This is a genomic window from Bradyrhizobium sp. 186, assembly GCF_023101685.1.
In the GTDB taxonomy this organism is placed as follows: domain Bacteria; phylum Pseudomonadota; class Alphaproteobacteria; order Rhizobiales; family Xanthobacteraceae; genus Bradyrhizobium.
This window is the reverse complement of the sequence record NZ_CP082164.1, coordinates 9,455,001-9,511,212: the sequence shown is the minus strand read 5'-3', so window position 1 is coordinate 9,511,212 and position 56,212 is coordinate 9,455,001. Positions and strand designations below refer to the sequence as shown.

The 56,212-nt window shown below is 64.3% G+C and carries 52 protein-coding genes, 2 tRNA genes, 2 rRNA genes and 1 riboswitch (2 of these 57 only partly in view); of the genes, 33 read left to right on the top strand and 23 right to left on the bottom strand.

Going from position 1 to position 56,212, the window contains the following annotated elements; translation table 11 throughout:
- Positions 1 to 315: the end of a glycoside hydrolase family 16 protein gene (locus tag IVB18_RS45350; RefSeq protein WP_247986541.1), read on the top strand. It extends 687 nt beyond the left edge of the window; the window shows 315 of its 1,002 coding nt (coding positions 688–1,002); its start codon lies off the left edge, out of view; its stop codon occupies positions 313 to 315.
- Between the two features lie 2 nt (positions 316 to 317).
- The gene (locus tag IVB18_RS45345; protein WP_247986540.1) at positions 318 to 1,787 is read left to right on the top strand and encodes a GH1 family beta-glucosidase; all 1,470 of its coding nucleotides are present in this window, start codon (positions 318 to 320) and stop codon (positions 1,785 to 1,787) included.
- A gap of 15 nt (positions 1,788 to 1,802) precedes the next feature.
- Here the strand turns inward: IVB18_RS45345 and IVB18_RS45340 are convergent, their stop codons facing one another.
- From IVB18_RS45340 to IVB18_RS45320, 5 genes are all read right to left on the bottom strand, one after another.
- Positions 1,803 to 2,360, bottom strand: a complete 558-nt coding sequence (locus tag IVB18_RS45340) for an HNH endonuclease (protein ID WP_247991886.1) — start codon at positions 2,358 to 2,360, stop codon at positions 1,803 to 1,805.
- A 244-nt stretch (positions 2,361 to 2,604) separates the two neighbouring features.
- Positions 2,605 to 3,582, bottom strand: a complete 978-nt coding sequence (locus tag IVB18_RS45335; protein WP_247986539.1) for a peptidyl-alpha-hydroxyglycine alpha-amidating lyase family protein — start codon at positions 3,580 to 3,582, stop codon at positions 2,605 to 2,607.
- A 127-nt stretch (positions 3,583 to 3,709) separates the two neighbouring features.
- Positions 3,710 to 5,485 carry an NAD(P)/FAD-dependent oxidoreductase gene (locus IVB18_RS45330; protein ID WP_247986538.1) on the bottom strand — a complete coding sequence of 592 codons (1,776 nt, stop codon included), beginning with the start codon at positions 5,483 to 5,485 and terminating at the stop codon, positions 3,710 to 3,712.
- Positions 5,486 to 5,620: 135 nt separating this feature from the next.
- Positions 5,621 to 6,706, bottom strand: coding sequence for a DUF2855 family protein (locus IVB18_RS45325; RefSeq protein ID WP_247986537.1), 1,086 nt, complete (start codon positions 6,704 to 6,706; stop codon positions 5,621 to 5,623).
- A 93-nt stretch (positions 6,707 to 6,799) separates the two neighbouring features.
- Positions 6,800 to 7,447, bottom strand: a complete 648-nt coding sequence (locus tag IVB18_RS45320; RefSeq protein ID WP_247986536.1) for a DNA-3-methyladenine glycosylase 2 family protein — start codon at positions 7,445 to 7,447, stop codon at positions 6,800 to 6,802.
- A 213-nt stretch (positions 7,448 to 7,660) separates the two neighbouring features.
- Between IVB18_RS45320 and gluQRS the strand changes: the two genes are divergently transcribed.
- Both gluQRS and IVB18_RS45310 read left to right on the top strand, forming a co-directional pair.
- On the top strand, positions 7,661 to 8,533 hold the full coding sequence (gene gluQRS, locus IVB18_RS45315; RefSeq protein WP_247986535.1) for a tRNA glutamyl-Q(34) synthetase GluQRS: 873 nt from the start codon (positions 7,661 to 7,663) through the stop codon (positions 8,531 to 8,533).
- A 104-nt stretch (positions 8,534 to 8,637) separates the two neighbouring features.
- Positions 8,638 to 9,915 (top strand): ATP-binding protein, encoded by a 1,278-nt coding sequence (locus IVB18_RS45310; RefSeq protein ID WP_247986534.1) that lies wholly within the window; start codon positions 8,638 to 8,640, stop codon positions 9,913 to 9,915.
- Here IVB18_RS45310 and IVB18_RS45305 read toward each other — a convergent pair.
- Positions 9,842 to 10,735 carry a YihY/virulence factor BrkB family protein gene (locus tag IVB18_RS45305; RefSeq protein ID WP_247986533.1) on the bottom strand — a complete coding sequence of 298 codons (894 nt, stop codon included), beginning with the start codon at positions 10,733 to 10,735 and terminating at the stop codon, positions 9,842 to 9,844. The two genes, IVB18_RS45310 and IVB18_RS45305, sit on opposite strands and share 74 nt — an antisense overlap.
- A gap of 242 nt (positions 10,736 to 10,977) precedes the next feature.
- Between IVB18_RS45305 and IVB18_RS45300 the strand changes: the two genes are divergently transcribed.
- From IVB18_RS45300 to IVB18_RS45275, 6 genes are all read left to right on the top strand, one after another.
- Positions 10,978 to 11,172 (top strand): twin transmembrane helix small protein, encoded by a 195-nt coding sequence (locus IVB18_RS45300; RefSeq protein WP_247382683.1) that lies wholly within the window; start codon positions 10,978 to 10,980, stop codon positions 11,170 to 11,172.
- Positions 11,173 to 11,239: 67 nt separating this feature from the next.
- Positions 11,240 to 11,836: a cob(I)yrinic acid a,c-diamide adenosyltransferase gene (locus IVB18_RS45295; protein WP_247986532.1), complete on the top strand. Its 597-nt coding sequence runs from the start codon at positions 11,240 to 11,242 to the stop codon at positions 11,834 to 11,836.
- A gap of 126 nt (positions 11,837 to 11,962) precedes the next feature.
- Positions 11,963 to 12,712 carry an electron transfer flavoprotein subunit beta/FixA family protein gene (locus IVB18_RS45290; RefSeq protein ID WP_247971139.1) on the top strand — a complete coding sequence of 250 codons (750 nt, stop codon included), beginning with the start codon at positions 11,963 to 11,965 and terminating at the stop codon, positions 12,710 to 12,712.
- Entirely contained in the window at positions 12,712 to 13,656 is a 945-nt protein-coding gene (locus IVB18_RS45285) for an FAD-binding protein (RefSeq protein ID WP_247986531.1), read from the top strand. Before IVB18_RS45290 ends, IVB18_RS45285 begins: the two co-directional genes overlap by 1 nt.
- Before the next feature lie 209 nt (positions 13,657 to 13,865).
- Complete coding sequence (locus IVB18_RS45280) at positions 13,866 to 14,747, top strand: 3-hydroxybutyryl-CoA dehydrogenase (protein ID WP_247986530.1); 882 nt, start codon at positions 13,866 to 13,868, stop codon at positions 14,745 to 14,747.
- A gap of 134 nt (positions 14,748 to 14,881) precedes the next feature.
- Positions 14,882 to 15,076: a hypothetical protein gene (locus IVB18_RS45275; protein WP_247986529.1), complete on the top strand. Its 195-nt coding sequence runs from the start codon at positions 14,882 to 14,884 to the stop codon at positions 15,074 to 15,076.
- 12 nt (positions 15,077 to 15,088) lie between these two features.
- Here the strand turns inward: IVB18_RS45275 and IVB18_RS45270 are convergent, their stop codons facing one another.
- A complete protein-coding gene (locus tag IVB18_RS45270) occupies positions 15,089 to 15,754 on the bottom strand; it encodes a TlpA disulfide reductase family protein (RefSeq protein ID WP_247986528.1) in 666 nt (221 codons plus the stop codon).
- 136 nt (positions 15,755 to 15,890) lie between these two features.
- Between IVB18_RS45270 and argH the strand changes: the two genes are divergently transcribed.
- The 3 genes from argH (at position 15,891) to lysA (ending at position 18,961) form a co-directional block, all read left to right on the top strand.
- Complete coding sequence (gene argH, locus IVB18_RS45265; protein WP_247986527.1) at positions 15,891 to 17,288, top strand: argininosuccinate lyase; 1,398 nt, start codon at positions 15,891 to 15,893, stop codon at positions 17,286 to 17,288.
- 93 nt (positions 17,289 to 17,381) lie between these two features.
- Positions 17,382 to 17,672 carry a lipoprotein gene (locus IVB18_RS45260; protein WP_247986526.1) on the top strand — a complete coding sequence of 97 codons (291 nt, stop codon included), beginning with the start codon at positions 17,382 to 17,384 and terminating at the stop codon, positions 17,670 to 17,672.
- Positions 17,673 to 17,695: 23 nt separating this feature from the next.
- Entirely contained in the window at positions 17,696 to 18,961 is a 1,266-nt protein-coding gene (gene lysA / locus IVB18_RS45255) for a diaminopimelate decarboxylase (RefSeq protein WP_247986525.1), read from the top strand.
- Positions 18,962 to 19,034: 73 nt separating this feature from the next.
- On the opposite strand, the gene IVB18_RS45250 is transcribed toward lysA, so the two are convergent.
- Complete coding sequence (locus IVB18_RS45250; protein WP_247986524.1) at positions 19,035 to 19,553, bottom strand: SRPBCC family protein; 519 nt, start codon at positions 19,551 to 19,553, stop codon at positions 19,035 to 19,037.
- 183 nt (positions 19,554 to 19,736) lie between these two features.
- Between IVB18_RS45250 and IVB18_RS45245 the strand changes: the two genes are divergently transcribed.
- From IVB18_RS45245 to IVB18_RS45235, 3 genes are all read left to right on the top strand, one after another.
- The gene (locus IVB18_RS45245; protein ID WP_247986523.1) at positions 19,737 to 20,435 is read left to right on the top strand and encodes a helix-turn-helix domain-containing protein; all 699 of its coding nucleotides are present in this window, start codon (positions 19,737 to 19,739) and stop codon (positions 20,433 to 20,435) included.
- 136 nt (positions 20,436 to 20,571) lie between these two features.
- Positions 20,572 to 20,898 (top strand): DUF1330 domain-containing protein, encoded by a 327-nt coding sequence (locus IVB18_RS45240; RefSeq protein ID WP_247986522.1) that lies wholly within the window; start codon positions 20,572 to 20,574, stop codon positions 20,896 to 20,898.
- Positions 20,899 to 20,969: 71 nt separating this feature from the next.
- On the top strand, positions 20,970 to 21,245 hold the full coding sequence (locus IVB18_RS45235) for a hypothetical protein (protein ID WP_247986521.1): 276 nt from the start codon (positions 20,970 to 20,972) through the stop codon (positions 21,243 to 21,245).
- A gap of 78 nt (positions 21,246 to 21,323) precedes the next feature.
- Here the strand turns inward: IVB18_RS45235 and IVB18_RS45230 are convergent, their stop codons facing one another.
- A complete protein-coding gene (locus IVB18_RS45230) occupies positions 21,324 to 22,223 on the bottom strand; it encodes an NAD(P)-dependent oxidoreductase (protein WP_247986520.1) in 900 nt (299 codons plus the stop codon).
- Between the two features lie 268 nt (positions 22,224 to 22,491).
- Complete coding sequence (locus IVB18_RS45225) at positions 22,492 to 22,875, bottom strand: carboxymuconolactone decarboxylase family protein (RefSeq protein ID WP_027514149.1); 384 nt, start codon at positions 22,873 to 22,875, stop codon at positions 22,492 to 22,494.
- A gap of 178 nt (positions 22,876 to 23,053) precedes the next feature.
- Here IVB18_RS45225 and IVB18_RS45220 point away from each other — a divergent pair, with 178 nt between their 5' ends.
- Both IVB18_RS45220 and IVB18_RS45215 read left to right on the top strand, forming a co-directional pair.
- Complete coding sequence (locus IVB18_RS45220; protein ID WP_346732599.1) at positions 23,054 to 24,988, top strand: TIGR02302 family protein; 1,935 nt, start codon at positions 23,054 to 23,056, stop codon at positions 24,986 to 24,988.
- Entirely contained in the window at positions 24,976 to 26,121 is a 1,146-nt protein-coding gene (locus tag IVB18_RS45215) for a DUF4175 family protein (protein ID WP_247986519.1), read from the top strand. The genes IVB18_RS45220 and IVB18_RS45215 overlap by 13 nt, the downstream gene beginning before the upstream one ends.
- A 187-nt stretch (positions 26,122 to 26,308) precedes the next feature.
- Here the strand turns inward: IVB18_RS45215 and IVB18_RS45210 are convergent, their stop codons facing one another.
- Entirely contained in the window at positions 26,309 to 26,683 is a 375-nt protein-coding gene (locus IVB18_RS45210; protein ID WP_247986518.1) for a response regulator, read from the bottom strand.
- 36 nt (positions 26,684 to 26,719) lie between these two features.
- Positions 26,720 to 27,601: an MJ0042-type zinc finger domain-containing protein gene (locus IVB18_RS45205; protein ID WP_247991885.1), complete on the bottom strand. Its 882-nt coding sequence runs from the start codon at positions 27,599 to 27,601 to the stop codon at positions 26,720 to 26,722.
- A gap of 213 nt (positions 27,602 to 27,814) precedes the next feature.
- Here IVB18_RS45205 and ftsE point away from each other — a divergent pair, with 213 nt between their 5' ends.
- The 4 genes from ftsE (at position 27,815) to IVB18_RS45185 (ending at position 31,018) form a co-directional block, all read left to right on the top strand.
- Positions 27,815 to 28,474 (top strand): cell division ATP-binding protein FtsE, encoded by a 660-nt coding sequence (gene ftsE, locus IVB18_RS45200; protein WP_247986517.1) that lies wholly within the window; start codon positions 27,815 to 27,817, stop codon positions 28,472 to 28,474.
- Positions 28,467 to 29,435, top strand: a complete 969-nt coding sequence (locus tag IVB18_RS45195; RefSeq protein WP_247986516.1) for an ABC transporter permease — start codon at positions 28,467 to 28,469, stop codon at positions 29,433 to 29,435. Before ftsE ends, IVB18_RS45195 begins: the two co-directional genes overlap by 8 nt.
- Positions 29,436 to 29,507: 72 nt before the next feature.
- Positions 29,508 to 30,212, top strand: coding sequence for a YdcF family protein (locus IVB18_RS45190; RefSeq protein ID WP_247986515.1), 705 nt, complete (start codon positions 29,508 to 29,510; stop codon positions 30,210 to 30,212).
- 26 nt (positions 30,213 to 30,238) lie between these two features.
- Positions 30,239 to 31,018: a lysophospholipid acyltransferase family protein gene (locus IVB18_RS45185; RefSeq protein WP_247986514.1), complete on the top strand. Its 780-nt coding sequence runs from the start codon at positions 30,239 to 30,241 to the stop codon at positions 31,016 to 31,018.
- Positions 31,019 to 31,051: 33 nt separating this feature from the next.
- Here IVB18_RS45185 and IVB18_RS45180 read toward each other — a convergent pair whose 3' ends face one another.
- Positions 31,052 to 31,930, bottom strand: a complete 879-nt coding sequence (locus IVB18_RS45180; protein ID WP_247986513.1) for a patatin-like phospholipase family protein — start codon at positions 31,928 to 31,930, stop codon at positions 31,052 to 31,054.
- A gap of 124 nt (positions 31,931 to 32,054) precedes the next feature.
- Entirely contained in the window at positions 32,055 to 32,660 is a 606-nt protein-coding gene (locus IVB18_RS45175) for a gamma-glutamylcyclotransferase (protein ID WP_247986512.1), read from the bottom strand.
- 110 nt (positions 32,661 to 32,770) lie between these two features.
- Between IVB18_RS45175 and IVB18_RS45170 the strand changes: the two genes are divergently transcribed.
- From IVB18_RS45170 to IVB18_RS45160, 3 genes are all read left to right on the top strand, one after another.
- The gene (locus IVB18_RS45170; protein ID WP_247986511.1) at positions 32,771 to 33,955 is read left to right on the top strand and encodes a DUF2125 domain-containing protein; all 1,185 of its coding nucleotides are present in this window, start codon (positions 32,771 to 32,773) and stop codon (positions 33,953 to 33,955) included.
- Between the two features lie 215 nt (positions 33,956 to 34,170).
- The gene (locus tag IVB18_RS45165; protein ID WP_247986510.1) at positions 34,171 to 34,392 is read left to right on the top strand and encodes a hypothetical protein; all 222 of its coding nucleotides are present in this window, start codon (positions 34,171 to 34,173) and stop codon (positions 34,390 to 34,392) included.
- A 284-nt stretch (positions 34,393 to 34,676) separates the two neighbouring features.
- On the top strand, positions 34,677 to 36,245 hold the full coding sequence (locus IVB18_RS45160; protein ID WP_247986509.1) for a hypothetical protein: 1,569 nt from the start codon (positions 34,677 to 34,679) through the stop codon (positions 36,243 to 36,245).
- Positions 36,246 to 36,337: 92 nt separating this feature from the next.
- On the opposite strand, the gene IVB18_RS45155 is transcribed toward IVB18_RS45160, so the two are convergent.
- From IVB18_RS45155 to IVB18_RS45145, 3 genes are read right to left on the bottom strand one after another with little or no spacing between them, the layout of a single operon-like run.
- Complete coding sequence (locus IVB18_RS45155; RefSeq protein WP_247986508.1) at positions 36,338 to 37,282, bottom strand: prephenate/arogenate dehydrogenase family protein; 945 nt, start codon at positions 37,280 to 37,282, stop codon at positions 36,338 to 36,340.
- Entirely contained in the window at positions 37,279 to 38,376 is a 1,098-nt protein-coding gene (hisC, locus tag IVB18_RS45150; RefSeq protein WP_247986507.1) for a histidinol-phosphate transaminase, read from the bottom strand. The genes IVB18_RS45155 and hisC overlap by 4 nt, the downstream gene beginning before the upstream one ends.
- Before the next feature lie 33 nt (positions 38,377 to 38,409).
- On the bottom strand, positions 38,410 to 39,258 hold the full coding sequence (locus IVB18_RS45145) for a chorismate mutase (protein ID WP_247986506.1): 849 nt from the start codon (positions 39,256 to 39,258) through the stop codon (positions 38,410 to 38,412).
- A gap of 240 nt (positions 39,259 to 39,498) precedes the next feature.
- A riboswitch (SAM riboswitch) is annotated at positions 39,499 to 39,578 on the top strand.
- A 93-nt stretch (positions 39,579 to 39,671) separates the two neighbouring features.
- Here IVB18_RS45145 and IVB18_RS45140 point away from each other — a divergent pair.
- Both IVB18_RS45140 and metW read left to right on the top strand, forming a co-directional pair.
- On the top strand, positions 39,672 to 40,874 hold the full coding sequence (locus tag IVB18_RS45140) for a homoserine O-acetyltransferase (RefSeq protein ID WP_247986505.1): 1,203 nt from the start codon (positions 39,672 to 39,674) through the stop codon (positions 40,872 to 40,874).
- Between the two features lie 2 nt (positions 40,875 to 40,876).
- Positions 40,877 to 41,539 carry a methionine biosynthesis protein MetW gene (gene metW / locus IVB18_RS45135; protein ID WP_247986504.1) on the top strand — a complete coding sequence of 221 codons (663 nt, stop codon included), beginning with the start codon at positions 40,877 to 40,879 and terminating at the stop codon, positions 41,537 to 41,539.
- A gap of 116 nt (positions 41,540 to 41,655) precedes the next feature.
- Here metW and IVB18_RS45130 read toward each other — a convergent pair whose 3' ends face one another.
- Positions 41,656 to 42,519, bottom strand: coding sequence for an alpha/beta hydrolase (locus tag IVB18_RS45130; RefSeq protein ID WP_247986503.1), 864 nt, complete (start codon positions 42,517 to 42,519; stop codon positions 41,656 to 41,658).
- Positions 42,520 to 42,720: 201 nt separating this feature from the next.
- Between IVB18_RS45130 and IVB18_RS45125 the strand changes: the two genes are divergently transcribed.
- Entirely contained in the window at positions 42,721 to 43,368 is a 648-nt protein-coding gene (locus tag IVB18_RS45125) for a TIGR02594 family protein (protein WP_247986502.1), read from the top strand.
- 222 nt (positions 43,369 to 43,590) lie between these two features.
- Here IVB18_RS45125 and IVB18_RS45120 read toward each other — a convergent pair whose 3' ends face one another.
- Positions 43,591 to 44,379, bottom strand: a complete 789-nt coding sequence (locus IVB18_RS45120; RefSeq protein WP_247986501.1) for an MOSC domain-containing protein — start codon at positions 44,377 to 44,379, stop codon at positions 43,591 to 43,593.
- Positions 44,380 to 44,650: 271 nt separating this feature from the next.
- Here IVB18_RS45120 and clpB point away from each other — a divergent pair, with 271 nt between their 5' ends.
- Positions 44,651 to 47,302: an ATP-dependent chaperone ClpB gene (gene clpB / locus IVB18_RS45115; protein WP_247986500.1), complete on the top strand. Its 2,652-nt coding sequence runs from the start codon at positions 44,651 to 44,653 to the stop codon at positions 47,300 to 47,302.
- Between the two features lie 159 nt (positions 47,303 to 47,461).
- Here the strand turns inward: clpB and IVB18_RS45110 are convergent, their stop codons facing one another.
- The 4 genes from IVB18_RS45110 to IVB18_RS45095 all read right to left on the bottom strand — a co-directional run bounded on the left by IVB18_RS45110 (position 47,462) and on the right by IVB18_RS45095 (position 52,209).
- Positions 47,462 to 49,186, bottom strand: coding sequence for an IS1634 family transposase (locus IVB18_RS45110; protein ID WP_247983724.1), 1,725 nt, complete (start codon positions 49,184 to 49,186; stop codon positions 47,462 to 47,464).
- 132 nt (positions 49,187 to 49,318) lie between these two features.
- Complete coding sequence (locus IVB18_RS45105) at positions 49,319 to 49,573, bottom strand: hypothetical protein (RefSeq protein WP_247986499.1); 255 nt, start codon at positions 49,571 to 49,573, stop codon at positions 49,319 to 49,321.
- Between the two features lie 61 nt (positions 49,574 to 49,634).
- Entirely contained in the window at positions 49,635 to 49,997 is a 363-nt protein-coding gene (locus IVB18_RS45100) for an SPW repeat protein (RefSeq protein ID WP_247986498.1), read from the bottom strand.
- A gap of 151 nt (positions 49,998 to 50,148) precedes the next feature.
- Positions 50,149 to 52,209 (bottom strand): M23 family metallopeptidase, encoded by a 2,061-nt coding sequence (locus IVB18_RS45095; RefSeq protein WP_247986497.1) that lies wholly within the window; start codon positions 52,207 to 52,209, stop codon positions 50,149 to 50,151.
- Positions 52,210 to 53,210: 1,001 nt separating this feature from the next.
- On the opposite strand from IVB18_RS45095, the gene IVB18_RS45090 reads away from it, so the two are divergent.
- The 4 genes from IVB18_RS45090 to IVB18_RS45075 all read left to right on the top strand — a co-directional run.
- Positions 53,211 to 54,699 (top strand): 16S ribosomal RNA (locus IVB18_RS45090).
- Positions 54,700 to 54,926: 227 nt separating this feature from the next.
- A tRNA-Ile gene (locus IVB18_RS45085) sits at positions 54,927 to 55,003 on the top strand.
- Between the two features lie 33 nt (positions 55,004 to 55,036).
- Positions 55,037 to 55,112, top strand: a tRNA-Ala gene (locus IVB18_RS45080).
- 424 nt (positions 55,113 to 55,536) lie between these two features.
- Positions 55,537 to 56,212, top strand: a 23S ribosomal RNA gene (locus IVB18_RS45075) (it continues 2,197 nt past the right edge of the window).
- The 16S and 23S rRNA genes sit together here with 2 tRNA genes alongside, the layout of an rRNA operon.

The following is a 56,212-nucleotide window of genomic DNA, read 5'->3' as shown; positions in this document are numbered from 1 at the left end:
CGGATTCCCTCGACCGGCAGGATCCAGTCCTGCGGCTTCGATTTCGCCGTCGGCGACGCCTCGCAAGCATTCCACAATTACGGTGTGCTGTGGGAAGAGGATCGCCTGGTCTATTTCATCGACCGCAGGCCGGTCTCGGACATTAAGGTCCCGATCGGCTTCGACGATCCCATGTACATGATCGTCAATCTCGCGATCGGATCGAAATTCTTTGTTGGCGTCAGTTCCGTCGATGCTGAATCGCCGCCGACCGTCGCGTTCCAGATCGACCGGATTTCCGTCTACCAGATCGACACGGAGCAGGCGCGGAGATAGGAATGTTCGCTGGTTTCTCGCGGCGTTATTTTGCAAAGCTCGCGGGCCTCGCTGCGCTCGGCGCAGCGGCGGGCGCCAAAACTGCGGAGGATGAAGCGCCCGCATCGACCGAGCGCCACGCCCCCGCGCGCTTCCCAAAAGATTTTATCTGGGGCACCGCGACCTCGTCCTACCAGATCGAAGGCGCCGTCGACGAGGACGGCCGTGGCAAGTCGGTCTGGGACACTTTTAGCCACACGCCCGGCAAGATCGAGGACGGCACCACCGGCGACCGCGCCAACGAGCATTATCATCGCTACAAGGACGACGTTCGGCTGATCAAAGCGCTGGGCGTCAAGGCTTACCGCTTCTCCATCGCATGGCCACGGGTGTTTCCGGAAGGATCGGGCCGGCCCAATCCCAGGGGTCTCGACTTCTACAGCCGCCTTGTCGACGAGTTGCTCGCGAATGGCATCGAGCCCTATGCGACACTCTATCACTGGGACTTGCCGCAGGCGCTCCAGGATCGCTTCGGCGGCTGGCAGTCGAGCGACACGTCGAAGGCCTTTGCTGACTACGCGGCTTATGTCGCCACGCGCTTGACCGATCGCGTGAAGAACATCTTCACCGTGAACGAGGTCGGGCGTTTCGTGAATTTCGGTTACGGCTGGGGCATCGACGCGCCCGGCCTGAAGCTGCCGACGGCGCAGCTCAACCAGGCCCGCCATCACGTCGCACTGGCGCACGGGCTTGCCGTGCAGGCGATCCGCGCGTCGGGGCGCGCCGGCACCCGCGTCGGCGCTGCCGAGAACATTGCGGCGTGCGTGCCTGCGATCGCGACGCCGGAGAACATCCGCGCCGCCGAGATCGCGACGCGTGAACTCAACGCCGGCTTCCTCGGCGTGGTGCTGGAGGGCAAATACACCGACGGCTTCCTCGCCTATGCCGGCGCCGACGCGCCGAAATTCACTGCCGAGGAGTTGAAGATCATCGGCACGCCGAACGATTTCGTCGGCCTCAACATCTACGCGCCGCAATACTACGTCACGGCCTCCGACCGCGCGCCGGGCTTCCACGTGCTGCCGTTTCCAACCTCGTTCCCGCACATGAATTCGGAATGGCTGCGGGTCGGCCCTGAGGTGATCTACTGGGCGCCGCGTATCGCCGCAAAAATCTGGAACATCGACACCATCTATATCAGCGAGAACGGCACCTCGTCGGAAGACAAGATCGCCGCCGACGGCCAGGTCTACGACCTCGACCGCATCATGTTCCTGCGCAACTATTTGACCCAGATGCAGCGGGCAGTCATCGAGGGCGTACCGATCCGCGGCTACTTCCTGTGGAGCCTGATGGACAATTTCGAGTGGATTTTTGGCTACGGGAAACGCTTCGGCCTCTACCGCGTCGATTTTGAGACGCAGGCAAGGGTGCCGAAACTGAGCGTGGCGTTCTATCGTGACGTGATCACGCGGAACGCGATCGGAGTGTAAGGCCGGATTCCGCCCCTACGGATCCAGCTCCGTATCCCAGTAGAGGTAATCCAGCCAGCTGTCGTGCAGATAGTTCGGCGGGAACAGGCGGCCGTTGCGGTGGAGCTGGTGCACGGTCGGGGCAAATGCGTGCTGGCGCGGAAACATCCTTGCCTGTACCGGCGAGAGATTGCCCTTGCGCAGGTTACAGGGCGAGCATGCCGCGACCACGTTCTCCCAAGTGGTCTGGCCGCCTTTGCTGCGCGGGATGATGTGATCGAAGGTGAGATCTTCCGGCGAACCGCAATATTGGCAGGCGAAACGATCGCGCAGGAAGACGTTGAATCGGGTGAATGCAGGATGGGTGGTCGGCTTGACGAAGGATTTGAGCGACACCACGCTCGGCAGCTGGATCTCTAGCGTGGGACTTCGAACCGCCTGATCGTAATGCGCGACGATGTTGACGCGATCGAGGAACACCGCCTTGATCGCATCTTGCCACGACCACAGAGACAGCGGGTAGTAACTCAGCGGCCGGAAGTCCGCATTCAGCACCAACACCGGCCAATGGCCTTGCGAGACATGTGCGTTCAAGTAACGCTCCTGGCCTCCATGTACGCTGCGAAGCAGCATGTTCTGACATACTACATGCAGCGTGACGGGATTGTGAAGCCCGTTGAGCGACTTATTCCGGCGCAGGCGATATGGCCGCGGGGTGGCAAAGCGCTCAAAAACGCCGTGATTTGGGGGGCCATGTGGGGCCGGCGCGGAACAGCCTTTCACGATCGCGTGGGGGGCGGCGTCAGCCTAAGGGCGCGCTATAGCCGTGCTGGCGCGGCTAGTCCCGCACCCGCTCCAGCTTCTGCAGGCACCGCGTCGCGCGCACCGCGGCCGGCATTTCCTCGTCCGGAAAGCTGGTCTTCCAGTCGGTGACACCGACCTCGCCGACATAGATGTCACCTTTCGAATCCAGCGCGATGCCGTGCGGCGCCAGGAATTTCCCGCTGGCAACACCCGGGCCGTCCTCGCCGCCGAGCCGCGCGATGCGGTTGCCCTTGGCGTCGACGATCGACAGCCGCGGACCGAGATTGGGCACCTTGCGGTTGACGGCCAGGCCTGGGCCAAGCTCGCCGATCACGAAGGTCGGGCTCTTGCCGCCGCCGCAACAGCACAGCGCGCAGGGCCGGTGCAGATTGTTCCACTGCGTCTCGTATTTGCCGTTGCCATCAAATACCTGCACGCGATGGTTCTCGCGGTCGGCGACATAGACCCAGCCGTCGGCATCGGTCGCGATGTTGTGCACGATGTTGAACTGGCCGGGATCGGTGCCGGGCTCGCCCCAGCTCGTCATCAGCTTGCCGTCGGGCGTGAACTTGTGCACGCGGGCATTGCCATAGCCGTCGGAGACGTAGATCTCGCCCTTCGGCGACAGCGCGGTATGGGTGCAGCGATGGAAGGGATCGCCGCTCATGAACGGCGCCGGTTTCTCGGGGATGCCGATTGTCAGCAGCACCTTGCCGTCGGTGGTGCATTTGCGCACGGTGTGGTCACCGTCATCGGTGCAATAGAGATGGTCGTCCGCATCGATGTGCAGGCCATGGGCACGCGAGAACAGGCCTTCACCCCAGCTGCGCAAGAAGTTGCCCTCACGGTCGAGCACCACCATCGGATGGGCGCCGCGGTTGAAGACGTAGATGCGGTCCTTGCTGTCGACCGCAACGGAGGCGACGTCGGTCAGCGTCCAGCCGTCCGGCAGTTTTGCGAAGTTTTCGACGACGCGGTAGCGGTGCTCGCCGGTGCCGAGAATGGCTGGCATTGGTGTTCTCTCCTTCTGTCATTCCGGGGCGCGGCGAAGCCGCGAGCCCGGAATCCATCATACCGCATGTTTCGAGGATAAATGGATTCCGGGTTCGCGCTACGCGCGCCCCGGAATGACGACTGATTTACGTTGCGCCCGCCTCACGCCCCAAAATCCCTTCTTCGACCGCCTTGATCTGGAGCGCGAGGTATTTCGAGTTGATCCGGCACTGCGCGAGGCTGCCGGCGATGAACCACAGGCCCGGCTGCTTCGTGCGCGCATACATGTTGCGCAGCTCGAGGCCCTCGCCAAAGCCCCAGACCGGGCCGACGCGGTCGGCCAGGCCGTCGCCGAATAGCTTTCGCACCAGATATTCCTGCGGCTTGTAGCCGGTGGAAAGCACGATCAGATCGGCGGCGATGATCGTGCCGTCGTTCATTCGCGCACCTTCGGCGACAAAACCTTCGATGTCGGCAAACTGCTTCAACTTGATCGCGCCTTCGGCGATGAGGTTGGAGCAGCCGACATTGAAATAATAGCCGCCGCCGCGGGTGAGGTATTTGAACTGCCAGCCGGTGCCGGCGTCGCCGAAATCGAGCTTGAAGCCGACGCGATGCAGGCCGTCGAGCAGCTCCTTGTCGAGCTCCTTCGACTGCTCCGTCAGCATCACATGGGTCTTCTTCGCGAGCGGCGTCGGCATCGAGGTCGCGATCAAATCGTTGTCTTCGAGCGTACCCTCATTGTAGGTCGCATAAGCGAGCTGCGCCGACGGTTCGATATTGGTGACCAGCGTCGGCGAGCGCTGCAAGAGTGTCACCTCGGCGCCGCTGGAGTAGAGATCCTGCGCGATGTCGTGGCCGCTGTTGCCGGTGCCGATGACGATGGCGCGCTTTCCTTTCCAGTTCTCGCCGTCCTCGTAGCGGCTGGAATGCAGCAGCGTACCCTTGAAACTGTCGAGGGTCGGTATGTCCGGCACATTTGCGATGCCGCTGACGCCGGTCGCCATCACCACATGGCACGGATGCATGGTGCGCGTGCTCCCGTCGGAACGGCGCAGCGTAACCGTCCAGTGTCCCTTCGCCTCGTCATACGAGCCACCCGCGAACTCTGTGCCGGTCCAGAAGTTCAGCTCCATGGCATCGACGTAAGCCTCGAACCAGTTGGCGAGCTTGTCCTTGGGAATATAGACCGGCCAGTTCGGCGGAAACGGCATGTAGGGCATGTGATTGACCTGCACCTGGTTGTGCAGGGTCAGGGCATGGTAGCGCTTGCGCCAGTTGTCGCCGATCCGCGCCCCGCGATCGACGATCAGTGTGTCGACGTTCAACTGCTTCAACCTTGCCGCGATGGCGAGGCCAGCCTGGCCGCCGCCGACCACCAGCACGGCCGGATCGCGGTCGGTGTAGTCGCGCGAGGCGTTGCGCAGGTCGAGCCAGTTCGGTCCGCGAAAATCGCGCGAATAGGCCTGGCCCCGCGGCCGCGACGTGCCGAGCTGTTCCTCGAAGCCTTTCAATTCGTCGAGCGCCGTGAGCAGCGTCCAAGCTTTCAACCGGTTGCCGTCGGCGGGATCGGGAACGAGCCGCAGGATGCCGCTGCCGCGGCCGAGCGCTGTGTCGAAATCGAAGATCGCTTCGAGGTTGTTGGTGCCGGCACGAGTTACCCAGCGCGGCGGTGCGCGGTTCGGCGCGATCCTGAAGCTGGCCGGCGCCGCCTTCGGTGCGAGCGCTGTCAGCGCGTTCGTGATTGCATCGCGACCGGCGATCGTCTGCAGGTTCCAGCTCAACGCCAGCACGTCGCGCCAGAAGCCGTCGGCGAGGAAAAGGCGGTGCAGCGCATCGCGATCAGGCTTGCCTAGCGTGCGCTTGAACTCGTCGAGCCAAGCCTGCGCGGATACGGCAATATCCTTCGTCCTGTCCAGCATGCGCGACCTCGTGGCCGTCTTCGCGGCGTTTCCTCTGGAGCATGATCCGGAAAAGTGTGCAGCGGTTTTCCGAATAGATCATGCTCCAATAATCGAGCACGACGCTATACTGGATCAGCCTACGCCAAAAGCGGTTTACCCGAGCAGTGAAAGCATGTGGCCCTGCTCAGGCGGAATACGACCCTTCAGCGTGTCGAGGTAGACCTGCCGTACCGCCTCGGGTCCGCGGCTCTCCACCACGGTCAGGCATCTCTCCAGCAGCGGCGCAAAACCTGACCATGCCGCGCCAAGGCGCTGCTCGATTCCGCCCGGGCCCCATTCCTTGGCGCGCTTGCGGATCTGGTCCGGGGCGAAGAACCAGCGCGGCTTTGCGCCGGGCAGTTCGCCTTCGTCGGCATCGCTGGCGCGATGCGTCAATCCGACGCGCACGGAGCACTTCATCTGGTAACCGAAATGCCGGTGCAACTCCGCACGCAGCGCGCTGTTGCCGGCCATGTCGACGAAGGCGACGGGAACGTCCGGCGGCAGCGAGGTCACGCGGTCATAGGTGACGACCTCGTCATAGCAGCCGAGCGACGCGACGAAACCGGTATTGCCGGCCGATGTCAGGGCGATCACCTTGCGGCCCCGCGTATGCAGGAGATGGGCAAGCCCGAACGCGGTCTTGCTCGAGGCGCTCGATAGCAGCACAGCACGCGCGCCGAAATCGTCGTTCTCGGCTAGAAAATCGTCGACCAGGAACGACAGCATGAACAGTGGCCGCAGCAGCGCCTGATAGTCGCCTTGCCGTCCCGCGTAAGCGGGATCGCCGCTGACGCGTGCATAGGCGTTGTAGACCGGGGCCACGCCTTGCCGGTGCGCGGCGCCGTCGCGCAAGCTGCGCTTGCTGACATCGGCGGCCTCGATGACGAGATGCGTCGCCATCGGGAAATAGCCGAACAGCCGCTCGCCCACGGCAACATTCGGATGCCTGGAGGCGACCACCTCGCCAAGGCCCCATACCGGAATGTTGCCGAAGCCGTTCGGCGCGGGGAAGAGCTGCCAATATTTCAGCTCGTCGCCGAGCACCGCGTAGGTGATGTTGTTGGCGGTGAAGGCGAACCGGTCGACCTTCACGAGCAGGGCGTCAGGCGGCAGCGCATCCGAGTCGGGAAGCTCTGTCGCGATCACCTTGCAGGTTTCGAAATCGTTTCGCGCAACGATGAAGTCGGTGGCTGTCATGGTTCGATCCCCGCTCTGGTCCGCGCCGGCATCTCATCGTTCACGTGCGCGTCGTTTGCAACGGCAACATAGTTTTAAACGCTGTTTGGTTGCTCACGCCGTGATCACGCCCTCGCGCTTCTTCATGGCGCGATAGTAGCTCCACCACAGATGCGCGGCGGCTCCGCGCAGTGGCCGCCAGGGTTCGGCGAGCGGCGCCATCTGCTTTTCCGTCGGCCGCGCTTGTAGCCCGAGCCCGATGCGGATGCCCTCCTGCACGGCGAGGTCGCCGACCGGCCATGCATCGCCGTGGCCGAGGCAGAACAGCAGATAGACGTCCGCGGTCCAGGGCCCGATGCCGGGCAGCGAGATCAGGGTGTGATGCGCGGCATCGGCATCCTCTTCGGCCAGCACCTCGAGGTTCAGCCGGTCCGCCGTGATTTCGCGCGCGAGATGCTTCAACGTCTTGATCTTGGCGGCGGAAAGGCCGAGCCGCCCCAATCGGTCGGTGCGGGCGCGCCGCACCACGTGATGATCGAACGGATCGAAGGCGGTGGACAGCCGCCCCCAGATCGCCGCGGCGCTCGCGGTCGAAAGCTGCTGTCCGCAGACGATGTGCGCAAGCCCCGCAAAACCCGGCTCGCGCCGCCGCAACGCGGGCATGCCCGCAGTCGCAAGCACGGGCTTCAGGCGCGGATCGCGCTTGATCAGCTCATGAACTGCCTCTTCGAGATCGGACTGGGTTTCGAGGTGGATGGTCATTGTGGCCTAACTCGTCATGCGCGGGCTTGACCCCTTGTCGAATATCTTACTCCGTCATTCCGGGGCGATGCGACGGGATCGTGCGAAGCGCGACGCCGGAGCATCGAGCCCGGAATCTCGAGATTCCGGACTCGGTCCTACGGACCGCCCAGGAATGACGAAGCCGAGGCTTCGACCGGCTAGGTCAAGTCCGGCCATGACGAGATCTGTCTGATGACGCCACCCGTTTTCCGATTTGCCCCCAGCCCGAACGGCCTTCTGCATCTCGGTCACGCCTATTCCGCGCTGCTGAACTTCGACCGCGCGCGTGAGACTGGCGGGCGGCTGTTGCTGCGGATCGAGGACATCGATGCGACACGCTGCCGGCCGGAGTTCGAGACGGCGATCTACGAGGACCTCGCCTGGCTCGGCATCGCCTGGGAGACTCCGGTGCGCCGGCAGTCGGAGCATCTCGCCGATTATCGCGTTGCGCTGGAGAGGCTCTCGGCGCTGGGTCTCGTCTATCCCGCCTTCGAGAGCCGCGCCGAGATCGCAAAGCTGGTGGCCGCGCGCGAGGCCGCTGGGCCTTGGCCGCGCGACCCCGACGGCGCGCCGCTTTATCCCGGCGATGCGAAATCGCTGTCTGCCGACGAGCGGGCGCCGCTGATCGAGTCCGGTGCGCCATATGCGCTCCGGCTCGACATGGCGGCGGCGTGCCGCCGTGTTGCCGGCCTGACCTGGGACGAACGAGGGGAGGGGCCCAACGACGAGCGCGGCATCGTCCCGGCGCGACCCGAAGCCTGGGGCGACGTGATCCTGGCCCGGAAGGAGACGCCCACGAGCTACCATCTGTCCGTGGTTGTCGACGATGCGCTCCAGGGCGTGAGCGAGATCGTGCGCGGCCAGGACCTGTTCCACGCCACCTCGGTCCACCGCACCCTCCAGGTTCTGCTCGGCCTGCCCGAACCTATCTACCGCCACCATGGGCTGCTTCGCGACGAGGCCGGCCGGAAGCTGTCGAAATCGACCAGCTCGACGGGCCTTCGTGAGCTGCGCGCTGCCCGCACCACGCCCCTCGATATCCGTCGGCTGGTGGGATTAGGTTAAGTTTCTCTGGGGTTTAGCCAAACGCCGCCGTGACTCCGGGTGTTCCGCCGTGCCATGCTTGCCGACGAGCCCGGGGTTCGAAGCGGATACTTCGAAGGGGATTTATGGCGGCGAAAACGCGCGCAGCGCGCACCACGCGGACGTCCAGGCGACCGCCTCGGAAGCGGTCCGGGGCGGCCGGCAAGGTGCGCAAGCGCGGCACCAGGGTGGTCGCGCCGGACGTGGTCCAGGCGGCGCTCGCCGCCTTTGCCCACGAGGTCCGTACTCCCCTGACCGGGATTCTGGCGATCAGCGACCTGCTCGCAACCTCCGATCTCGGCGAGCGGGAGCGGCGCTGGGCTGACACCATCAAGGCCGGCGCCGAGCACCTGGCGAGCCTTGCCACCCTGTTCGTGGACGCCGCCAAGTCAGGGAACGGTGGCAGCACGCTGCGGCAAGACCTGTTCGACCTGCGGGTGCTGGCCCGCAGTGCCGGCGATTCGCTCGCCGGGCGCGCCGCGGCCAAGGGCCTCCAGGCCCAGGTCGAGATCTCCGAAAAGCTTCCCGGGCTGGTGGTGGGTGATTCCGTCCGCCTGCGCGCCGCGCTCGAGAACCTCATCGACAATGCCGTGAAGTTCACCGACCAGGGTGGCGTGGCGCTCGCGGTCGCGCCTTGGCGTCCGGTCAAGGGCAAGGCTAAGGAAAAGGCTAAGGAAAAAGCGAAGAGCAAAGGCAGGGTCGGTGTCGCCTTCGCGGTGTCCGACAGCGGCATCGGCCTGACCATGGCCGAGATCAAGCGGCTGTTCCGCCCGTTCACCCAGGCCAATGTCACCATTGCCTCGCGCTTCGGCGGCGCCGGCCTGGGGCTGTCGTCAGTGAAGCAACTGGCGCGCGCGATGGGCGGCGACATCGCGGTCGCGCCGCGGCGGGGCGGCGGCGCCACGTTCACGCTGACGATGTCGCTGGATGCGACGAGACCGGCCAGGTCGCGCAAGTCCGGCGGCGGTGAGGCGGATGCGCTGGCTGCGTTGCGCGTGCTCAGCGTCGAGGACAATCCGTTCGGTCGCGTCGTGCTCAACACCATTTTGACCGAGCTCGGCCATCATGCGGAGTTCATCGGGCGCGGCGAGGACGCGGTGAATCGGCTCGCGCAGGGCGCCTTCGACGCGGTGCTGATGGACATGGTGCTGCCGGGCATCGACGGGGTCGAGGCGATCAGGCGGATCCGCACCATGTCGACGCCGCTGGCTCAAATCCCCATCATCGGGGTCTCCGGCCGCGGCGAGGACGAGGCGGCCTCGCGCGAGGCCGGCGCCGACGCGTTCCTGGTCAAGCCTGTGTCTCCGCGGGATTTAGCGACTGCGCTGCTTGAAGCGACACGCCGTGAGGAAGTCGCGACTTGATGATCGCGGCATTGAGCTCGCCGCCGTAGACGAAGATCGCGGCGATGAAATACAAAAACACCAGCGCGATGATCACCGAGGCGAGCCCCGCATACATCGTCACGTAATTGTTGGCGAAGCGCGCCAGATATTGCCCGAACACGACGCCCGAGATCAGCGACGCCACGATGGTGAAGACGATGCCGGGCAGGATCTGGACAAAGCCGCGCCGTCCCGCCGGCAGCCAGGCATGCAGGATGATCAGCGCCACGACCAGCGCGCCGACGGTGATGCCGTAGCGCAGCCAGGTGAGGATGCTCTCGTTGGACTCGACGAACAGCGGAATGTGGCGCCGCGCAGCCTCGATGATGAGCGGACCGAGCACGATCAGGAACGCCATCGCGAGCGCCGTGACGGCCGCGACCAGCGTGTAGCCGATCGATTCCAGCCGCAGCCAGTACCAGCGCCGCATCTCCACCACCGCGTAGGCGCGATTGAGCGCGACCCGCAGCGCCTCGACGCCGTTGGAGGCGAAATAGACCGACAGCACCGCGCCGATTGTCAGCGCGCCGGTGCGGGTCGTGGTCAGCACGTCGTGCACCTCGCCCGAGATCGAATCGGCGACCTGCTTGGGCCAGACCTGGAGCATCAGACTGGCGGCCTGGTCAGCGAGCTCCTTGGAACCGAAGAAGCCGGCGAGCGAGGTCAGCACGATCAGGAACGGGAACAGCGCCATCAGCGTCGACAGCGCGATATGGCTCGCGATCGCCCAGCCGTCATCGGCCAGGAACGTGTAGAACGCATCCATCACGACGACATAGATGTAACGGATTGCGTTCACACGCCACCTACACCGCTGCTCCCTCTCCCCGCTTGCGGGGAGAGGCGAAGAAGGCAGGCCATTGGCGCAAATCGGAAATCATTCGGCTACCATCTGATATTATTGGCTTAAAAGCCAGATCGCGAAACGCCCCGTCGTCATTCCGGGGCGCACCACTGGGCCACGCTTCGCGGCCCCTGTGACGCGCCCCGAAATGACGGGGGGAGATAGCGGACCGGCACACACGGTGTTATCTACCCCCAATGGCATCTGTCTTGAGTACTTTCATCCTGCCGGCGGCGGCCGGCGCCGTGGCGTTGGTGCTGCTGCTCGGCCTCATCAACATGATGCGCGGCGGCTCGCCCAACACCTCGCAGAAGCTGATGCGCTGGCGCGTGCTGCTTCAGTTCGTGGCGATCGTCATCGCCATGCTCGCGGTCTGGGCGATGGGGCGGTAGGGCATGATCCGGAAAAGTGCGAAGCGGTTTTCCGATAAGATCATGCCCTAAGATCGAGGAGTCCATCATGGTCGTGCTCAACCGCATCTATACGAAAACCGGTGACGATGGCACGACGGCGCTCGGCTCGGGCGAGCGGCGTCCGAAGTACGATTTGCGCATCGAGGCTTATGGCACGGTCGACGAGACCAACGCCGCGATCGGCGTGGTGCGTCTCCATACCCATGATGCGCCCGAGCTCGATGCGATGCTTGGCCGGATCCAGAACGATCTGTTCGATCTCGGTGCCGACCTCGCGGTGCCCGAGCGGGAGGGCAAGGAAATCAACAAGGAAACCAAAAAGGCAGAGCGGCTGCGGGTGGTGGCAAGCCAGGTCGAGCGGTTGGAGCGCGACATCGACGCGCTCAACGACAAGCTCGCGCCGCTGACCTCCTTCGTGCTGCCGGGCGGCACGCCGGCGGCGGCCCATCTCCATGTCGCGCGTACGATATGCCGCAGGGCGGAACGCGTAATCGTGGAACTGGCGGCCCAGCCCGGCGAATTGGTTGGCGCGGCTGGCATCCAGTATATGAACCGCCTGTCGGATTTCCTGTTCGTGGCAAGTCGCGCCGCTAACCATAATGGTGCCGGCGACGTGCTCTGGGTTCCGGGCCAGAACCGCTGACCCATTGAGCGACGCATTTTCTGGGGGTTAAAATTAGGCGCCTTCTCGCGTTGACCGGGCCGGATCAGGCCTTTAGGTTCCGCGCCAGTTGATAACCCCCCTCCTAAATTGAGTGAAAGAGGATCGATGAAGGTCTTAGTGCCGGTAAAGCGGGTGGTCGATTACAACGTCAAGGTCCGCGTCAAGGGCGATGGATCGGGCGTTGAACTCGCCAACGTCAAGATGTCGATGAATCCGTTCGACGAAATCGCGGTCGAGGAAGCCCTGCGCCTGAAGGAAGGTGGCAAGGCCACCGAGGTCGTGGTGGTCTCCATTGGACCGGCGCAGGCGTCGGAGACGATCCGCACCGGTCTTGCGATGGGCGCCGACCGCGGCATCCTCGTGAAGGCCGACGGCACCGTCGAGCCGCTGGCGGTCGCGAAGATTCTCAAGAAGATCGCCGACGAAGAACAGCCGGGCCTGATCATTCTCGGCAAGCAGGCGATCGACGACGACAGCAATCAGACCGGCCAGATGCTGGCCGCGCTGCTCGGCTGGTCGCAGGCGACATTCGCCTCGAAGCTCGAAGTCGAAGGTTCTGACTTCAAGGTCACCCGCGAAGTCGACGGTGGCCTCCAGACCGTCAAGCTGAAGGGACCGGCGATCGTCACCACCGATTTGCGTCTCAACGAGCCGCGCTATGCGTCGCTGCCCAACATCATGAAGGCCAAGAAGAAGCCGATCGCGGAGAAGACCGTCGCCGATTACGGCGTCGACGCCACCGCGCGTCTCGAGGTTCTCAAGACGACGGAGCCGGCGGGCCGCAAGGCGGGCGTCAAGGTCAAGGACGTCGCCGAGCTGGTGTCGAAACTCAAGAACGAAGCTGGAGTGCTCTGATGACGACGCTTCTGATTGCCGAACACGACAATGCGTCGCTGAAGGATGCGACCAACAAGGCGCTGACCGCGGCCGCCGCGCTCGGCGCGGATGTCGAGGTGCTGGTCGCCGGCGAGAACGCCAAAGCCGCGGCGGATGCCGCCGCCAAGCTCGCAGGCGTGAAGAAGGTGCTGCTCGGCGACGGCGCGCTTTATGCGCACGATCTCGCCGAGCCGCTGGCCGCGCTGATCGTCTCGCTGGCCCCCGGCTACGACGCCATCGTCGCGCCCGCGACCTCGCGCTTCAAGAACGTGATGCCGCGCGTCGCAGCCCTGCTCGACGTCATGCAGGTCTCGGAGATCATCAAGGTGGTCGCGCCCGACACCTATGAGCGTCCGATCTATGCCGGCAACGCCATCCAGACGGTGAAGTCGAAGGACGCCAAGAAGGTCATCACGGTGCGTACCTCGACCTTCGCCGCGGCGGGTGAAGGCGGCAGCGCGTCCGTCGAGAGCGTGGCTGCGGCGGCCGATCCCGGCCTGTCGTCCTTCGTCGGCGAGGAAGTCGCGAAGAACGACCGCCCCGAGCTGACCTCGGCCAAGATCATCGTCTCCGGTGGCCGCGCCATGCAGAGCCGCGAGAACTTCGCAAAGTACATCGAGCCGCTCGCCGACAGGCTGGGCGCCGGCGTCGGTGCCTCGCGCGCGGCGGTCGACGCCGGCTATGCGCCGAACGACTGGCAGGTCGGCCAGACCGGCAAGGTGGTGGCCCCCGAGCTCTATGTCGCGGTCGGCATTTCCGGCGCGATCCAGCATCTGGCCGGCATGAAGGACTCCAAGGTGATCGTCGCGATCAACAAGGACGAGGACGCGCCAATCTTCCAGGTCGCCGATTACGGCCTGGTCGCCGACCTCTACCAGGCGGTTCCTGAGCTGACGGCCGAACTCGCCAAGCTCGGCAAGTAAAACGCGTTCAAAACACCGGCCGGAGGTATAAACTCCGGCCGGTGTTTCTTTTTTGATGGGTTTTCTTTGGTGTGGGGCACACCTGGGAAGCGATCCAATCTAGGTTTCGAGCCAAGGTTCTGATTAAATCAGGCTTCTGGTTAAGACGGCCCCCCGGCTCAAGGGGATAGGCAGGGCGCGATGTGCGCGCCGTTCCGGTGGATGATATTATGGCGGCAGTGATCAAGAAGGTCGGCGTGATCGGCGCGGGTCAGATGGGCAGTGGCATCGCGCATGTCGCGGCGCTGGCCGGCTTCGATGTCGTGCTCAACGATGTCTCGGCCGACCGCCTCAAGTCGGGCATGGCCACCATCAACGGCAATCTGGCGCGCCAGGTCTCCAAGAAGGCCGTCACCGAAGACGCCAAGACCAAGGCGATGGCGCGCATCGTGCTCGGGGAAAAGCTGGACGACCTCGCCGACTGCGATCTCGTGATCGAGACCGCGGTCGAGAAGGAGGAGGTCAAGCGCAGGATTTTCCACGAGCTCTGCGCGGTGTTGAAGCCGGAAGCGATCGTCGCCTCCGATACCTCCTCGATCTCGATCACGCGGCTGGCCGCCGCGACCGACCGGCCCGAGCGCTTCATCGGCATTCACTTCATGAATCCGGTGCCGCTGATGGAGCTGGTGGAGCTGATCCGCGGCATCGCCACCGACGATTCTACCTTCGAGGCGTCCAAGGAATTCGTCGCCAAGCTCGGCAAGCAGGTCGCGGTCTCCGAGGATTTCCCGGCCTTTATCGTCAACCGCATCCTGCTGCCGATGATCAACGAGGCGATCTACACGCTGTATGAAGGCGTCGGCAACGTCGAGGCCATCGACGCGGCGATGAAGCTCGGCGCACACCATCCGATGGGTCCGCTCGAGCTCGCCGATTTCATCGGCCTCGACACCTGTCTGTCGATCATGCAGGTGCTGCATGAGGGCCTCGCCGATTCGAAATACCGCCCGTGCCCGCTCTTGGTGAAATACGTCGAGGCCGGGTGGCTCGGCCGCAAGACCCAGCGCGGCTTCTACGACTACCGCGGCGCCAAGCCGGTTCCGACGCGCTGATCAATCTCGTGCCCCGGATGGCGCCACCCTACGGCCCTTCGTGTCGCATTGTATCCGGAACACGAAACCGTCCGAGATCTCTACCTCTCGTTAACCCAGCGGCCCTAGGGTACCGCCGGTAAGGGGGTTTGCGTATGGATACGATGGCAATGGTCAGCACCATGCTGGCCGCCCAGCAGGGCGCGCTGCAGTCGAACATCGCGGCGACGCTGATGAAGCAGAACGCGGATGCGGAGAAATCCACCGTTCTGACGCTGCTCGGCGCCGGTCAGCCTTCGCTCGCCAATGTCGGCGCGGGCGTCGGCGGCAATCTCAATATCTCGGCTTAGCAATATCTCGGCTTAGTAAGACGCGGCGGCCGGGCTCACCGCCGCCCGGATCAGCTTGAGGGCGTCCTCGCTCGCCCATTCCGCCGGTCCCGCGATCGTCGCGATCTCGCAGCCGTGCGGGTCGACCAACACCGAGGTCGGCATGCCCAGGGCCCGACCTATCGCCTTAAGATCCTGAAAAACCTTGGCTTTCTGGTCATTGAAATAACTCAGCCGGGTCAGGCTGGCGTCTTTCAGGAAGTTTTTCGGCTTCTCCGGGTCGCGGGTGTCGATATTGATCGCCACCACCTCGAAATTCGGACCCGCAAGCTTGCCCTGGAGCTCGTCCAGCGCCGGCATTTCTTTCCGACACGGCACGCACCAGGTGGCCCAGAGGTTCACCAGCAGGGTCTTGCCGCGGAAGTCGGACAGCTTTTTCGGCTTGCCGCCGGCGTCCTCGAAGGCGAGGTCGGGCAGCTTCAACGGCGCGCTCGCCATGGTCAGCGCCGCCATCTCGCCACGGGCGAACGGCGCGATCTTCTGCGCGGTCGTAACCGCCGCCCGGCAGGCCGGATCGCCGGAAGGCGCCCGGCTCAGGCCCAGCCCGTACAGCGCGGCGAAGGCGGCCAGCCCTCCGACCGCCACGGTGGCGATGACGAGGGGGATCCGGCGCGTGGCCGAGGGTCTTGGGTCGAGCATATCGTTTGTCATCCGGTCGCAGATATGGCTATCAGGGGCCTCTTAATACGACTGGCGGCGACCAGCAAACGCGCGGCAGGGCCGCGCAGCGATAGCAAGGGCCGCGCGGCGACAGGCAAGGCGTGAGCAGGGGATCATGAGCAACAAGATGTGGGGCGGCCGGTTCTCGGAACGTCCCGACGAGATCATGGAGGAAATCAACGTCTCCATCGACGTCGACCGTCACCTCTATGCCCAGGACATTGCCGCGTCCAAGGCCCACGCCGCGATGCTTGCCGCGCAGGGCATCATCACGGCCTCTGATGCGAAAAATATCGGCAAGGGTCTAGACACGATTTTGTCAGAGATCGGCAAGGGCGGCTTCGAATTCAAGCGCGCGCTCGAGGACATTCATATGAATGTCGAGAGCCGTCTCTCGGAGCTGATCGGGCCCGCCGCCGGCCGCCTGCACACCGCGCGCTCGCGCAACGACCAGGTCGCGACCGATTTCCGTCTCTATGTCCGCGATGTTCTCGATGAGACCGACGCGGCGCTCGCCCTGTTCCAGGCAGCGCTGGTCAATCGCGCTCTCGAACATGCCGCGACCGTGATGCCCGGCTTCACGCATCTGCAAACCGCGCAACCTGTCACCTTCGGCCATCATCTGCTCGCCTATGTCGAGATGGCCGCGCGCGACCGCGGCCGCTTCCAGGATGCACGCAAGCGGCTCAACGAATCTCCGCTCGGCGCTGCCGCGCTCGCCGGCACCTCGTTCCCGATCGACCGCCACGCCACCGCGAAGGCGCTCGGCTTCGACCGTCCGATGGCGAACTCGCTCGATGCGGTCTCCGATCGCGACTTCGTGCTGGAGACGCTGTCGGCGGCCTCGATCTGCGCCGTGCACATGTCGCGCTTTGCCGAGGAGATCGTGATCTGGACCTCGCCGCTGGTCGGCATGATCCGCCTGAGCGACAAGTTCACCACGGGCTCCTCGATCATGCCGCAGAAGCGCAACCCCGATGCCGCCGAGCTGGTGCGCGCCAAGACCGGACGCGTCATCGGCGCACTCAACGGTCTCCTGATCGTGATGAAGGGCCTGCCGCTCGCCTATCAAAAGGATATGCAGGAGGACAAGCAGGGCGCCATGGAAGGCTTTGCCGCGCTGTCGCTGGCGATTCGGGCCATGACCGGCATGGTCCGCGACCTCATGCCCGATGAGGCCAAGATGAGGCTTGCTGCCGGCGAAGGCTACGCCACCGCGACCGACCTCGCCGACTGGCTGGTGCGGACGCTGAAGATGCCGTTCCGCGACGCCCATCACGTCACCGGCCGCATCGTGGCGAAAGCCGCCGAGGGCGGCGTCGCGCTTCACGAGCTGCCGCTCAAGGAGATGCAGGCGATCGAGCCGAAGATCACGAAGGATGTGCTCGGCGTGCTCGCGGTCGAATCTTCGGTGAAGAGCCGGACCAGCTTTGGCGGCACCGCGCCGAAGAACGTGGCGAGCCAGGCCAAGGCCTGGGCGAAGCGGCTGGAAAAAGAGCGAAAATTGGGCTGAAGGCAAAATTTCGCTTATGTTTCATGGTCATCCGGCTCTCGCCAGAGCGGGCCAACCTCTGTATGGTGCGCCGCGCGTAGTGGGGATTTCGTCGTGACGTCAAAGTTTCGCCCGGCCGGCTCGGGGTGGCCCATCATTGTCCTTAGCCTGAGCGCGCTCGCGCTTGCCGGCTGCGGCCGCAAGGGCCCGTTGGACCTGCCGCCGACCGCCTCCAGCGCGTCCACGGCCAACGTCGCCGCGCCGACGGACACCGAGACGGAAGCCCAGAAGACGCCGAGTGTGTTCAACCCCACCTACGGTGCGGACGCCCCGCCGGCGGCGCCCAAGGGCAAGAAACGATCGTTTATCCTCGACCCGCTCCTGGACGAAAAGCCCAGCCGGTAGGCTGGGGTAGCTGAGCCAAAGCCATGAACCATTTCGACTATCGCAACGGCGTGCTGCACGCCGAGGCGGTGAACCTGTCCGAGCTGGCCGCGACCGTCGGCACGCCGTTCTATTGCTATTCGACCGCAACGCTTGAACGTCACTACCGCGTCTTCACCGAGGCCTTTGCCGGCGAGAAGGTGCTGGTCTGCTACGCCATGAAGGCGAACTCCAACCAGTCGGTGCTGCGCACGCTGGCGAAGCTTGGGGCGGGCGCCGACGTCGTCTCCGGCGGCGAACTGAAGCGCGCGCTGGCCGCCGGCATTCCGGCGAGCAAGATCCTGTTCTCCGGCGTCGGCAAGACCGAAACCGAGCTGCGCGCGGCGCTCGCCGCCGACATCCTCTGCCTCAACGTCGAATCCGAGCCCGAGCTCGAGCTGTTGTCGCGGCTTGCGACCGAGATGGGCAAGACCGCGCGCATCTCGGTGCGCGTCAATCCCGACGTCGATGCCGGCACGCATGCCAAAATCTCCACCGGCAAGTCCGAGAACAAGTTCGGCATCCCGATCGCGTATGCCCGCGAGGTCTATGCGCGCGCCGCCAAGCTGCCGGGCATCGAGGTGACCGGCACCGACGTGCATATCGGCAGCCAGATCACCGATCTCTCCAAGATGGAGATCGCGTTCCGCATCCTCTCGGAATTCGTGCAGACGCTGCGCGCCGACGGCCACAACATCTCGCATGTCGATTTCGGCGGCGGCCTCGGCATTCCCTACTACATGGACCGCGAGGCGCCGCCGGCGCCCGACGCCTATGCCGCGATGGTCAAGCGCGTCAGCCACAATCTCGGCTGCACGCTGATGTTCGAGCCGGGCCGCATGATCGTCGGCAATGCCGGCATCCTGGTCGCCAAGGTCATCTATGTGAAGCACGGCGACGGCAAGACTTTCGTCATCATCGACGCCGCCATGAACGACCTGATCCGCCCGACGCTGTATGAGGCCCATCACGATATCTTGCCGGTGACGCAGCCGGCGAAGGGCGCGGCCACGATCATGGCCGATGTCGTCGGCCCGGTCTGCGAGACCGGCGACTATCTCGCCCTCGGCCGCACCCTGCCGACGCCGAAACCCGGCGATCTCCTCGCCATCATGACAGCCGGTGCCTACGGCGCGGTGCAGGCCGGTACCTACAATACCAGGCCGCTGGTGCCAGAGGTGCTGGTGAAGAGTGACCGGTACGCAGTCGTGCGGCCGCGCGTCGAGGTCGAGCAGTTGATTGCGATGGACACGCCGGCGCCGTGGCTGTGAGGATCACGTCGGTGCCTTGCGCCGATGAGCGCAGACACCGACCGCGCTCATCCAGCCGGCCGGTGCGTCCGGCTTACTTCTTGAACCTGTCCCTGATCGCCGCGAGGCCGGAATCGTAGACGCCACTCAAGGCGTCGATCGCGTCCTTTTCCTTGCCGGGATCGGGCGTATAGATTCCGGTCCAGGTCACCACCGACACCCCTTCGCCCCTCGCCGTGACCTTGAGGGTCGACTTGTACTGGCTCACCGGCAACGGGCTCGTCAGGAACGCGTAGGAATAACTGTAGCTTCTGTCGTCGCGCGCGGTCTGCGCCTCGACGAACGCGGCCTTCCCGTCCTTGGTGACGAGCGTTCGGGTCGGCGGGGATTTGCCGTCCTCGATACACATGCCGACCGGCGGCAGCCAGTCCTTGATCGCGCAGAATGGACCGATGACGGACCACACTTCGGCCGCAGCGCCGCTGACCTCGATGCTGCGCGTCAGGTTGGCTGCGGAAGCCGGCATCGCGCCGGCCCCGAGGCCGATCGCGCAAATCGCCGCGTTTCTTAGCGAGGCGAGGAGGCTGAAAGCCGCTGGATCGTGCTTCTTCATGTGAATCTCCGTTGTCTAATGGACCGCGACGGCGGCCGGTCTGGCTTGCAATGCCGGTCGGATAGACGATGCCCGCCGTCCGCGGCCAGTTCAGGAAATGAACCGAGCGCAATACAGAAACTGAACTAGGAAGCCGCGCGCATCGGCCCTAAGGTTCCGCTCTCGCTTGGCACGGAGGCCCGCATGACCATCGGCAGCTACAGGCAGTTCTGTCCGGTCGCGATGGCGGCCGAGATACTATGCACGCGCTGGACGGTCGTACTGCTGCGTGAGCTCATCGCCGGCTCGACGCGGTTCAACGAGTTGCGCCGCGGCGTTCCGCGGATGTCGCCTGCGCTGCTTTCGCAGCGGCTGAAGGAACTCGAAGCCGCAGGCATCGTCATCCGCCAATCGTCGGCTTCCGAGCGCGGCGTGATCGAGTATCAGCTGACCGCCGCCGGACGCGAACTCGGCCCCATCGTCGAGGCGTTCGGCATCTGGGGCCAGCGCCGCATCGAGTCGCATCTGTCGCTTCAGCATCTCGATGTCCAGCTGTTGATGTGGGACATGCGGCGGAATCTGAATACGACCCCGATGCCGAGCCGCCGCAGCGTGCTGCAGTTCGCCTATCCGGAACTATCTTCGACGCAGCGCTTGTGGTGGCTGATCGTCGATCCCAATGACGGCGTCGACCTCTGCTCCATTGATCCCGGCTTTGACGTCGATCTTTATGTGTCGGTTGATCTGCGCACCATGACGGCGATCTGGATGGGGCTCGATACCGTGCGCGCCGCCGTCGACAGCCGGCGGATGCTGCTCACCGGCGACCGGCAGCTTGCCGCTGCCATGCAAGGCTGGCTGGGCCTCAGCCCGTTCGCCAAGGAACGCAAGCTGGCGAGCTGATGCTTGGCGGCTCGATTCAGTATCTGTATCGCCGCGCTACAGTTCCCGTACTGGCCGGCCGCCGCCGTGTTCTGGCAACCCAGGTCATGCCCCGCACTATCAATGCGGGGCTGAACCTCGAGCCAGGAGACACGACGTGACAGCCTATCTGATCGCAGACATCAAAGTGACCGACGGAAAATGGGTGCCGGACTACGCGGCGTCCGTCCACGAACTGGTGCACAAGCACGGCGGCAAGTACCTTTCCCGCAGCGGCAATGTGAAAACCCTCGAAGGCGCCCCCCTCGACACCTCGCTGATCGCGATCATGTCGTTTCCATCGGCGAAGGCAGCGGAATCCTTCGTGACCGATCCGGCCTATAGCCGCTTCGCGGCGGCGCGCCGGGGCGGCAGCGAGAGCCGTTTCCAACTGATCGACGACACCGATCTGGCCGGCACGATTTCCTACCTCGCCAAGGCTTGAACCGCATCTTCGTCAAGACATCGAACCCGGTCGCAGGCGCACACCGTGCCCGGCCCACACAGGAGAATGGAATGAACGATTCACTCGCCGGCGGCGGCCCGCTTCGCCTGCTTTTCGCGGCTTGCGGTGCGGCCTTCCTGATCGGATTGTCCGGCGCCGCCTCGGCCCGGGTCACGCGGTGCGATACCGCGTGGGTCAGCTGCAACAACACTGCCGCGAAATGCTCCAACGATACGCGATGCATGCGCAGGTGCGATCAGAAATACATTAAATGCAGCGGGGGCTCGGCGTCCCTGCAGTTCGATCAGCCGATCGACACCGTCGCCGGCGGGGGACGCCGCTCATAGGCTTCCTTCCCACCATCGATCGACCAAGCCAAGCAGCGCAGCGCAGTGCCAGTCACCAGCGCTGCGCTTGCGCCGGCGCTAGCTGCGGGCGGTTGTCCCGCCCACCACCACGCCCGCCGCCTTCTCGATCGGCTTGATCGCCGCGGTGAAGTCCGACTCGGCACCTTCGTCGCGGATCACGGTCTCCCACAACCGTCCTACCGCGTCTGCAACCTCCATCGACAGCCCGAGTTGCTTCATCTCCGCCAGCGCCAGCCGCACGTCCTTCACCATCAATCCGGTGGCAAAACCGAAGTCGAACGTTCGCGGCAGCACCGCGCGCGGAAACTTGTCGCGGCTCGCGGTGTTCATGCCTGAGCCGGCATTGATGACGTCGATCATCACGGCCGGATCGAGCCCCGCCTTGACGCCCATCACCACGGCTTCCGAGGTCGCCACGATCGCGGTGGCCGACAAAAGGTTGTTGGCGAGCTTCATGGTCTGCGCCGCGCCCGGCTTCTCGCCGATGAAGAACACCTTTCCGATCACGTCGAGCGCCGGCTTGAGAAGCTCGAACTCGCCCTTGGGTCCCGACACCATCACCGCCAGCGTGCCCTTCTCGGCGCCGCCAACGCCGCCTGAGACGGGACTGTCGATCTGCACGATGTTGCGCTTGGCGAGCAGACCGTGAATCTTCGTCGCCATCTGCGAGCCGACGGTGGAGAGATCGATGAAGCGTTTTGCGCGCTTGCCCTCGATCACGCCGTTCGCGCCGGTGGCAACCTCGAGCGAAGCTTGCAGCGACGGCAGGCTCGCCATCACCGTCTCGACCCGGTCGGCAACGTCCTTCGGCGACGTCGCCGCGGTGGCGCCGCGCGCTACAAGCTTGTCGACGACCTCCAGGCGTGTGTCGAACACGACGAGCCGGTGTCCCGCCTCAGCCAGCCGCCGCGCCATCGGGAAACCCATGTTTCCGAGGCCGATGAATCCGATGTCCATGGTGTTTCCTTGTGATTGTTATTCGTTGTTATCGTGAAGACGTACGTTCCGTCCGCGGTGTCGTCCCGGACAAGCGCGCCTCAAGCGCGCGCCGATCCGGGACCCATAATCCCAGGGAGGAATCGCACTGCGAAAGGGTAACTCCGAGTCCCCGTAACCACGTCTGCCTGTGGCTATGGGTCCCGGATCTGCGCTCCGCTGCTTGACAGCGCTGGGCGCTGCCAAGCGCTACGCTTGTCCGGGACGACAGCAGGGGTTGGAGCCGCCCTCACGCCTTGCCGTCGATCTCCGCGAACACCTCGCGCGCGATGCGAAAACTGTCGACGGCGGCCGGCATGCCGCCATAGATCGCGACCTGCATCAGGATCTCGCGGATTTCGTCGCGGCTGACGCCGTTGGTGAGCGCGCCCTTCAGATGCGCGCGGAATTCGTGCTGGCGGTTGAGGATCGCGATCATCGCGATGTTGAGCATGCTGCGGGTTTTGCGCGGCAGCTCCTCGCGGCCCCAGACCGTGCCCCAGCAATATTCGTTGAGCATCTCCTGGAACGGACGGTTGAAGTCGTCGACGCTCTTCAGGGCGTTGTTGACATAGGCCTCGCCCAGCACCGCTTTGCGAACTTCCAGCCCCTTGTCGTGCATCTTCTTGTCCATGGTGTTTCCTTTGTTTCCCTTGCTTTCCCTTGGATGGCGGCGCGGAAATTACGGGGTTGTGCCGGGCCAGTCACGTCCTCGTGTTATGCGGGAAAAGGGGTATCTCCCGTACAGGAACGGATGCCTCAGTGCTGCCGTTGTGATAGGCTTCTCTCTACCGGGAAACCTGGAGAGCTGATTGAACGGCGTCACCCCCGACCCGTCAGACCCGATCCGTGATGGCAACGCTCTGTCGCGGCTGAAGCTGGCGCAGGCCCTCGAGCGGGCCACTTATGCCATCGCGTGGGAACGTGCGTGGCCGCATTTGGCGCGGCTTCTGACTGTCGCTGGCCTGTTCCTGGTGGTGTCCTGGGCCGGCCTGTGGCTGGCGCTGCCGTTTGTCGCCCGCGCCATCGGTCTCGTTGTTTTTGCCGGCCTCATGGCCGCCGCCGCGTTTCCGCTGATCAGTTTCCGCTGGCCGAGCCGTGAGCAGGCGCTGGCCCGGCTCGACAATGGCTCCGGCATCCGTCACCGCCCGGCCACCACGCTCACGGACACGCTGTCCTCGCAGGACCCGGTCGCGCAGGCGCTGTGGCAGGCGCAGCGTGAACGCACGCTGGCCTCGCTCAGGCGCATCCGCGCCGGTCTGCCGCACCCGCGGCTCGCGTTTCACGATCCTTGGGCGCTGCGCGCGCTGGTCATGGTGATGCTGGTTGCGACCTTCTTCGCTGCCGGCAATGAGCGTGCGATGCGCCTCGGCGCCGCTTTCGACTGGAACGGCGTGCTGGCGCCGGCCAACATTCGCGTCGATGCCTGGGTCACTCCGCCGCTCTACACCGGAAAGCCGCCGGTCATCCTGTCGGCCGCCAACAAGGAGGCTGCGGCGCTGCCTGCCAGCGGCCCGCTCGCCGTTCCCGCCGGCTCGACCTTGATCGTGCGCTCCTCCGGCGGCAGCCTGGACGTTGCGGTCTCCGGCGGCCTCAAGGAGGTTGCCCCCGCCGATGCCGCGCCCAAGGGTACCAACGAGAAGCATTTTGCCATTACCGGCGACGGCACCGCGCACGTCCGCGCGCCCTCCGGCCAGCCGCAATGGGCCTTCACGGCAACGCCGGACCGCGCGCCGACGATCGCGCTCGCCAAAGATCCAGAGCGCCAGGCGCGCGGAGCGCTCCAGCTCTCCTACAAGATCGAGGACGATTACGGTGTCACCGGCGCCGAGGCGCAAATGGCCCTGCGCCCCGCTGACGCCAAGGATGGCACCAAGGACGCCGACACCAGGGCCGCTTCGCGGCCGCTGTTCCAGCCGCCGCAATTCCCGCTCGTGCTGCCGAACGCGCGCACCCGCAACGGCGTCGGCCAGACGGTGAAGGACCTCAGCGAGGACCCCTATGCCGGCGCCGACATCACGCTGACGCTGACCGCCAAGGACGAGGCCGGCAACGAGGCCAGAAGCGAACCGTTCAACATGCGCCTGCCCGAGCGGCTCTTCACGAACTCGCTCGCGCGCGCGCTGATCGAGCAGCGCCGCATCCTCGCGCTCGACGCCAACAAGAATTCCGACGTCTACGCCGCGCTCGACGCGCTGATGATCGCGCCCGAATTGTTCACGCCGGATGCCGGCTGCTATCTCGGCCTCCGCAACCTGGCGCTCCAGCTCGAAGCCGCCCGCACCGATGACGCGCTGCGCGAGGTCGTGGGGAGCATGTGGGCGTTCGCAGTCACCATCGAGGACGACGGTGTCGCCGGCAGCGTCAATGCCGCGCTGCGCTCGGCGCAGGACGCGCTCAAGCAGGCGCTCGAACGCGGCGCCAGCGAGGACGAGATCAAGGCGCTGACGCGAAAGCTGCGCGAGGCGATGGCTGGAAAGGTACGGGATCTCGCCCGGCGGGCCGAGCAAAATCCGCTTGGACCTCGGCAGCCATTCCCCGCGGAGGTCCAGCTCATTCTCGACAAGGCCGTCGAGCTGCGGCAGAAGACCCAGCATGCGACGCCGGACCAGCTCGAAGAATTGGCACAGCAGCAGGACGCGTTGCGCCAGCAGCTTCAGGCCTATCGGAAGTCGGCGAACAGCCGGGCCAAGGCGGGGGGCGACGGGGCCAATCAATTTACGCGGGACCGGAAATGCGGAAGCTAGGACGCGTGCCAGTCTTGCAGGCGATGTCGATCGCCTGCCTCGCCATCCTGTTGGGAGGCCTTCCGGCCGTTGCTGCCCAGCAGGATCAGGATCCTGATGCGCTGCTCGATAGCGCGGACAAGGCGATGCAGGACGCCGGCGACAGCCTCAGGCAGAAGGAGCCCGGGCGGAGCCTGAACAATCAATCCGATGCCATTCGGAAGCTCGAGGAATACAAGCGGGCGACGGAGAAAAGCCAATCCTCCAGTCGCGATCGCTCCGTCATAACTCAACGCGATCTGGACGAGCTCGTGAAGCAGATCGAGAAGCTGGCGCGCGAAGGCAATCGCGAGGCGGCCCAGCGCATGCTCGAGCAGCTCGCGCAGATCATGGAAAATCTCCAGATGGCGCAGCCCGGGCAATCCGGCGACAGCGACATGGAGCAGGCGCTCAACGAGCTCAGCGACATGATCCGCAAGCAGCAGCAATTGCGCGACAAGACCTACAAGCAGGGCCAGGACTCCCGGCGTGACCGCTCGCGCGGCAAGCAGCAGGGCGACCAGTCGATGTCCGACCTCCAGCAGGACCAGCAGTCGCTGCGCGACCGCCTGAAGAAGCTGCAGGACGAGCTTGCCAAGCGCGGCCTCGCCCAGAAGGGACAGAAGGGTCAAAAAGGGCAGCAGGGCCAGCAAGGCGACCAGGGACAACCCGGCCAGAATGGCGATCAGGACGGTGACCAGGGCGATGACGACGGTGGATTGGATGCCGCCGACGGCGCCATGGGCGATGCCGGCTCCAAGCTCGGTGAGGGCAATGCCGACGGCGCCGTGGACTCCCAGGGCAAGGCATTGGATGCGATGCGCAAGGGTGCGCAGAAGATGGCCGAGGCGATGCAGCAGGGCGACGGCGACGGCCAGGGCGACGGCCCCGGCAATCGCGCCGGCCGCCAGCAGAGCGGCGGCAATCAGACCGATCCGCTCGGCCGCCCGCTCCACGGCCGCGAGTTCAGCGACGACTACACGGTCAAGATTCCCGGCGAGATCGACGCCCAGCGCGTCCGCCGCATTCTCGAAGAGCTCCGCCGCCGCCTCGGCGACACTTCGCGCCCGCAGATCGAGCTCGACTATCTCGAGCGCCTGCTGAAGGATTTTTGAGGCGAGGTCATCGCGTAGGTCCGCGCGATGGCGAGCTTGCCCAATCTCTCACCACAATCTCACTGTCATCGCCCAACTTGATCGGGCGATCCAGTATTCCAGAGACGCCAGTGATTGAATCGCGACGCCGCGGCATACTGGATGCCCCGGTCAAGCCGGGGCATGACAGCGGAATACGCGGCGGCCATTACCCCTTCTTCGCCGCCAGCGCATCCGCTACGGCGGTGCGGATATCGGCGACCGAGAACGGCTTGGTCACGACGTCATGCACCAGCGCATTGAGGTTCGAGGCGCGCTCGCGCTGGTCGGCAAATCCGGTCATCAGCAAAATGGTCAGGTCGGGGAAGTCGCGCGCGGCGGAAAGCGCGAGCGCGATGCCGTCCATCACCGGCATCTGGATGTCGGTGAGCAGCAAGTCGAACGCGCCGTCCTCGCGGACCAGGATCTCCAGCGCTTCGGCGCCGTCCTGCGCGGTGACGGTCTCGTGCCCGTCCATGGCGATGGCGCGCGCGACCAGCGTGCGCATGGAATCTTCGTCGTCGGCGATCAAGATTTTTGGCATGGGACCAAGCTCCCCTGCGGGACCCCGCTGGGTTGATTATACGCTGCCGCCGGCAATGTCGCGCCGGTTGAAGAAGCGAACGTCGATGTTGCGGCCCTCTGACGGCGGCGAGGCCAGGCGCGACCTAAAGAAGGCGCGCTCGCCGGGCCGCAGCACGGTCTGCTCCAGCACCGTATTCCAGGCGTAGATTTCGGCACCTTGCGCGTCGCGCACCGCAAAGCGCAGCCGCGGGATGTCGAGCGCCTTCTTGCCCTCGCCGACGATGACGCCCTCGATCACCAGCACCTGCTTACCGTCCACGGTCTCGCTCGAGAGCTTGACGTCCTTGAACGCCAGCCCCCGCAGGTTCACGTCAAGCCCGACCATTTTGTAGAAAGCCGCCGTTTGCGGCAGCAGCCGCACCATGTCGCCGCGCCAGATCACCAGAGCCAGCACCAGCGCGCCCATGGCAGCGCAGGCGGTCGGCAGGCCGAATTGGGATTTTCGCGGGGCGGTGGTGGCGGCCTCGCGGCTGACCTGGGCGACACGGCGGCGAAACAGGCTGCGGAACCATGACTGGTGCTGCGCGTCGGCGCCGTCGTCCTCCTCGACGATCCGGGCCGCCGCCGCCCAGTCCTCCTCGGTTTCCCCAGCGTCCTCGGTTGGCCAATCGCTGGCGATCGAGGGGCTCTCGATCACCGGGGTTTCGGCTGCACCGTCGTCCTTGGCGTAGGAGTTCCATTGCTCGGCGAGGTCGGCTTGGTCGTCGGCCTGGCTGGCCGCGACCATGGCCGGGACGGACGCCTCCTCGATGGCATCCTCGGGATGCGCCATCCAGGTCTCCTTGCAACGGGAGCAGCGGACCGTACGTCCATTCGCCCCCAGGCTCGCAAGCTTGATGGCGTAGGATGTCGTACAATGGGGGCAGACGATATGCATGGACGAGCCTTGATGCATGGACGGGTCTTGAACGTATCTTGGACGAATCTTGGCAACGGCCCAGTCGTGCGAAACCGGGCGCCTAGGAGGCTACCAAGGATGCTACAAGGCGACCGTTAACGAACCGGAAACCATAACGGTCGCAAAACCCGTTGATCGCGTATGGCGGAGCGCCGCGGCCGGCGGTCCGCCCCCTCTCGAACGGAGCTGAGCTTGGTTCGGTTCGAAAATGTCGGATTGCGTTACGGTCTGGGGCCGGAGATCCTGCGCGACCTCAGTTTCCAGATTCCGCCGCATTCCTTCCAGTTTCTCACCGGCCCGTCCGGCGCCGGCAAGACGTCATTGCTGCGCCTGTTGTTCCTGTCGCACCGACCGACGCGCGGTCTGGTCAACCTGTTCGGCCACGACATCTCGCTGCTCGGCAAGGACGAGATCGCCGATTTGCGCAAGCGCATCGGCATCGTGCTCCAGGATTTCCGCCTGCTCGACCACATGACGACGTATGAGAATGTCGCGCTGCCGTTCCGCGTCATGGGACGCAGCGAGTCGAGCTACCGCAAGGAGGTCATCGACCTCTTGCGCTGGGTCGGCCTCGGCGAGCGCATGGACGCGTTGCCGCCGATCCTGTCCGGCGGCGAGAAGCAGCGCGCCGCGATCGCGCGCGCGGTGATCTCGCGGCCGCAGCTCCTGCTCGCGGACGAGCCCACCGGAAGCGTCGATCCGACGCTCGGGCGACGGCTGCTGCGGCTCTTCATCGAGCTCAACAAGTCCGGCACCGCCGTCATCATCGCGACCCACGACATCGCGCTGATGGACCAGTACGAGGCGCGCCGCTTCGTGCTGCACCAGGGACGGCTGCACATCTATGAATAGGACCGACGAACGCGGCGTGCTGGTTGATCTCGGACAGGAGCGTCCGCAGCTTCCGGCCAAGGCGCGCAACATGTCGCCGATCGTGCCGCGCGCCTCGATCCACGGCCGCGCGCTGGTCGCCGTCGTCGCGATCATGACCTTCCTCGCCTCGATGACCACGGGCACGGTGCTGCTGGTCAGCGCCTCGGCCGCGGAATGGCAGTCCGATGTCGCAAGCGAGATCACCATCCAGGTCCGCCCGCAGGTCGGGCGCGACCTCGAGCGCGACACCGCCGCGGTGACCGAGGCGATGCGTGCGCAAGCGGGCATCGTCGAGGTCAAGCCCTTTACCAAGGATGAGAGCGGCAAGCTGCTCGAGCCCTGGCTCGGCACCGGCCTGTCCATGGACGACCTCCCGGTGCCGCGCATGATCATCGCGCGGGTCCAGCCCGGCACGCCGCTCGATCTCGGCGCCCTGCGCAACCGCGTGACCCAGGTTGCCCCGAGCGCGAGCGTCGACGATCATCGCGCCTGGATCGAGCGCATGCGCTCGATGACCAATGCCACCGTGCTCGCGGGTCTGGGCATCCTCGCGCTCGTCATCGTCGCGACCATCATCTCGGTGTCGTTCGCGACCCGCGGCGCCATGGCGGCGAACCGCCCGATCGTCGAAGTCCTGCATTTCGTCGGCGCCGGCGACCGTTACATCGCCAACCGCTTCCTGCGGCATTTCCTCAGGCTGGGCCTGGAAGGCGGCGTGATCGGCGGCGGTGTCGCCATGCTGGTGTTCGGCTTCTCCGAGTCGATTGCCGGCTGGTTCTCCGGCACCCCGGTCGGCGACCAGTTTGCAGCTTTACTAGGCACTTTCTCGCTGCGGCCGTCCGGCTATGCCGTGCTTGCGGTACAGGCGGTGCTGATCGGCGCCATCACCGCAGTCGCCTCGCGCCAGACGCTGTTCGCGACGTTGAATGAGGTCGATTAGTCCGGCAAAACCGGACTCCACTTCGCCTCAAAACCTCCTAAAATCATCCAGGGAAGGGATCACCGACATCGCATGACCTCGCCGACCGACGATCGATCGCCGAATTTGCCGCGCGGCTGGCTGCGCGCGGCCGTGGTGTCGACGATCGCGTTCGCCTTTGTCGGCGCGGCGGCAGGCTTCATCGCGTTCCTGGCGCAATTGCGCGGTGCCGAGATCGCGCCGGACCGCAAGGCGGACGGCATCGTGGTCCTGACCGGCGGCTCCTCGCGGGTCCCGGACGCGATGGAGCTGTTGGCCGCCGGCTACGGCAGGCGGCTCCTGATCTCGGGCGTGCACCCGACCAGCACCGCAAGCGACATCTCCCGGACGCTGCCGGAGAACCAGTCCTTCATGCATTGCTGCGTGGATCTCGATCGCACCGCGGTCTCAACCCGCGGCAATGCGGCGGAGGCGCGGCGCTGGGCGCAGGAGCGCGGCTTCAAGTCGCTGATCGTGGTCACCTCGAACTATCACATGCCGCGCGCGCTCGTGGAGTTCTCGCATGCCATGCCGGAGGCGACGCTGATCCCGTTCGCGGTGGTCGGCGACAAATGGCGCGAGGAGCCGTGGTGGACCTCGGCTTCGACGCTGCGGCTGCTGCTGTCGGAATATATCAAGTACCTCGCCGCGGAGCTCAGGGTGCGGCTGGAGGATTTCGGGATTGACCTTTCGCCCGAAGTGTCGGAGCAGCCTGCGGGTCTGCAGCCGAAAAGGCCCGCCACAGCCCAGGCCAACTGACAGAGCCCCTTGATCGGATTGTACGGATGTTTTCGATTTTCCTGCGTTCGCTGGTCTTCAACGTGCTGTTCTATGCCGTGCTGACGTTCTGCGCGATCATTGCACTCCCGACCTTCCTGATGCCGCCGCGAGCGCTGCTGACGATCGCCGGATGGTGGGCCAGCGCGACGCTGTTCTTGATGCGAGTGGTCTGCAACATCAAGGTCGAATTCCGGGGCGCCGAGACGATCCCGACCGGGCCGTTGGTTGTTGTATCCAAGCACCAGTCGTTCTGGGAGACGTTCGTGCTGATGTCCTTCTTCGATCGTCCGATCTTCATCCTCAAGCGCCAGCTCATGCACATTCCGGTGTTCGGCCAATTCCTGATCAAGACCGGCATGATCTCGATCGATCGCGGCGCCGGCGTCAAGGCGCTGCTGGACATGACGCGCCGGGCCCGCAAGGCCGTGCGCGGCGGCTGTCAGCTCGTGATCTTTCCCGAAGGCACGCGCCGCGCGCCGGGCGCACCGCCGGACTACAAGACCGGCTTTGCCCAGATCTATTCCACTTGCGGCGTGCAATGCCTGCCGATCGCGCTCAACTCCGGCCTGTTCTGGCCGCGACGCACCTTCATGCGTTATCCGGGGACGCTGGTGGTGGAATTCCTTGATCCGCTGCCGCCCGGCCTGCCGAAGGACGAATTCATCGCCCGCGTCAAAGGCGCCATCGAGGATGCAACCGGCCGCATCGTCGAGGCGGGCCGGCGCGAGCAGGAGCAGCTCATCGGTCGCGCGCCGAGCTATGTGGGCGAGGGGCGGATGGTGTGAAGGCGACGAACGCGACGTTGCCGGAGAGCCGGATCACTGGTTCGCAGCCGCGAACGGCGCAATGATCTCGGCCAACTGCTGCGCGGGCTGCCCGAGAGCGTCGTAGACGGCGCGATAGCCGTCCATCGCGCCGCGAACGAGCCTCGCCCTGTTGGTCTCCCGCGAGCCAACCTTCGCGGAACTGGACGGTGGCTGCACTTGCAGGAAATAAGGCGGCTCCGTCGCAGCCGACCGCGATTGAATGAAGGCGAACTCATCCCGATACGCCGAGGGGCGCTCGAGATATTTTACGGCAAAGTCGCCACTGAATTTACTGAGGTTGCGGGCAACGATGTTGCGATCGATCCAGTTTGGCTCGCTCCTGAGGTCGCCGGCAGGGCGCGTCAGGAGAACGACCACGTCGGTGACGTCGAACGTCGACAGCACCGAGCGGAACGGAATCGATTCATACACGGATGCGTCGAGCAGATGATCGCCTCTGAATGGAACGGGCGGGCCGGCGAAGAAGGGAATCCGCGCGCTGCCGCGCAGCGCCTCGATAAGCTCCTGCTGTCCGTCGAAGTCGCCGAACATGACGGCCTTCTTCTCGTTGAGCGACGAAGCGACGACATAGAGTGGCAGGTCGCCTTGCAGAATCCGATCGAAGCGAAGCGGCTTCTGGCTGATGCAAACGGTGTCGAGCAGGAATTCGAGTGACACGACGGGTTTGGGGCCGACGAGCCTGCGCAGATCGACGAAATTCTTGTTGTTGATGTTCTCGTAGAAGATGGTCGCGCCGTAGCGAGCCTGGCCGGCAACGAAATAGGCGCCGGCTATCGCGCCGGCGGACGAGCCGCAGACCAGATCGAAGCAGTCGCGCAGGCCGAGAGTCTCCAGCGCGGCGACCATGCCGGCCGAGACCACGCCGCGCATCGCCCCCGCCCTCGATCGCGAGAGCGATCTTGCGGCCGTCCGTGCGGTGGCCCGGCACGCTGTTGCCGGCCTTGCGCTCGAACAGGACGTCGCTGGTGCTCTTGGTCATGGCGGCCGCAATCGGCTAGCGTTGCTCGTTGTCCGGAAGGGAGGCGTGCAGGGAATGCGCTTCGCCGTGCAGCATCGTCGCAAGTTGATGCAGCGGCGCGTCGCGAAAACCTTCGGCCTCGATCGCCTTCACCGTCGCCGTCACGTAGTCGCGGTTGGCGCCGGACTGGCCGTGGCCCTGGAGCACGTGGCGGTGCTGCTCGGCGAGCGACAGCCGCCCGGCATATTGCACATGGCCGCGGTCGACGACATAGGCGAGTGCGGATACGCGCTGCCGCGGATCGTTCTCGAGCCAGACCGAGCGCATCACCTCGCGATAGACCGACGTCACCTGCTCGCGCGCCCTCAAATATGCGACCACGTCGGTGCGGCTCTTCTCGGCGACGCGGAAGGCGATGCCGCGGCAAGCGCCGCCGCGATCGAGCCCCAGCACCAGGCCCGGCTTCTCCGGCGTGCCGCGGTGCACGAAGGAATAGACGCAGAGCGCGCGATGCTCGCCGACCAGTCGCGCCTGGACGCGTTCCCCGAATTCGAAGCCCGGCCGCCACATCAGGGAGCCGTAGCCGAACACCCAGAGATCGCCTTTGGCTGATGTGACGGAGGGGAGGGGGATTTCCGACATGGCGGGCACGGCTAGCAGAACCGCGCTCCCAAGCGAAGCGAATTCTCCGCCTTTCGTCGTAGGCCGATCTCGCTTACATTTGACAAAATCTGGGGGCAAAGGGTCGCCGCATGTCCGATATGACCGCGGCCGGAGGCCGCCGCCCCCGTTGGGGCCTTTTCATCGCACCCGTCCTCCTTCTGATCCTTGCAGTCGCGTGGAGCGGCTTCTGGTTCTATGCCGCCTCTCAGGCCGAATTGGCCGCCGACGCCTGGCGCGCGCAGGAGGCCAAATCCGGCCGCATCTATGATTGCGCCAAGCGCTCGATCGCGGGCTTTCCGTTCCGCTTCGAGGTCCAGTGCTCCGGCGCCAGCGTCGCCCTGGTGTCGCAGAACGCAAGCAAGACGCCGTTCACGGCCAAGCTCGACAACATCCTGGTCGTCGCCCAGGTCTACGACCCCAAGCTCGTCATCGCCGAATTCTCGGCGCCGGCAACCCTGACCGACGGCGTCACGCAAAACTCCTTCGTGGTGAACTGGAGCAAGGGTCGCAGCAGCGTGGTCGGCCTGCCGGCCATCCCGCAGCGTGCCTCCATCGTGTTCGAGGAGCCCACCGTCAACCGGCTCGACGGCAGCGTGCAGGTGCCGCTCGCGCGCGCAAAGCAGGTCGAACTGCATGGACGCCTCGCGGATGGATCGCCGTCCGATCATCCCGTCATCGAGACCGTGCTCCAGATCGCGCAGGGCAGCATCCAGGGCGTGCATCCGCTGCTCGCCGAGCCGTTCGAGGCCGACACGCGCGCGAAGATCACCGGGCTGTCCGACCTCACGCCAAAGCCGTGGCCGCAGCGCTTCCGCGAGATCCAGGCCGCCGGCGGCCATATCGAGATCGTGCAGTCGCGGATCCAGCAGGGCGAGATGATCGCGGTCGCGGCCGGCACGCTCGGGCTCTCGGCCAATGGCCGTCTCGACGGCGAATTGCAGATGACGGTAACGGGCCTCGAGCGGGTGATCCCGGCCCTCGGCATCGAGAAGATGCTGGAAGAAGGCGTGCCGCAATCGACGCTCGATCGCGTCGCGCCCGGCGTGAAGACGCAGGATCTGAATAGCCTGTTCGGCGCGCTCGACCGCGCCGTTCCCGGCCTCGGCAAGGTCATCAAGCAGAATGCCAATGCCGGTGTTGCCGCCGGCATCAATTCGATCGGCACCGAGAGCACGCTCGAGGGCAAGAAGGCGCGCAGCTTCCCGCTGAAGTTCGTCGATGGCGCGGTGCTTCTCGGCCCGGTCAAGGTCGGCCAGATCCCGCCGCTGTACTAGCTGTCGTAGCCCGGATGGAGCGAAGCGCAATCCGGAACAGCGCTAGCTGTGATCAAGAATCCCGGATTGCGCTGCGCTCCATCCGGGCTACGGGCTGACGTCACGAACCCTTCGCTGGATCGTGATCGCACGCCGGGAATGCGGAGCCACAAAGTCCGCTCTCTCTCCATGTCGGCCGCACAATGAGGCGGCCAGCTCAGGCAGGAGAGAATACCATGACGAAGTCCAGGCTGTTCATTGCCGCCATTGCCATCTCGACCGCACTCGCGACGCCCGCGCTCGCCCAGTGGCAGTCGCAGGAGCCGGCCGCATTCGCGAGCCAGTACCCGAATGGCGATCGCACCCTCTCGAGCCCCGCAACGCGGGATACGATGGCGCTCGTTCCCTCAGCGAAGTCGCGACGCCCCACGGTGGTGCACGTGACCAAGGGCAAGTAGAGCCGCCGTCGACCCGAGACGTTGCGCGCGCGGAGTTGGGCCCGGTCATGCCCCGGCCGGGCCCAACGCGCGCCGTCAAGCGTATGCGCGGCGATCGCGCGCGTGCGGATCGGCAAGCCAGAGAGAATATTCCGAACATCGTCGTCAGGAAAACGTGATGCAGAAAACGAGCGTCGCCGAGAATAACCGCAGCCGAACTCAAATCACTCCACACCAGGGAAGCATGCAAGCGCCAGACGGGGCGCGACAGATCGGACCAGCTTCCCAAGAGGTGGGAGGTTCAAGTGCGATTGATCAACTACGGGCTAATGCTGGGCATTCTCGCTGCTTCTTCGGGGCAGGCGCTCGCCGAAGACAATGTCGCAACCGAAATCCGGTTGCTGAAGGACAAGCTGAAGGAGCTTCAACGGCGCGTGGACTCGGAAGCCCATAAGACGGGGCAGATCGAAGCGCAGGCGAAAGCCGCTCCGATGCCGGCGACCTACAAGGCTCTCGCTGTCGATCCGTGTGCAGCCGGCAAGGTCTGCTACAAGGGAGTTGCGCTGACATTCGGCGGCTGGGTCGATCTCACCGGCATCTACCGGTCGCGCAATTTCGCCTCGGACACCGGATCGATCTACAACTTCATCCCCTATCCGCAGAGCAGGAATTACTACTTCCCGGAGGCGCGCTTCTCCGCGCGCCAGAGCAGGTTCTCGGTCCTCGCCGAGGGCAATGTCGACGCCGACACGCATCTGGCGGGCTACGGCGAAATCGACTTCGAAGGCGCGGCGCAGACGGCGAACTCGGTAACGACCAACTCCTTCAATCCGCGCATGCGGCAGCTCAGCGTGGAGATCGACCGAAGCGATCTCGGCTTGCACGTCCTCGCCGGGCAATCATGGTCCCTCAACACACCGAGCAAGTCCGGCATCGATCCGCGCGGGATCGACGCGCCGGGTGTGATTGATTTCGAGCTCGTTCCGGGATTTCTCGCGGCGCGACAACCTGGTCTGCGCGTCTGGCAGGATATCGGGCCGGAGTTCAAGCTGGCTGCGTCCGTTGAAAATTCGCAGACCGCCTTCTTCGGCGGCAACGTGCCCACGGTTGGCACGCCCGCAGTCGGTCCGCAGGGCGTGCTGAACCCGAATCTCCAGGTCAATTTGACCGGGCCCGGCGGCAGCTTCTTCAACAACCTCAACAATGTCAGCCTGAACCAGGTGCCTGATGTCACCGTCAAGGCTGCGTGGGATCCCCGGCTTGGGCCCTATAAGCTGCACGTCGAAGCGTGGGCGCTCTACCACCAGCTTTTCGATCGGTTCAACTCGGCCAACCATAGCTACGATACCGGAAGCTTCGGCGGCCACATCTTTGCCGAGCTGATTCCGAAGACGCTCGATCTTCAGCTCTATGGCGCACGCGGGGTGCTCGGTCGCTTCACGGCGTCGCCGTTTCCCGATGCCACGGTGGCGCAGGATGGCACGGTGCTTCCGCTGACGATCACGGCGGCCGCGGTCGGGCTGATCTGGCATGCGACGCCGAGCCTCGATGTCTACAGCTACGCTGGCCTGGAAAAGGCCAAGGCCGCGTTCGCGAACGTCAGAACGGTTCCCTTTGGTTACGGTAATCCGCTCTACAACAACACCGGCTGCTTCACCGAGAACTCGCCGGCCGCGACCTGCAACGGCAACACAAAGGAGGTTCGACAGATCACGGCAGGGATTTACGACACCATCTACCAGGGCAATTACGGCACGCTCAAAGCCGGCGTGCAATATTCCTACACCCAGCGTCTCGCGTTCGATGGCGTCGGTGGCGCGCCGAAGACCGACGACAACATCGTCATGACGCAGATCCGCTACTATCCGTTCTAGATGGCCCTCGGATTCTCATGGGCGCTCGGCGTGTGCATGCAGATCGGCGCGGGTCTGGCCAGCCGCCTCTTCGCGGACAGGGCGGAAAATCGCTACTGATCCGGCTTCTTGCCGAGCTGTGCGTGCGGCCGGCCGAAATCCGGCGCAGCCGAATCCTGGCCGATCTCGACGATGCCGCGGCGGATGGCGCGGGTGCGGGTGAAGTGATCGAACAGCGCCTCGCCATCACCGCGGCGGATTGCACGGGTCAGCTTTGCGAGATCCTCGGTGAAGGTCCCGAGCATCTCCAGCACGGCCTCCTTGTTGGCGAGGAAGACGTCGCGCCACATCGTCGGATCGGACGCCGCGATGCGGGTGAAATCGCGAAAACCGCCGGCGGAGAATTTTATGACCTCGGACTCCGTCACCTGCGCCAGCTCGTCGGCGGTGCCGACGATGGTGTAGGCGATCAGATGCGGCAGGTGGCTGGTGATCGCCAGCACGAGATCATGATGATCCGGCGTCATGACCTCGACCTTGGCGCCGAGCGCGGCCCAGAAGGCGCGCAGATGCTCGACGGCGGCGGTGTCGGTGCCTTCCGGCGGCGTGAGGATGCACCAGCGGTTGATGAAGAGCTCGGCGAAGCCGGAATCCGGGCCCGAATGCTCGGTGCCCGCAACGGGGTGCGCGGGGACAAAATGAATGCCCTGCGGCAGGTGCGGCGCCATGTCCCTGACGACGGCACCCTTGACCGAGCCGACGTCGGAAATGATCGCGCCCGGCTTCAGATGCGCGGCGATCTCCTGCGCTACCGGTCCGCAGGCGCCGACGGGAATGCAGAGGATGACGAGATCGGCGTCCTTCACGGCTTCCGCGTTGGTCGCGACGACCTCGTCGACGATGCCGAGCTCGGCCACCCGCGCGCGCGTCTCCTCGGAGCGCGCAGTGGTGACGATCTCGCCGGCCAGGCCCTGAAGCTTCGCCGCGCGCGCGATCGAGCCGCCGATCAGGCCGAAGCCGATCAGCGCGACGCGCTGGAAGTGCGCGGCCGCGTTCACTTGCCGGCCACGAAGTCGCGCAAGGCCTCGACGACGAGGCGGTTGGCCTCCTCGGTGCCGATGGTCATGCGCAGTGCGTGCGGCAGGCCGTAGTTCTTTAGCCCGCGCAGCACGAGGCCCCGCTTGGTCAGGAAGGCGTCGGCGTCATCGGCGGTCTTGCCCTTGTCGGTCGGGAAGTGGATCAGCACGAAGTTCGCTACGCCCGGCGTCACCTTGAGCCCGAGCTTGCCGATCTCCTCGCTGAGCCAGTTGCGCCAGGTCTCGGTGAATTGCTTCGACATCGCCTGATGCGCGGTATCCTCGATCGCGGCGACGGCGGCATACATCGCCGGCGTCGACACGTTGAAGGGGCCGCGAATGCGGTTGACCGCGTCGATGACGTGCTCGGGACCGAACATCCAGCCGACGCGCAGTGCCGCGAGGCCGTGGATCTTGGAGAAGGTGTGCGTCACCACCGTGTTCTCGGTCGTGGCGACGAGCTCGATCCCCATCTCGTAATCGTTGCGCGAGACGTAGTCGGAATAGGCGGCGTCGAGCACCAGCAGGACGTGCGAGGGCAGGCCGGCGCGCAGGCGCTTGACCTCGTCGAACGGCAGATAGGTGCCGGTCGGGTTGTTGGGGTTGGCCAGCCAGACCAGCTTGGTGCGCGGCGTCACCGCTTTGAGGATGGCATCGACATCGGAGGTGAGGTTCGTCTCCGCAGCGACGACGTTCTTGGCGCCGACCGCCATGGTCGCGATCGGATAGACCAGGAAGCCATGGGTGGTGGAGATCGCCTCGTCGCCCTGGCTCAGATAGGTGTGGGCGAGCAGATTGAGGATCTCGTCCGAACCGGCGCCGCAGATGATGCGGTTGGGGTCGAGCCCGAAGCTGCGGCCGATCGCTTCGCGCAGCACGCGCGAGGTGCCCTCGGGATAGTCTTCCAGATGCGTCGCCACATGCTTGAAGGCCTCGATCGCCTTCGGCGAGGGCCCGAACGGCGTCTCGTTGGCCGACAGCTTGAACACCTTGCGGCCCGGCTCCGCCACCGGGCTCTTGCCGGGCGTGTAGGGCGCAATATCGAGAATGCCGGGGTTCGGCACGGGGCGGGACATCTTAGACTCCGGATTGGCGGGGCGGCTCGCGACTTACGATTTCGACCCGGTCGGGGTCACCGTATAGCGCGTTGCGTGGCTGCCGACGAGGGCTGCGGAGCGCACCGAGGCCCCCGCTTCGATCAGGGCAGCCTTGATTTTGTCGAGGCTCGTTGTCGCTGTGATCGAGATCAGCAGCGCCGCGCCGTCGAAGGCGGTATCGGGCACTACCACGATCTCGGCGAGCGGCGATAGCGCGCGCGCGACGTCGGCGTTCCATCCCGAAACGCGGACGCTGAAGGTCTCGACCTCCGTCACCATGGCGCTGTCGGCAACGCGCGAGACCACGAACACGGGGAGCGCCGCCGGATGGTCGGCGCGCTCGACGAAGGGCAGCCGCGCGATGATCTTCGGCATGCCTGCCGCTTCCAGCGACAGCCACCACGGCGTGCGGCTCGAGGTCGCCGAGACCAGCGCCAGATCGCCCTTGGATTTCGCCACCGCTTCGACGGCTGCCTGGGCGCTGAAATGCGCGACGTAAGGCACGGTGAAGCCGAAATGGAAGCGCGCGGAATCGCGCATCGCGGGTTCGCTCACCGAGATGTCGGCATGCACCGCGAACGGCGCCTGCACGTAGGTGAACGTCGAGATGATGACGCGCCAGATGCTCTCGACCGTGTCGAGCGGCAGGATGCCGCGATGGCGCTGGACGAGGTGGCGCATCATGTCGGCCTCGCGCGCCGGGCGGAACGCGGAGCCGACCTCCTGGGTCTGCTTCACCTGGATCAGGCGATCGATGATGTCGCCGCGCTGCATCAGCAGGCGATGCACGCCCTCGTCGATCGCATCGATCTCCTTGCGCAATTCCTGCAACGATGGTGGCGCGGGCGGACGTTGGGACATATCTGCGAGTGCTGTTGAGAGGCGTTCCAGGGTGGATCGGCAAGGCGGATCGGCGAGGGGATCGGCAAGGGGATCGGCAAGGCCGGGCCCGCTGCGATCGACGTCCTGATTAGGCAGGATGGGCGCCGAAAGCAAAGAGAAATGCAAAGACAAATCAGGACCTGCTCGGCGGACGGCGGCGAGAGGAATTTGGCTAATCCGGACCGCGGCTTGACGAAAACAGCCCAAGCCAGTAGGATTTGCCTGTTCCGTGGTCATTTGAGCCGGCCGGCTTGCAGCCACGTTAAAAAAATCGCTAAACAGGCCGGGGACCCTTTCGATCCCGGCCGAACCTATCGTTCAGGCCGGGTTTTTCATGGCCTGATGTCAGTGGCGATCTCGAGTCTGATCGCAAACGAGGACGATGGTCAGAGATGGTTGGCGTCAAGTCGATTCCGAGTCCCGCGATCAGTGCTGACGATCGGTCGCACGAGGTCGATCATCCGAGCTCGCAGGTTGTGCATTTCGGCGCCGACCAGCCGCTGCGGCTCGATTGCGGCATCGATCTCTCCCCGTTCCAGATCGCCTATCAGACCTATGGCGAGCTCAACGCCGCGCGCTCCAACGCCGTCCTGATCTGCCATGCGCTGACCGGCGACCAGCACGTCGCCAACCTTCATCCCGTCACCGGCAAGCCGGGCTGGTGGGAAACATTGGTCGGCGCCGGCCGGCCGCTCGATCCCAGCCAGTACTTCATCATCTGCGCCAACGTGATCGGCGGCTGCATGGGTTCGACCGGGCCTGCCTCGATCAATCCCAAGACCGGCAAGGTGTGGGGCCTGGATTTCCCGGTTATCACCATCCCCGACATGGTGCGCGCGCAGGCGATGCTGATCGACCGGCTCGGCATCGACACGCTGTTCGCCGTTGTCGGTGGCTCGATGGGCGGCATGCAGGCGCTGCAATGGACCGCGGCCTACCCCAAGCGCGTGTTTTCGTCGCTCGCGATCGCCTGTTCGACACGGCACTCGGCGCAGAACATTGCCTTCCACGAGCTCGGCCGCCAGGCCGTGATGGCCGATCCCGACTGGCACAACGGCCGCTACACCGATCACGGCATCCATCCGCATCGCGGCCTCGCGGTGGCGCGGATGGCGGCGCACATCACCTATCTCTCGGACGCGGCGCTGCACCGCAAATTCGGCCGGCGCATGCAGGACCGCGAGCTGCCGACGTTTTCGTTCGACGCCGACTTCCAGGTCGAGAGCTATCTGCGCTACCAGGGCTCGTCCTTCGTCGAGCGCTTCGATGCCAACAGCTATCTCTATCTGACCCGCGCGATGGACTATTTCGACATCGCCGGCGATCACGGCGGCGTGCTGGCCAAGGCATTCGCGGACATCCAGACGCGCTTCTGCGTGGTCTCCTTCACCAGCGACTGGCTGTTTCCGACCTCGGAATCGCGCGCTCTGGTGCATGCGCTGAACGCGTCGAGCGCGCTTGTGTCGTTCGCCGAGATCGAGACCGATCGCGGCCATGACGCCTTCCTGCTCGACGTGCCCGAATTCCTCGATATCTCCCGTGCCTTCCTGCAATCGGCGGGCAAGGCGCGCGGGCTCACCAGCAAGGACGGCTAGCGATGCCTGTACAGGAAGTGCTGCCGCTCAACGGCCTTGCGGCGGGACAATCCGGCCATTTTCGCGCCGACCACCTGCTGGTCGCCGGGATGGTCAAGCCCGGTTCGAAGGTGCTCGACGTCGGCTGCGGCGATGGCGACCTGCTCCAGCTTCTGGAGACCCGCGGCATCGATGGGCGCGGCATCGAGCTGTCGCGCGAGGGCGTCAACCGCTGTGTCGCAAAAGGGCTCGCGGTGGTGCAGGGCGATGCCGACACCGACCTCGTCAACTATCCCGATGACGCCTTCGACTACGTGATCCTGTCGCAGACGTTGCAAGCGACGCGGCAGCCTAAGGTCGTGCTGGAGAACCTCTTGCGCATCGGCCGCCGCGCCATCGTATCTTTCCCGAACTTCGGCTTCTGGAAGATGCGGCTTCAGCTCCTGATCGGCGGCCACATGCCGCGCACGGAGAATCTGCCGGCGAGCTGGTACGACACCGCCAACATCCATTTCTGCACCATCAAGGACTTCGTCGAGCTCTGCGACGCCATCCACGTCAAGATGGAGCGCGCCGAGGCGCTCGATCTCTACGGCCGCCCGCTGCGGCTGCGGATGCCGTGGTGGGTGTGGAATCTGTTCGGCGAGCAGGGCGTGTTTTTGCTCACGCGCGGCGGCAAGCAATAGTTCTCCGTCATTCCGGGGCGATGCGAAGCATCGAGCCCGGAATCCATCGAGCCTCAGCGTTAGTGGAGTGATGGATTCCGGGCCTGCGCCTGTCGGCGCATCCCGGAATGACGAGCCTAATGCGCCGCCACCGACCGCGGATCGCGCACCGGCCATCGCCCCGCTTCCACCAGCGTCACGAACCGCTCCACCGTTTCGTTGAACAGCGCGGGCTCTTCGAGATTGAGCACGTGGCCTGACTTCGGCAACATCGCGAGCCCCGCTGCCGGCAGATGCTTCTTCAGGAACAGGCTCGGCCCGACGCACGGATCGTCCTCGTCGCCGCAGACGATCAGTGCGGGCGTCGCGATGCCTCTGATCGCATCCGTCATCGTGTAGATCGAGGGACGGCCGCCCTGGAAGCCGCGCATCGTGTTTGCCGATCCCTTCGCATCGTGCCGGGCCAGCGCGGCATAGAAGTCGGCGTGTCCGCGCGGGTCCTTCACCAGGAAAGGGATCCGGCTCGGCGCCTCGCGCGTGACCTTGGCGACCTCTGCGGAGCCGAGCGTCTCGAACTGCTCGGCATTGGCGCGGCACTGTTTGCGCCAGGCGTCCAGGTTTTCGATCTCCGAGCCGGAGCCGACGCCGGCGAGCGTCATCGACAGCGCGCGCTGCGGTGCGTTCAGTCCGATCTGAAGCGACGAGTAGGCGCCCATCGACAGTCCGACGAGATGCGCGCGATCGATCTTGAGATGATCGAGCACGGCGAGCGCATCGGTGTAGAAATGCTTGTAGGTGTAGACGTCGCCCGCCGGCACATCCGACGGCGTGTAGCCGCGCGCCGAGTAGGTGATGCAGCGATGGCCGCGCGAGAAGTAACGCATCTGCGGCTCCCAATTGGTGTAGTCGGCCGCGAACTCGTGCAGGAAGATGATCGGCGTGCCAATGCCGACCTCTTCGAAATAAAGACGGCAGCCATCCTTCGTTACGGCGTGGGGCATGCGATTTTCCTTCCTGTACGGCTGCGGCATTGGAATGCCGTTCTGCGGTCAGCGCATGGTGACTCTAACACCTGTTAATCATCGCCCAAAATCTCCGCGAGCGCGTCTTGATCTCGCCACATCAGGATTGTGATACGCCACGCGGATGTCGGCCACCGTACGGGCCGACGGGGAATAGGGGGTGTCAACCAAGGATGAAGAATGTTCGAGTTGTTTGCGTCTCGCCTGTCGCGCTGTGTCGTCGCGCTGGCGCTCTTCTTCGCGGCGATCGCCGCGTTCACCTCAGCGTCAGCACGGCCTCATCGTCATAGCGCAGAGCGGCACGCTTACGTGCATCACGCCAGCAGGCATCATCATTACCGGCATCATGCACGCAGCTCGCGCTTCGAGCGCAGCACGGCGCAATTGCAGGCGAGCGGTTTCGGCAACACCTTTGCCAGCAACGACCCGAACGCCAATAGCGCCGGCAACGGCGGAATGTCCACGAGCGGCGGTTTCGGCGGCGGATCCGGCCTGGTGTCCGAGGCGCGCCGCTATGTCGGCGGCAATCCGACCGGGCGCGGCAGCTTGTGGTGCGCGCGCTTCATGAACATGGTGCTGCAACACACCGGGCATCAGGGCACCGGCTCCGACATGGCGAACTCGTTCGCGCATTACGGAACGCGCGTCTCCGGTCCGCAGGTCGGCGCCATCGCGGTGATGGGGCGGCGCGGCGGCGGCCATGTCGGCATCATCACCGGCGTCGACGCGCAGGGCAATCCGATCATGATCTCCGGCAACAACGGCAACCGCGTCCGCGAGGCGCCGGTCTCGCGCGGCCGGATTTATGCGTATGTGATGCCGAACTGAGTCGACCGCGGGGTTGCCCAACGAAGGGTGCCATCGCATCAAATAAGATTGTCGTCCCGGACAAGCGTCAGCGCAGATCCGGGACCCATAGCCACAGGCTCGCGTTGTCGCGCGACCTGGTAACCACGAGTCTTCGCCAAACCACTCCCTGTGGATATGGGTCCCGGATCGGCGCGCGCTTAGGCCGCGCTTGTCCGGGACGACGAGAGTAGGCACGACGGCTCACACCAATCTCGGCTGTTCCACCGCAATGGTATCACCCACGCCGATCTCGCCGTCGGCGATCACCTCGGCATAGATGCCGCAGTCCATGTGGCCGAGGCCGCGCGAGAGCGTGGGCGGGATTTCGAGATCGCGCTTCGCGGTCTCGGGATCGACGTTGACGGCCGCGCAGCGAACGATGCGCTTGACCACTTTCAGCCGCGCTGTCCCGATCGCCAGCGTCTGGTCGACGAGGTCGAGTTCGGACCAGGCCGGCCAGCCCTGGACATAGAGATTGGCGCGGAAGCGCAGGGGGTGCACCGCGGCCCCGCCGAGCATGGTCTCGATCGCGCGGACGCTGCCGAGATTGATGATCGAGACGACCTTGCGGGCGACGTCGGAAAAGCTGTGGTCGCGGCCGGAGAGCAGCTTTGGCGCTCCCTTCAGCTCCGGCTGAAAATTCTCGGCGAAGTAGCCCTCAATGGCGGCGCGCCCGGCAGCGGTCTCGAGATCGCCGCTGGCGACGACCTGGCCGTCCCTGCGGATGGTCAGCAGGTTGGTCGCGTCCTCGAACCGGCTGTCGAGCGAGGCTAGCCGCTCATTGCGCATCAGCATCAAGAACTGCGACTTGGGCTTCCATTCCGGCGCCTCCGGGTCGAACCCGCTTGGGCCGTTCTCGATGGCGTAGCGGCGGTCGGCCGGCAGGATCTGGCCGACCCGCAAGGCGACGCGGGGCAGCGGCTCCGGCGTCAGGCCCTTGACGGGATAGCGGTAAAGGCCAGTGATCTCGGCGGTCTGGCTGGCTGTCATTGCACTCGATGTCATAGCGCTACTTAAGGGATTCGACCAGCCGACGCCAAGCAGGCCGTTGAGCCTACGAATTTGCTGCGCACGAAATTGTGAAGTCGCCTCTTCCGGACCGAGGGCCCGCTTCCCACATCTGCGTCAGGCCGGTGCCAGCACCGGCTGCTAACGTCTGCTGCCGGTTGAGAAACCTCAATGCGGCCAGCGGAAACCCAATGAAGATGCCATTTGGAGTGCCTTAGGGGCTCCAGGGGCAGGCCGAGGGAAAGAAAAAGACATGAACATCGAGAAGTATACCGAACGCTCCAGGGGCTTCATCCAATCCGCGCAGTCGCTCGTGATGCGCGAGGGGCACCAGCAGTTTTCGACCCTGCACCTCCTGAAAGTCCTGCTGGACGACAATGAGGGGCTGGCTGCCGGTCTGATCGACCGTGCCGGCGGCAATTCCCGTGCAATCTTGAAGGCGACCGAGGAGGCCCTGAACAAGGTGCCGAAGGTCAGTGGTGGCGGTGCCGGGCAGATCTATCTGGCGCCCGAGCTGGCCCGCACCTTCGATGCCGCCGAAAAGGCTGGCGAGAAGGCCGGCGACAGCTTTGTCACCGTCGAGCGGCTTCTGCTCGGGCTCGCGCTGGAGAAGACCAGCGAGGCCGGTGCGATCCTGGCCAAGGGCGGCGTCACCCCGCAAAACCTCAATGCGGCGATCGAGGCGCTGCGCAAGGGCCGTACCGCGGACAGCGCGACGGCCGAGAACGCCTATGACGCGCTGAAGAAATATGCCCGCGACCTGACCCAAGCTGCGCGCGACGGCAAGCTCGATCCGGTCATCGGCCGCGACGAGGAGATCCGCCGTACCATCCAGGTGCTGTCGCGCCGGACCAAGAACAATCCCGTCTTGATCGGTGAGCCCGGCGTCGGCAAGACCGCCATTGCCGAAGGCCTGGCCCTGCGCATCGTCAATGGCGACGTGCCGGAAAGCCTCAAGGACAAGAAGCTGCTCTCGCTCGACCTCGGTGCGCTGATCGCCGGCGCAAAATACCGCGGCGAGTTCGAGGAGCGGCTGAAGGCCGTGCTCCAGGAAGTCACGGCGAGCGAGGGCAATTTCATCCTGTTCATCGACGAGATGCACACGCTGATCGGCGCCGGCAAGGCCGACGGCGCGATGGATGCGTCCAATCTGCTCAAGCCGGCGCTGGCGCGCGGCGAGCTGCACTGTATCGGCGCGACCACGCTTGATGAGTACCGGAAGCACGTCGAGAAGGACGCGGCGCTGGCGCGGCGCTTCCAGCCGATCTTCGTCAGCGAGCCCTCGGTCGAGGACACCATCTCGATCCTGCGCGGGCTCAAGGACAAGTACGAGCAGCATCACGGCGTGCGGATCACCGATTCCGCGCTTGTTGCGGCCACGACGCTGTCCAATCGCTACATCACCGATCGCTTCCTGCCGGACAAGGCGATCGATCTCATGGACGAAGCCGCCGCGCGGCTGAAGATGCAGGTCGATTCCAAGCCGGAAGAGCTGGATTCGCTCGATCGTGAGATCATCCGGCTCAAGATCGAGCAGGAAGCCCTGAAGAAGGAAAGCGATCTCGGCTCCAAGACCCGTCTCGAAGTGCTCGAGAAGGAGCTCGTCGAGCTCGAGGAGAAGTCCGCGGCCCTGACGGCGCGCTGGAGCGCGGAGAAGAACAAGCTCTCCAACGCCCAGAAGCTGAAGGCCGAGCTCGATGGCTTGCGTGTCGAGCTCGCCAACGCGCAGCGACGCGGCGAATTCCAGCGTGCCGGCGAGCTGGCCTATGGCCGGATCCCGGAGCTTGAGAAGCAGCTTGCGGATATCGAGGCCAAGGAAAATACGACGCAGAATGCCGGCGAGATGATGGAGGAGGCGGTCACCGCCAACCACATCGCGCAGGTGGTCTCGCGCTGGACCGGCGTGCCCGTCGACAAGATGCTGGAAGGCGAAAAAGAGAAGCTCCTGAAGATGGAGGAGCAGCTGGGCAGGCGGGTCGTTGGCCAGGCCGAGGCGGTGCGGGCGGTCGCGACCGCCGTGCGCCGTTCGCGTGCAGGCCTCCAGGACCCGAACCGGCCGATGGGCTCGTTCATGTTCCTGGGGCCGACCGGCGTCGGCAAGACCGAGCTGACGAAAGCCCTGGCGGAGTATCTCTTCAACGACGAGACCGCGATGGTCCGCCTCGACATGTCCGAATACATGGAGAAGCACTCGGTCTCGCGGCTGATCGGCGCGCCTCCGGGCTATGTCGGCTATGACGAGGGCGGTGCGCTCACGGAAGCGGTGCGGCGCCGGCCTTATCAGGTCGTGCTGTTCGACGAGATCGAGAAGGCGCATCCGGACGTGTTCAACGTCCTGTTGCAGGTGCTCGACGACGGCCGCCTGACCGACGGCCAGGGCCGTACCGTCGATTTCCGCAACACGCTGATCATCATGACCTCGAACCTCGGTTCGGAGTTTTTGGTGAATCAACCGGAGGGCGAGGATACGTCAGCCGTGCGCGAGCACGTGATGGGAATGGTGCGGGCGCATTTCAGGCCGGAATTTCTCAACCGCGTCGACGAGATCATCCTGTTCCATCGCTTGCAGAAGAGCGAGATGGGCCGGATCGTCGAGATCCAGTTCGGTCGCCTCGAGAGGCTCCTGACCGATCGCAAGATCGTGCTGAAGCTCGATGACGCGGCGCGCGACTGGCTCGCCGCCAAGGGCTGGGATCCCGCCTACGGTGCACGGCCGCTCAAGCGGGTGATCCAGCGCCACCTCCAGGATCCGCTCGCAGAGATGATCCTGGCCGGCGACGTCAAGGACGGGGATGCGGTTGCGATTTCGTCCGAAGGCAACGTGCTGACCTTCAACGGCAAGGCGCCCCAGACCGCGGAGATCGCCCCGTTCGAGGCGCCAGTATCGAAGCGCAAGCTGAACTGATCTCCAGCCAGCAATCGACGACAAATCGCCGCCCCGGAGGGGACCCTCCGGGGCGGAACTGATTCTGCGCACGGCTAGCCCGAACTTCCCCTTGAGTAGCGACGTAAGCATTTGAGCTGGCGTGTAATTCCAGCGGGCGTGACGGCGCGTCTGCCTACATTATGGGGCGATAGGAATGCCGAGCCGATTGAAGACGTCTTGTTGTAGTGGGGTTGGACTTGTGAGCATAGCGGCCGGGGCGTCCTGACCGATGCGAACGATGTTGCGTGTGAGCGTGGCGAGATCCTGCAACAGCGTTCGAAAGCTGTGCACGGGCCGGCCATCGTGGGTGTGCTTGCGATTAGCCTTGGTTCTGGCCGCGGCCGAGACTCTGGCCTTGGCGACGGGCGAGACGCGCGCGGCGTCGGCGGCCTCGCGGTCGTGATCGTCGAACAGGATCGGGGCCAGCGCGCGGCGCATGTGCCAGACGATGTAATAAGCGAGCATGCAGAGGAAGACGTGGGCGCGCACGCGGCCAGCGAGGCGATGGTGGATCGGGCGCACCTCCAGTTCGACGGTCTTGATGGTGCGGAAGGCGCGTTCGACCTGGGCCAGGCTCTTGTAGGCACGCACCGTGGCGGCGGTGTCGAGGTTCTCGGCCGGCACGTTGGTCCGTAGCACATAGAAGCCGTCGAGCGACGCTTCGTTGGCGATGGCATCCTCGATCCGACTGAAGTCGAACGAAGTGTCGGTGATGGCGAGGTGGAAGTGCTTGGCCATCTTACGCTTGCCCAGCACGGCGCCGACCTTCAGACCGATCTCATCCTCGCCGCGCAAGGGGTTGCGCTGACGCTGCACGGCGGCCTTGACGCGGGCGAGATCCTTCTCGGTCGCCGCCAGCAACTCGCCGCGCTTGCGCCGACGCTCGTCGGCCAGATCCGGGTTGCGGCACACGATCAGGCGCTCGCCGGGGAAGTCGGGGGACGTGATCTCGGCCATATCGCGATCGTCGAACAGCGACAATTGCAGCGGGCCGCCGTCCTCGGCGAGCTTGCGGATCGCCGGCGCCCGCAGAGCGGTGATCCAATCGAGCCCGGCCGGCATCAGATCGGCTTCGATACGGGCGCTGGTGATCATGCCGCGATCGCCGACCAGTACCACACGCGACAGCTTGAAGCGGGCCTTCAGTTTGTCGACTTGCGCGGCCAGCGTGCTCGGGTCGGCGGTGTTACCTTCGAACACCTCCACCGCCACCGGGCAGCCGTCGGCGGCGCACAGCAAGCCGAACACGATCTGCAGCTTGTCGGAACGACCGTCGCGGCTGTAACCATGCCGCGCCAATTCGCAATGTCGCCCCTCCAGATAGCTGGAGGTGAGATCGTAGAGCACCAGCGAGCCGTCATGCAGATGGCGCTTGGCGAGCGTCGCCTCGATCCCCGGTTGGGCCGTGCCGAGCAGGTCGAGCGCTTCGTAAAGCTCGTCCTCGTCGACGGCGCTGAGATCGAGCAGTTCGCCCAGCGAATGCGCCGCCGTCGCCTCGCTGAGCTGGCGCGCCGTGGCCAGCTTGGCGGCCGGTTCGATCACCCGTGCCACGATCAAGGCCAAAGCCAGCCTGGCCAACCGTCTGGGCTTGTCCGGGACAAGGCGATGCAGTCCGAGCTGGCGCGCCATGCCGAGCACCGCGGCCACGTGGCCGTGCGGCAGCGAGCGCTCGATCCGCAGTTGCTCGGCCGGCGAGACCAGCTCCTCGCCTTTCAGGACGCGGCGCAGCGCATCGATCTTCTCATCCGGCCAATGCGACAGGTTGGCCAGCGTGCGCGACTTGATCTTGTCGCCCTCGCGATAGCTCTCGCGCAACAGGATCGCGGGCGGTGAGTTGCGGTTGGGAATGCGGGCGACGAACATGCCGGAATCGAATCACGGAAACCTGCCATTCGCAAGCCAAAAATCATCATTTACATGCCTACAAAATCAGCCCGATCCAAACTTCTCAAATCCTCTCAACGCTCTAACAAAAATCCCGAGGGGAAGTTCGGGCTAGCTAGGGTTGGGAGCGGGGCTCGCGTCCTCGTCACCGTCCTTCTCGAACTCGGACAGAATGTCCACGATCTCGCGCACCCGGCCCTGCGCCAGTGGCCTCAGATCGTTAATCATGGGCTCGTCGTTGGCGAGCCATGCCTGGGCTTCGGCGAGTTCGTCGACAGTCGCGCCGGTTCCAATGACCTCCGCGATGGTGACATCGTCAACCCCGGGGATGGCCTTGGTGACGTCGTCGCGTGAGAGGCGTCTCATGACACTCCCCTGTGCTTGCCGGCGGCCCGCCCGCGCTGGGCGGACGGGTTGGCCTCCGGTTCTAACGGCCTGTGGTGAGCCGGGGTGGGTTCTGGGACATGATCCAGAGTTCGATGGCGGCGAGGACGGCGACCGCTATGCCGACCACCACGTGGATCGTCATTGCCGTCTTGGCGCCCTGGAACCCGAGCACCCAAGGCGCAACCAGCGTCCACAGGCCCACGATCAGGTTTAGCCATTCCTCCCACACGGCGAAGGCCGCGAGCGCTGCGATGGCCAGCACCGCAATCGCGATACCTGCGATGTATGCGTTCTGGGAGGCCGCTCCTGCGTCGAAACCGAACATCCAGGGCGAGAAGAACAGGAACGCGCCGAGGAGCAGATTTGCGACGTCGCACAATTTTGCGTTCGTCCAATTCTCCATGACATCCTCCTTAAGCCCCCATGCAAATCGGCCCCCCACGGCGAATCAACGGAGCTGCGGGCCTATGAGTTCCAGCGAAATCTACTGAAGGGCAGGGGTCTGAGCGCCTGATATGGCCCGAAAACCGCGCCGATCGGGCTCTGGTCAGCCGTTATCGGTTGGTGACCTGGAGCGGCCCGCCGGTGGCGTCCGACATCCGGGCGATGGCGCCGCCGCGGCCGCTCATCATGCCGTCGAGCCGGTCGCGCTCCTTCTCGAAGCCTGCCAGCATCGGGCCTTCCAGCGAACGGCCGCGCGGCAGTTTTACGCGCATCGGATCGACGAAGCGGCCGTTGACCAGGATTTCGTAGTGCACGTGAGGCCCTGTCGACTGGCCGGTCGAGCCGACGAAGCCGATGACCTGTCCCTGCCGCACCTTCTTGCCGGCCTCCATGCCCTTGGCGAAGGCCGACAAATGGCCGTAGGCGGTCTCATACCCGTTATTGTGCTTGATGCGGATGTATTTGCCGTAACCGCCTTCGAGCTGGGCCTTCTCAATCGCGCCGTTGCCGGCGGCGAAGATCGGCGTGCCGTAGGCGGTCGCCCAGTCGACGCCGGTGTGCATCTTCACATAGCCGAGGATCGGATGTCGGCGGCCGCCGAAGCCCGAGCGCATGATGGCGCTGTTGACGGGCTTGCGGACCAGGAACTTCTTCGCGCTCTTGCCGGTCTCGTCGTAGTAGTCGACCACGCCATCGTCGGGGCTCTGGTAGCGATAATATTTTTTGGTCTCGCCGCCGACCGTGAGCGAAGCGAACAGCACGTCGTTCTTTTCGGTCGCCGTCACGCCTTCGTCTTCACCGGCGTAGAAGACGTCGAAGGAATCGCCCGGCTGCACCTTGCGCTGGAAGTCGACGTCGTAGGAGTAGATCTTGATCATGTCGTCGATGACCGGCATCGGCACCTTGTTGCGCATCGCGGTCTCGTAAATGCTCTGGTAGAGCCGCACGCCGGTGCCGTCGTCATCGTCGTCGTCGCTGTTGGCGTTGGCCACGGCATCAGTGACGGTGTTCATGCTGGAGACGTCGACCGCGACGTATTTGCCGAGATCGGACAGCGCCGCGATCGCCTCGACCATCGTTTCGTTGGCGACGACGACGCGGTAGGGCTGCAGCCGGGCGCCGGGGCTTGCGGGCGCCATCAGGATGCGGAGCTTCTCGCCGTCCTTCAAGCCGCCGTCGCGGCCACGGGGTCCGAGCGTCGCGGCGATCGCCTTGATCTCCTCCGGCGTGGCGCCGAGATCGCGCAGCACGGAGGTGACGCTGTCGCCCTTCTTGACGACATGGACACGCTCGCCATTGGGATTGCCGCCGGTGATCTGCTCCTTGGTCTTGGGCAGCAGCGTGACGTTTTCCGGCACCACGCGCGTCTCGAAGCCGGCATAGGGGTCGGACGGCGACACTTCGGTGGCGTAGGCCATCTTGATGTCGGACGATCCGGTCGCGCCGGAGACGTCGGCGGCAGCATTGGCGAGCGAGGCGTAGCGTACCCCGCCATTGCCGCGCCAATTGGCGGCGTCGCGCACCCGCATCAGGATGTCGTCGAGCGCCACCACTGCGGAAATCTTGGCCTTCGGCAGCACCGGCGACAGGTCCTTGGTGACGAAGGAGACCTCGGCGTCGGGCTCGACGGCTTCGGGATTGTTCGGATCGTCGGCTGCGGTCTTGGGATCGGAGCCGACGTCGGTGAGCATGCGCTGGGCGTTGAACGGCGGAATCTTCGCCGACAAATCGCTCGTCGTCATCGACAGATTGCCGGCGATCCGGATGAAGGGGCGTACCCGCATCACGTCGCGGCTGCCGACGCGGGCGACGGTGGAGACGCGCACGATGTTGCGCGAGGCGGTGGATTCACTCGGTGGCGGCAGGCGGTCGCTCTTGTGCAGCGTCGCGGCGCGATCGGCCGCGCCGAATGCGCCGCGCAGTGCGCCTTCGACCCGCTCCGGCACCTTGGCGAAGGTCATCTCACCGTCGAGAGATGCGAAAACGGCGCCGCCGATCAGGGCTGCGCCGCAGAGTCCGGTCAGAATTGTACCGCTGAACCATTGTACCGAGACGCGACGGCGATCGATGACGGCGGCTTCAGAACCATCGACGGACAGCGGCGGCTCGTGACCGAGATCGATGATCCCGGTCTCACGCCCATAACCGCCGCGTGACGTCCTGTGGTTCAATCCAAGTCCCCCAATTCAACGACCCAAAAAGCCTTCTTTCGCGCTTTGCCCTGGTCGCCCTCTTCAAGGGGGGATCGTGGGAAAACGCAAGCCGCGCAGGCGTTCGTGCTCAGAAAGCCCCGACGGGGCTCGGCCGAAATTACGAACAGCTAGGCAGGTGAAGGTCTCTCGATGTCTCTCGAATGTCTGAAGAAGGCCGCTTCGCTAAGGTCGCCTTCCTCGGACCCTATGAAAACCGCGGCAGCCCCCACTGGCATCCCCGCGATTCAAGCTTGTCTGTATCAGAACGCCGGGGGAATGTGGCTCAAGTACGGCGCTTAATATGGAAAAAGTTTCCTGAACGGGCGGGCGCCGGTGCCCTCCCTCGATGGCGCCGCAAGCCGGCTCTGGAGTTGCCTCTGGGGGCGCCTCCGAAGCCCCCTCGGGCCCGAACTTTTTTTGAGTTTTTTCACGGCGCGGGTTGGGCCTGTCCGCTCCCCGCCTCTCTAACCGTCTGGAAACACGGGTATTTCCTCGATAATCCGGCGTGCGACGATTTGTTGACAATGGCCGTTGACAACCCGGAGCGGGGGGGCCTATAACCCGACCACTGAGCGCGGCGCCGCCGGGTCACTGACCAAGGCGAGCGAACGCGCCACTGATGCTCCTCACTTTGTTGAGTGACACAACAGTCGACGTAAGTCGATTGGAGTTCATTCATCGTCGGTAAGGGTGTCGGAACCCTTCCACTTCGGAAGGTTGGGGCCTCCTGGTCCCGGGCTGTTTGACAAGTGAAGATGAAGAAAGAGAAACGTGGACGGCGGAGTCCTTGCGCCTCTCGGAATACTTGAGGGCTTCGGCTTTTGAGTTCTGAGAGTGGACGAAAGACTTCGGCGGTACACGTTTTAAGGTTACACCATCGTTGCCAGCGATGTGAATCGCAGGCAGCTCGTCGACTTCGGTCGACGAAAAATGGTGGGACCTCGTCAAACGTTGTGATCAGCCGGTTCAAAGTTCAAGTCCAACTTGAGAGTTTGATCCTGGCTCAGAGCGAACGCTGGCGGCAGGCTTAACACATGCAAGTCGAGCGGGCGTAGCAATACGTCAGCGGCAGACGGGTGAGTAACGCGTGGGAACATACCTTTTGGTTCGGAACAACACAGGGAAACTTGTGCTAATACCGGATAAGCCCTTACGGGGAAAGATTTATCGCCGAAAGATTGGCCCGCGTCTGATTAGCTAGTTGGTGAGGTAATGGCTCACCAAGGCGACGATCAGTAGCTGGTCTGAGAGGATGATCAGCCACATTGGGACTGAGACACGGCCCAAACTCCTACGGGAGGCAGCAGTGGGGAATATTGGACAATGGGGGCAACCCTGATCCAGCCATGCCGCGTGAGTGATGAAGGCCCTAGGGTTGTAAAGCTCTTTTGTGCGGGAAGATAATGACGGTACCGCAAGAATAAGCCCCGGCTAACTTCGTGCCAGCAGCCGCGGTAATACGAAGGGGGCTAGCGTTGCTCGGAATCACTGGGCGTAAAGGGTGCGTAGGCGGGTTTTTAAGTCAGGGGTGAAATCCTGGAGCTCAACTCCAGAACTGCCTTTGATACTGAAGATCTTGAGTCCGGGAGAGGTGAGTGGAACTGCGAGTGTAGAGGTGAAATTCGTAGATATTCGCAAGAACACCAGTGGCGAAGGCGGCTCACTGGCCCGGTACTGACGCTGAGGCACGAAAGCGTGGGGAGCAAACAGGATTAGATACCCTGGTAGTCCACGCCGTAAACGATGAATGCCAGCCGTTAGTGGGTTTACTCACTAGTGGCGCAGCTAACGCTTTAAGCATTCCGCCTGGGGAGTACGGTCGCAAGATTAAAACTCAAAGGAATTGACGGGGGCCCGCACAAGCGGTGGAGCATGTGGTTTAATTCGACGCAACGCGCAGAACCTTACCAGCCCTTGACATGTCCAGGACCGGTCGCAGAGATGTGACCTTCTCTTCGGAGCCTGGAACACAGGTGCTGCATGGCTGTCGTCAGCTCGTGTCGTGAGATGTTGGGTTAAGTCCCGCAACGAGCGCAACCCCCGTCCTTAGTTGCTACCATTTAGTTGAGCACTCTAAGGAGACTGCCGGTGATAAGCCGCGAGGAAGGTGGGGATGACGTCAAGTCCTCATGGCCCTTACGGGCTGGGCTACACACGTGCTACAATGGCGGTGACAATGGGACGCTAAGGGGCAACCCTTCGCAAATCTCAAAAAGCCGTCTCAGTTCGGATTGGGCTCTGCAACTCGAGCCCATGAAGTTGGAATCGCTAGTAATCGTGGATCAGCACGCCACGGTGAATACGTTCCCGGGCCTTGTACACACCGCCCGTCACACCATGGGAGTTGGTTTTACCTGAAGACGGTGCGCTAACCCGCAAGGGAGGCAGCCGGCCACGGTAGGGTCAGCGACTGGGGTGAAGTCGTAACAAGGTAGCCGTAGGGGAACCTGCGGCTGGATCACCTCCTTTCTAAGGATGATCCTTCAGCGAGCTCACGCTCACTATCGGATCGTTTTAGAAACATCAGGGGCCATCGATCGCCAGATCGTTGAGCTCCATTGGCGGGATTTCGCCGTCTACGTTTCTCTTTCTTCGCGGACGAACACGCGCCAGGGCTGCGCTGTGCGATTGCATTCGGCGCTAGTCGCCCTATGCCGCACGCGAGCAAGACCCTGTCCTTCGAGGATATGCGTTAGGGGCTTGTAGCTCAGTTGGTTAGAGCGCGCGCTTGATAAGCGTGAGGTCGGAAGTTCAAGTCTTCCCAGGCCCACCACTTTCATCGAGCAAGCATTCGTCTTCTGGTTACGGGGCCATAGCTCAGCTGGGAGAGCGCGTGCTTTGCAAGCATGAGGTCGTCGGTTCGATCCCGTCTGGCTCCACCAGATGGCTTGATTGCCGGCGCAGCTTGCACCTGGGTCTTGCACCTAAATCGTCCGCGAAACATCACTTCGCACCCACTAGTCCGGATGGACAGTGACGTGCGTGATTTCTGACATCGTAAAGAGGAGATCGATCCGAGTTGGATCGTGCAGCAATTGTTGCGCGATACTTCATTATCTCCGGATCATTTCGGCGCTTGCGCGCCTTTCAAGGTAGCCCTCGTGGTTGCTTTTGGAAGACGGGCGAGTTGTAAATGATCCTTTTAGCGAAGCTTGACCGCCTCGCTATCGGAACGATCTTACGAAGCAAGCTGGTCTTTCTAATCAATGTCCGGCTGCGACAATCGCGTTCATCGAGGACGCGTGCCTTCAATGGCAGTTGCGCAGACAACATTCTGCCGAGTGTGTGGACATTGATAATGAGAGCAATCAAGTGCCTTAAGGGTGTTCGGTGGATGCCTTGGCGCTGAGAGGCGATGAAGGACGTGCTACGCTGCGATAAGCCGTGGGGAGCTGCGAAGAAGCTTTGATCCATGGATTTCCGAATGGGGAAACCCACCTTCGATAGCCGGAACTCCAAGACCTTTGTCGAAAGACATCGGTGTGGGGTTCGACCAGATAATGGAAGAAGCCAGGCCTTTAGATTTCGATCGAAGAGGTTTTGGATTTCCGGTTATCAATTGGAGGTATGAGACTTCTGAATACATAGGAGGTTTCAAGCAAACCCAGGGAACTGAAACATCTAAGTACCTGGAGGAAAGGACATCAACAGAGACTCCGTTAGTAGTGGCGAGCGAACGCGGACCAGGCCAGTGATACATCAAAGACAATCGGAACCTGTCAGGAAAGCAGGGCCTTAGAGGGTGATAGCCCCGTACGAGTAATGCGATGATGTATCCACGAGTAAGGCGGGACACGTGAAATCCTGTCTGAACGCGGGGGGACCACCCTCCAAGCCTAAGTACTCCTCAGCGACCGATAGTGAACCAGTACCGTGAGGGAAAGGTGAAAAGCACCCCGACGAGGGGAGTGAAATAGACCTGAAACCGGACACCTACAAACAGATGGAGCCCAAGATACGTTCTGGGTGACATCGTACCTTT

Coding starts and splice junctions, on each gene's coding strand:
- IVB18_RS45345 (WP_247986540.1), top strand. CDS start 318: ATGTTCGCTGGTTTCTCGCGGCGTTATTTTGCAAAGCTCGCGGGCCTC.
- IVB18_RS45335 (WP_247986539.1), bottom strand. CDS start 3,582: ATGCCAGCCATTCTCGGCACCGGCGAGCACCGCTACCGCGTCGTCGAA.
- IVB18_RS45330 (WP_247986538.1), bottom strand. CDS start 5,485: ATGCTGGACAGGACGAAGGATATTGCCGTATCCGCGCAGGCTTGGCTC.
- IVB18_RS45325 (WP_247986537.1), bottom strand. CDS start 6,706: ATGACAGCCACCGACTTCATCGTTGCGCGAAACGATTTCGAAACCTGC.
- IVB18_RS45320 (WP_247986536.1), bottom strand. CDS start 7,447: ATGACCATCCACCTCGAAACCCAGTCCGATCTCGAAGAGGCAGTTCAT.
- gluQRS (WP_247986535.1), top strand. CDS start 7,661: ATGACGCCACCCGTTTTCCGATTTGCCCCCAGCCCGAACGGCCTTCTG.
- IVB18_RS45310 (WP_247986534.1), top strand. CDS start 8,638: ATGGCGGCGAAAACGCGCGCAGCGCGCACCACGCGGACGTCCAGGCGA.
- IVB18_RS45300 (WP_247382683.1), top strand. CDS start 10,978: ATGGCATCTGTCTTGAGTACTTTCATCCTGCCGGCGGCGGCCGGCGCC.
- IVB18_RS45295 (WP_247986532.1), top strand. CDS start 11,240: ATGGTCGTGCTCAACCGCATCTATACGAAAACCGGTGACGATGGCACG.
- IVB18_RS45290 (WP_247971139.1), top strand. CDS start 11,963: ATGAAGGTCTTAGTGCCGGTAAAGCGGGTGGTCGATTACAACGTCAAG.
- IVB18_RS45285 (WP_247986531.1), top strand. CDS start 12,712: ATGACGACGCTTCTGATTGCCGAACACGACAATGCGTCGCTGAAGGAT.
- IVB18_RS45280 (WP_247986530.1), top strand. CDS start 13,866: ATGGCGGCAGTGATCAAGAAGGTCGGCGTGATCGGCGCGGGTCAGATG.
- IVB18_RS45275 (WP_247986529.1), top strand. CDS start 14,882: ATGGATACGATGGCAATGGTCAGCACCATGCTGGCCGCCCAGCAGGGC.
- IVB18_RS45270 (WP_247986528.1), bottom strand. CDS start 15,754: ATGCTCGACCCAAGACCCTCGGCCACGCGCCGGATCCCCCTCGTCATC.
- argH (WP_247986527.1), top strand. CDS start 15,891: ATGAGCAACAAGATGTGGGGCGGCCGGTTCTCGGAACGTCCCGACGAG.
- lysA (WP_247986525.1), top strand. CDS start 17,696: ATGAACCATTTCGACTATCGCAACGGCGTGCTGCACGCCGAGGCGGTG.
- IVB18_RS45250 (WP_247986524.1), bottom strand. CDS start 19,553: ATGAAGAAGCACGATCCAGCGGCTTTCAGCCTCCTCGCCTCGCTAAGA.
- IVB18_RS45245 (WP_247986523.1), top strand. CDS start 19,737: ATGACCATCGGCAGCTACAGGCAGTTCTGTCCGGTCGCGATGGCGGCC.
- IVB18_RS45235 (WP_247986521.1), top strand. CDS start 20,970: ATGAACGATTCACTCGCCGGCGGCGGCCCGCTTCGCCTGCTTTTCGCG.
- IVB18_RS45230 (WP_247986520.1), bottom strand. CDS start 22,223: ATGGACATCGGATTCATCGGCCTCGGAAACATGGGTTTCCCGATGGCG.
- IVB18_RS45225 (WP_027514149.1), bottom strand. CDS start 22,875: ATGGACAAGAAGATGCACGACAAGGGGCTGGAAGTTCGCAAAGCGGTG.
- IVB18_RS45215 (WP_247986519.1), top strand. CDS start 24,976: ATGCGGAAGCTAGGACGCGTGCCAGTCTTGCAGGCGATGTCGATCGCC.
- IVB18_RS45210 (WP_247986518.1), bottom strand. CDS start 26,683: ATGCCAAAAATCTTGATCGCCGACGACGAAGATTCCATGCGCACGCTG.
- IVB18_RS45205 (WP_247991885.1), bottom strand. CDS start 27,601: ATGCATATCGTCTGCCCCCATTGTACGACATCCTACGCCATCAAGCTT.
- IVB18_RS45195 (WP_247986516.1), top strand. CDS start 28,467: ATGAATAGGACCGACGAACGCGGCGTGCTGGTTGATCTCGGACAGGAG.
- IVB18_RS45190 (WP_247986515.1), top strand. CDS start 29,508: ATGACCTCGCCGACCGACGATCGATCGCCGAATTTGCCGCGCGGCTGG.
- IVB18_RS45185 (WP_247986514.1), top strand. CDS start 30,239: ATGTTTTCGATTTTCCTGCGTTCGCTGGTCTTCAACGTGCTGTTCTAT.
- IVB18_RS45180 (WP_247986513.1), bottom strand. CDS start 31,930: ATGCGCGGCGTGGTCTCGGCCGGCATGGTCGCCGCGCTGGAGACTCTC.
- IVB18_RS45175 (WP_247986512.1), bottom strand. CDS start 32,660: ATGTCGGAAATCCCCCTCCCCTCCGTCACATCAGCCAAAGGCGATCTC.
- IVB18_RS45170 (WP_247986511.1), top strand. CDS start 32,771: ATGTCCGATATGACCGCGGCCGGAGGCCGCCGCCCCCGTTGGGGCCTT.
- IVB18_RS45165 (WP_247986510.1), top strand. CDS start 34,171: ATGACGAAGTCCAGGCTGTTCATTGCCGCCATTGCCATCTCGACCGCA.
- hisC (WP_247986507.1), bottom strand. CDS start 38,376: ATGTCCCGCCCCGTGCCGAACCCCGGCATTCTCGATATTGCGCCCTAC.
- IVB18_RS45145 (WP_247986506.1), bottom strand. CDS start 39,258: ATGTCCCAACGTCCGCCCGCGCCACCATCGTTGCAGGAATTGCGCAAG.
- IVB18_RS45140 (WP_247986505.1), top strand. CDS start 39,672: ATGGTTGGCGTCAAGTCGATTCCGAGTCCCGCGATCAGTGCTGACGAT.
- metW (WP_247986504.1), top strand. CDS start 40,877: ATGCCTGTACAGGAAGTGCTGCCGCTCAACGGCCTTGCGGCGGGACAA.
- IVB18_RS45130 (WP_247986503.1), bottom strand. CDS start 42,519: ATGCCCCACGCCGTAACGAAGGATGGCTGCCGTCTTTATTTCGAAGAG.
- IVB18_RS45125 (WP_247986502.1), top strand. CDS start 42,721: ATGTTCGAGTTGTTTGCGTCTCGCCTGTCGCGCTGTGTCGTCGCGCTG.
- IVB18_RS45120 (WP_247986501.1), bottom strand. CDS start 44,379: ATGACAGCCAGCCAGACCGCCGAGATCACTGGCCTTTACCGCTATCCC.
- clpB (WP_247986500.1), top strand. CDS start 44,651: ATGAACATCGAGAAGTATACCGAACGCTCCAGGGGCTTCATCCAATCC.
- IVB18_RS45110 (WP_247983724.1), bottom strand. CDS start 49,186: ATGTTCGTCGCCCGCATTCCCAACCGCAACTCACCGCCCGCGATCCTG.
- IVB18_RS45105 (WP_247986499.1), bottom strand. CDS start 49,573: ATGAGACGCCTCTCACGCGACGACGTCACCAAGGCCATCCCCGGGGTT.
- IVB18_RS45100 (WP_247986498.1), bottom strand. CDS start 49,997: ATGGAGAATTGGACGAACGCAAAATTGTGCGACGTCGCAAATCTGCTC.